Here is a 45,351-nt window from a genome sequence, read left to right on the forward strand (position 1 = left end):
CCTCCCACCGGTGATCCAGCGGCTGGCGGTAATCAGCTCCGAAACCGCCGCCGGGCTAGCGGATTTTCAGCGGCAACTCCGAGACAACCCCTACGGCTACGTTTACCGCCAGGAGGTGTACCCCGCGGCGATGCAGGGTGCCCAGACCACCGAAGAGATCCTGACCCGGCTACGGCAGATCAAACGAAGGGCTTCCGAGTACGATGCCATCGTGATCGTACGCGGCGGCGGCGGAAAAACCGACCTGGCCGCCTTCGACGACGAGCTACTGTGCCGCGCCGTGGCGGACGGTCCCCTTCCGGTGCTGGCGGGCATCGGACACGAGATCGACGACACCGTTTTGGATCGGGTGGTCCACCGCAGCCTGAAGACGCCCACCGCCGTTGCCGCCTACCTAGTTGACCGGTCACTGCGGGCGGAGATGCGGGTGCTTCAAATTGGCCGGACGCTAGATGGGCGCGTGCGTCAAATCCTGCAGGAGGAACGCGATCGATTGGAACGGACGTTACGGTTGGCCTACCAAAGCGGTCAACGTTCCCTGAATACGGCCCACCTGCGCACCGGCGCCCTGGAAGAACGGCTGCACAGCCTTACCGCCAGCAACCTAGCCACGGCACGAGAAAAGCTGGACACCAACGAACGGCTGCTGACCGCGCTACGACCGGAGACGACGCTGGCGCGCGGTTACGCCCTCTTGGTGCAGGAGGGAAAATTGGTCACGACGGCCAAATCACTCAAAACCGGAGACGTGGAGGTACGACTACAGGACGGTAAAGCAAAGCTTCGTAAGGATTGATTGGGCAGCTTACCGGCCGAAACCGATCGATGATTTTCCCTGCTTGCTGTTGCGGTAAAGTTCGGCCATACGGATGGCGGTTACCGCCGCTTCCACGCCCTTGTTGCCGTGCTTGCCACCGGCCCGGTCGAGCGCCTGTTCGTGGGAATTCGGCGTAAGCACGCCGAAGATGAACGGCTGGCCCGTAGCGATGCTGAGATTGACGAGCCCCTGGCTGACGGCATTGTTAATGTACTCGTCGTGCTTCGTTTCCCCCTTTATAACGCAACCGAGGCAGATAACGGCATCCACTTTTTCGCGGCCGGCCAGCATACGCGCACCGGCGGGAAGCTCGAAGGTGCCCGGCACCTGGACCGTCTTGATGTTGTCTTCGGTAGCCCCGTGCTTCAGGAGGGTCTCATGACAACCCGCATAGAGGGCGTGGGTGATATCGGCGTTCCAGTCGGCTACGACGATGCCGAAGCGCATCGGGGAAGCGTCGGGTAACTGGGTGTCGTCGTAGCTGCTAAGATTTTTGTGGGCGGAGGCCATCGGGGTAATTTTGAGACTATACAATCGAGTCCCCCCGCCGGTTGCTCACGACTGGCCGAACGGCAACCGATCCACGTCCACGTTACCACCCGTGAGGATGATGCCGACCGACTGCCCCCGAAAGCGCTCGGGGTGCTTCAGAATGGCCGCGAGGGGCACCGCGCAACTCGGCTCCACGATAATCTTCATGCGCTCCCAGATGAGCCGCATCGCGTCGATGATTTCCTGCTCTTCCACCAGAAATATTTCCGAAACGTAGCGGTGGATGATCGCGAATGTGCGTTCGCCCAGATTGGTTCGCAGCCCGTCGGCCACGGTCAGGTTGACGGCGTTGCTTTCAATGCGACCGCTGAGGATGCTCCGTGCCGCATCGTCTACCGCCTTTGGTTCGGCTGCGACCACCTCGGCGCGGCGACTGAAGTAGCGGCCGGCGAGGGCCGTACCCGCTAACAGTCCGCCGCCCCCGACCGGCGCAATGATGGTATCCAGTACCACGTCGGTATCCTCGATCAGCTCCATGGCGCAGGTGGCCTGTCCGGCGATGACGCCGAAATCATTAAAGGGATGAATGAAGGCCGCGCCGGTTTGCCGCACCACTGCATCCAACGCGGCCTGCCGCTCGTCGGGGGTATTGTTGCAGTAGGTGATTTCGGCGCCATACTCCTTCACGGCGGCCACCTTGACGCGGGGGGCATCGTGGGGCATCACGATGTAGGCGGGGATGTGGAGCTCGCGGGCCATGCGCGCTACCGCCTGGGCGTGGTTGCCGCTGCTGTGGGTGGCCAGTCCTCGTTCTCGCTCCTCCGGCCGCAGGCGCAGGGCGGCCGATGCGGCACCGCGCATTTTGAAAGCGCCGATACGCTGGAAGTTTTCGCACTTGAAAAACAGCTTCGCTCCGGCCTTACGGTCGATACTGGCGTTGGTCAGGATGGGCGTCCGGTGCACGAAGGGGTGGATAGCCTCGTGGGTAACCAGCAATTCGGCCTGGTTGGGAATCTGGGTTAAGGGGGGAAGTTCGATCATACTATTGTGCGGCAAGCCAAGTGGTCACCTCCTCCAACCAACCGGCTACGGGGCCCGGGCGTTCACGCGCCGAACCGAATCCGTGGCCGCCGGTAGCGTACATCCGCAAGTCCGCCCCCACCCCGTGCTCGACGAGCGCCCGGTAATAGGCGAGGGAATTCTCCGGTAGCACGCCCGTATCGTCGGAAGCGTGAATAAGCAGGGTCGGCGGCGTGAGGCTATCGACGTTTTCCGGCAGGTTGTAGTAACGCAGCGCCTCCTCGGAGGGGGCTTCCCCCAGCAGATTCAGCTGACTTCCCGGGTGACCGTTCCGTTCGCGATTCATGCGGGTAACGGGGTAGACCAGGATACTGAAGTCCGGACGGGTGGTGACGCCGTCCGCTATTTCGGCGTGTACCGAGGCCGATCCGGCCAGGTGGCCGCCCGCGGAAAAGCCCATAATCCCCACGTGATCGTTTCCGTAGCCCAGCGAATCGGCCAGCGTCCGGATGCGGCGTATGCCTGCCTGGGCGTCCGACAGGGCCGCGGTGGATTGGCAGGAGCCGGTGAGACGGGCGGGGAGGCGATGGCTCAGCACAAAAGCGTGGTAACCGTGGGCACTGAGGTAGCGGGCAATGTCGACGCCCTCGTGGTCCCAGGCCTCGATCGCGTAGCCGCCGCCGGGCACGATCATGACGGCTTTGCCCGTCCCGGCCCGGGGAACGGGTGCGTAATAGTGTAGTTGGGGCACGGATACGTCCGTCAACATCGCCCCGATGGCCGAGTCGTAACGGACTAACAGCGGACGATCGGTGAAACAGGGAATGTCGGTAGTGTATACCGGAAAGATTGTATCCTGGCTATACAGCGGCAGGGTCAGCAAAAGCCCGAGTGCAAGGAATAGCCGCATTGCTTATCGTTTGGTGTACCCCAGGTCGGTCAGCTCCAGGATGTAGGGACCGACGAAGCCCAGTTCGGCCGCCCGGTCGCGCACGTATTCGGCCTGCTCGAGGGTGCTGATCTTATCGACGAAGAATACCGTGAGGGCACCCCGCGCCTCGCTGCCCAGTTCACCCAATTCCCAGGCTTTCTCCCGGTTGAAGTTGCCGGGCCGACTAAAGGCTCCCAGTTGGACACGGTAATTGCCTGAGGCAACGAATCCAGGATCCGAGATGGTTTTCTGAGCAACGGCGGGGGTAGGTTCCGTTTGGGCCATCACGGGTTCCATACTTCCCGGAGCGAATTCTATCACGAAGCTACCGGCATACCCCAATTGCCGGGCCGCCTGGGCCGCTTGCTCCGCTTCCCGCCGGGTCTCGAAATAACCGACGCGAACGCGGCGGCGGTTGCCATCCCGCTCCACGTTGAGCTCTCCCAAAGCGGCCGTATTTTGGTATGCGGCGAGTTCGGGATCTACCAGCAGGCTGGCGATCTGTATGCCGAAGGTGCCGCGGGCACGTCTTTCCGGGGCGGCAACGGGCGTATCCGCCGCCGTGGCTTCCACCTCCTCACGGGGCGATAGGGGCGTCGTTCCGAAGATTTCCGTCCGATCGCTGTCTTCCGTTACCACGTCGAAGATCATGGTTTCGAAGCCGGGTGCCTGCACCGTTACTTCGTAATCGGTAAAGGGTTCGACCGAGGCGTAGAAGGCGCCGTAGCTGTCACTCCAGGTCGAAGCTTCCTGGCCGGTGCTTTTCTTGATCACCATGACATCGGCATCGATCACGGGCGCGCCGCTGACCACGTCGGTCAGGTATCCGCGCATGGTGGTGAGCGTGGGCGGTTTGGCGGGGAGCACCCCGGCCTGGGTGGGGGCCGCCGGACCGGCCGACAGGTCGGTACCCGTTTCCTCCCCGGATGCCAGGTCCGTGATGGCCTCCTCGGGCATGATGTAGTAGATGTCTTCCATCCCGCCGCCGCTGAAGCCGATCCGGTTGGAGGTGACGTAACCGGTGCGGGAATTCCGGTCGAACACAAATCCCATATCGTCGCGGCTGCTGTTGATGGCGTTACCCAGATGGTAGAGAGCGATCGGTTTGCCGGTGGCCATTTGGGCTCGAAACACGTCGTAGCCACCTAGTCCGTGGTGCCAGCTACTGGAAAAGTAAAGGCTGTGGCCATTATAGAACGGGGTGATCTCGTGGCCGCGGCTATTGACCACCGGTCCGAGGTTTTCCGGCACGGCTTCCCAATCGTTGCCCGCTAGTCGGGAGCGGTAGATATCGTAGCCGCCGTAGCCGCCGGGCCGGTCGCTGGCAAAATAGATGGTACTGCCGTCCGTCCCGAAGGTACCGTAACCGCTGCTGAAATCATTCCCGTTGAACGGCAACGGACGGACATTGCTCCACATTCCCTCCTCGTTCACGTCGGCAACCATCAGGCTGAGGGTTGGTCCGGCTTCGGGGATCAACCGGGTGCCCGGCGTGAAGTTGTTGCGGGTGAAGACCACTTTACGACCGTCTGGACTGTAGCGTACCGGCCCGATCTGGCTGCCATCGGTGGGCACGTAGCCGAAAGCGAGCATGACCGGCGTTTCCAGGCTACCGTCGGGGTTGACGTCGGCCACGTAGGGGCGGTTGATCGTGAGGCCGGCGAACTCGGGGTCCGTGCGACCGCTGTTGAACAGCAATTTGCCCTCCCGCGGGATACTGGCCCCGAACTCGGGCATCTCCGTATTGATGGTAAGCTGTTTGGCTACGAAACCCGCGGATTCCTCCCGCTGGCTCTGGGCGAATTGGGCCCCGGTAATGAAGTGATTACCGATCGTCGGATCTTCCTCGCGGGCGTAGGCCTGGTAAAGCAATTGGGCACCTTCGTACATGCCGAGTCCGCGCAGGGTGTGGGCGTACCCGAGTAAAGTGGTGGCTTTTACCTTGCGATCCTTCATCGCCTGGCTGTAGTAGATGCGGGCGGTATCCAGTTCGTTCACCATCCGGTAGGCTTCGGCAATCTGTGCCAGGGCCTCCGGATCGTCGCTTCGGTAGGCCAGTGCGCGTTTGTAGCTGTCGATGGCCAGGTGGTAGGCTCGCAGCTCCATTTGCTTCTCCCCCGCCTGCATTTCGCTACGAAATTGCGCTCCGAGGGGTAGACAGCAAACAACTACCGCTCCGCAGAGCAGCGAACGTATAAGCTTGTTCATAAGACTAAGGTAAGTGTCAATACAAAAATCACGGTCTTTACCGAAAACGATCCGGGCGGCGGGCGCGGGTTTATAGTTGGCAAATGAACCAAAACATGTCGAGAGAGTAAGGCAGTTATGCCCAAAACTCAATCCGAACCCGACGATCGGCCAATGATCGTCACCGCCTGGATCGATGCCATTGACCTAGACCTATTTAACCGACTGCGGAAACGGTTATTTCCCACCGACCTAAATTATTTGTCGGCACACGTTACTTTGTTTCACCATATCCCCGCTACTGTCCGTCAGGACTTTATCGATTTTTGCCGGGGCTTTTCCGCGGAAACCCCACCGCTGAGCCTGCAGGTCGGCCCTCCGTTCTCCCTGGGGAAAGGGGTGGCTTACCCGGTTACGAACTCCCAACTTGGCTCTATACGGGAACGGGCGCGGGCCGCTTTCGCCGATCAGTTGACTTCCCAGGACGACCGCCCGTGGAATAAGCCCCACCTGACCGTTCAAAACAAAGTCACCCCGGAAACGGCAAAGCGGACCTTGCGGGAACTGTCCAGTGATTTTGCACCATTATCGATCACCGCGAAGGGGCTTGAATTTCACCGCTACGACGGCGGCCCGTGGAAGTTGCTCGAACGGATGCCTTTCCGCGGGTAGCCCGGCAGGCCGATCCAGTCAGACGCGCCGAACGGCCGCCGAAGAATCGGCTACCTTTGTCGAAAAGAATGCCGATGACCGTTGACGACGAACTAGTATTGCGACTGGCCGATCTTTCCAAACTGGCAATACCCCCGGAGCGAATCGAAAAACTTCGGGGCGATCTGGAAAATATTCTGGTGATGGTAGAAAAGCTGAATGAATTAGACCTGGACGGCGTCGAGCCCCTGCGCTACGTAACCGACGTAGAACAACGGCTCCGTGCCGACACAACAGGCCCCCACCTTCACCGAGCCACGGCTCTGGAAAATGCCCCCGATGGCGACGGGGAATTCTTCCGGGTACCTCGCGTCATCAATCATTAATCTACCCCCCTATGCCTGCCGTCATCAACATCACCCAGTTAACCAAGACCTACATTATGGGCCAGACGGAAGTCCGGGCGCTGCGGGGCATCGACCTCCAGATCCAGACCAACGAGTATGTCGCGCTCATGGGGCCTTCCGGTTCGGGTAAATCCACCCTGATGAATTTGCTGGGTTGCCTGGACACCCCGACCTCCGGTTCCTACCTCCTGGACGGCCGCGACGTCAGCCGGATGGAAGATGCCGAGCTCGCCAATATCCGCAACGAAAAGATCGGCTTCGTATTCCAGACCTTTAACCTGCTCCCCCGGCAAACCACGCTGGAGAACGTGGCCCTCCCCCTGGTTTACGCCGGACTGGGTAAGGGCGAGCGACAAGCGCGGGCCGCCGAGGTGCTTGCCTCCGTGGGACTGGGCGACCGGCTCGACCACCGTCCGAACGAGCTATCGGGCGGCCAACGGCAGCGCGTAGCCATCGCCCGCGCCCTGGTAAATAATCCCGCCATTATTCTGGCGGATGAACCCACCGGTAACCTGGACACCAAGACCTCGATCGAGATTATGGAAATCTTCGAGGATATCCAGTCACGGGGCAATACCGTCATCCTGGTCACCCACGAACCCGACATTGCCGAGCACGCCCACCGCATCGTCCGCTTGCGCGACGGAGAAGTGGAAAGCGACGAGGCGAACGATCACATAATTCGCGCCAGCGATCCGACGCATCGTTACAATCAGGCCTGACGTGCTATCTTTGCGCGCATATTAGCCGGACAGCTGTGTCCGGCCGCCGTTACGATAGTATATATGAACCAACGTACGATAGCCAATACCGTATCGATCAGTGGGGTCGGACTGCATACCGGCCAGGAAGTGAATCTGGTATTCAAAGCCGCTCCCGAAGGACACGGGGTCAAATTCAAACGGGTGGACCTGGAAGACCAGCCCCTGATGAACGTCGACGTGAACCGGGTAGTCAGCACCGAGCGGTCGACGACCCTGGGCAGCGGTGGCGCGACGGTTTCCACCATCGAACATTTGCTGAGCGCGCTCTCCGGCCTTCAGGTCGACAACGTCCTCATTGAGATCGACGGCGGTGAAGTGCCCATACTGGACGGCAGCGCCAGTCCTTTCGTGGCCCGCATTCTCGAGGCCGGGCTTGTCGAGCAGGAGGCCCCACGCGACTATTTCGTCGTAGAGGAGCCCATTACCTACCGGGACGAAGCCACCGGTTCGGAGATCGTCGCCCTACCCTACGATGGCTTCGAAGTGGTCTCGATGATCGATTTTGACAGCCCGGTGCTCGGTCAGCAGTACGCCACCCTCCGGGGCTACGAAGACTACGCCGAAGAGATTGCCCCCTGCCGCACCTTCGTTTTCTTGCACGAGTTGGAATCTCTGTTCGAGCACGAGCTCATCCGGGGGGGTGACCTGACCAATGCCATCGTCATTGCCGACCGCCACGTGCCCCAGCCCCGGCTGAACGCCCTGGCGCAGAAGATGGGGAAGGAAACCGTTGAAGTCACCGAGCAGGGTATCCTGAATACCCTAGACCTTAAATTTCACAACGAGCCGGCCCGGCATAAACTGCTGGACGTCATGGGCGACGTCAGCCTGCTCGGCGTACCCATCCGGGGGCGCATCCTGGCGACCAAACCCGGTCACCGTGTCAACGTAGCCTTTACCAAGCTGCTCAAGAAAGCTTATCTCGATCAACGGCGTCTGAAGGGACGGCCTCGTTATAACCCCAACGAGGAGCCGGTCTTCACCACCGAGCAGATCCTGGAGGTCATGCCGCACCGCTACCCCTTCCTCCTCATCGACAAGATTATCGAGATGGGGGAGAATCACATCGTCGGCCTGAAGAACCTCACCTTCAACGAAGCCTTTTTCCAGGGCCACTTCCCGAGCAATCACGTCATGCCCGGCGTATTGCAGATCGAGGCGATGGCGCAAACCGGCGGCCTGTTGGTACTCACCAAACAGGATGACCCCGGCAACTGGGACACGTACTTCCTCAAGATCGAAAACGCCAAATTCAAAAACTTTGTCGTCCCCGGCGATACGGTCCTGTTCAAAATGGAACTGATCGCGCCGGTGCGTAGGGGCATTTGCCAGATGCGGGGCACCGCCTACGTCGGGAACAAACTGGTTTCCGAGGCCGACCTCGTCGCGCAGATCGTCCGACGAAGCTGATCCCCCACACCGCCCATTCCCTAATTTATCAAGCCCATTCATGTCCATTCATTCTCTTAGCGTCGTCCACCCAAATGCAAAAATTGGCGCCGGCGTAACCGTAGGGCCGTTCTCCACCATCGAGGAGGACGTCGAGATTGGCGAGGGAACGGATATCGGGCCGAACGTTACTATCTACGGCGGCGCCCGGATCGGGAAAAACGTCCGCATCTTCCCCGGGGCGGTAGTGGCCGCCATCCCCCAGGATCTTAAATTTCGGGGAGAATACTCCACCGCCGAGATCGGCGACGGGACCACCATTCGGGAATTCGTTACCGTCAACCGCGGCACCGCCGCAGCCGGCACCACGCGGATCGGCAAGAATTGTCTGCTGATGGCTTACGCCCACGTTGCCCACGACTGCATCCTGGGTGATAACATCGTGATCGCAAATAACGTCAACCTTGCCGGCCACGTGACCCTGGAAGATTACGTCATCATCGAGGGGCAGGTCGGCGTACAACAGTTCGTGCGGATCGGTCGTCACAGCTTCATTGCCGGTGGCAGCCTGGTACGTAAAAGCGTACCGCCCTACATCCGCGCGGCCCGCGAGCCGTTGAGCTACATCGGGGTTAACCGCATCGGCCTCCAGCGCCGTGGCTTCACGATCACCCAGATCAACGCCATCCACGAAATCTACCGGATTCTTTTCGTTAAGGGACTCAACATCACCAACGCGGTAACGGAAATCGAGGCTTCGGTACCGGTGTCCGAGGAACGCGATGAGGTGATCGCCTTCATTAACGCGACCGAAAAAACCGGCATCATTCGTAGCTTCCAGGCCCTGGACGATGGCAACTGAACTGCCGGCAATGACCGTCCGAATGGAGGACGTATCGAAGCGATTCGGCCGCCAGTGGGTTATCAAACAGTTTAGCGAAGCATTTCATACCGATACCATTTACGGTATTCGCGGTCGCAACGGTTCGGGTAAATCGACCCTGCTCCGAATGCTTTCCGGCCAGCTCAGCCCGAGCCGGGGCCGGGTCGTGTTCCAAAAGGCCGGCGTCGCTATCCCCCCAGACCGGATATACCGCTACGTTAGCTGGACCGGCCCGTATTTCGAGGTCGTAGAGGAGTTGACCGTGCTGGAAATGCTCACCTTCCATTTCCGGCTGAAGCCAGCGGCGGAGGGCATGACGCCCGCCATTATCCTGGACCGGACCGGCTTAACCCCCTTCGCCGATCGGCCGCTGCTCGATTGCTCGTCTGGTATGCGACAACGCATCCTCCTGGCCACGGCACTCTACGCGGCGGCGCCGATTCTGCTGCTGGATGAACCTACCGTTACCCTCGACCGGGAAGCGGCCGAATGGTTCGAGGCGGAATTGCAGCGGTTTGCCGTCGGCCGGCTGACGGTAATCGCCAGCAACGACCCCCGCGACCTTAAGGCTTGCGCCTCGGTTACGGATTTGTAGTGATTTAATTCAGATATTGCAGCCGCCCTCTGCGGCGAATCGCCCTATGCTATTCAGTTACGCGGACAAAAGTACGCCCTTCACACTTAGCCCGGAAAGCCTCGATTGGCACCTGGGTAACGGCTGGTACCGTATGGGCTCGACCATTTTCACTACCCACTTTCTGTTCTTTAAAAATCGTCCCTACTCCGCCATCTGGATTCGCATCGATCTGCACGGCTTCCGGTTTTCGAAGAGCCAACGGAAGCTGATGCGCAAGAACGCTCAGCTGTTCGATGTCCGGGTTGGCCCGAGCACCATCAATGACGAGCGAGAATCCCTTTATCAGCGCTACGCGGACGGCTTCGACGGCCGCCTCTCGCCCACTATCGCCGACAGTCTGGAAGACTACGACAACGAAGTGGTCTTCAATACCTGGGAAACGACGGTACGGGAAAAGGTCAGTGGTCAGTTAGTCGCCTGCAGCTACTTCGATCTGGGCAGTGAATCGGCAGCCAGTATCCTCGGCATCTTCGATCCGAACTTGCGTCACTTTAGCCTCGGTTACTACACCATGTTACTGGAAATGGAATACTGTCTCGAACAGGGTTTTCGGTACTACTATCCCGGTTACGTGGTGCCGGGCTACCAACGGTTCGACTATAAGTTACGCTTAGGGGACGCAGATTATTACGATATCCGAACCGATGCCTGGCAACCCTACCGAACCTTTGACCCCCAAACGGAGGCGCCGGTAGAGGCCCAGGTAGCCGCGCTCACCGCCTTCGTGGAAGGTTTTAGTAGCGTCGGGCACAAGGTGCGGCTGAAGGTATATCCGCTCTTTGAAGCCGGCCTCTACGATATCTGGAATGACGATTACTTCCCCTACCCTTACCTGGTACCGCTAGGCCAAAAAGACAAGGCCCCCCTGGTGGTGGTGGCCTTCGATCCGAAGACCAGCAGCTATTACGTGATGGAATGCCGGCACATGGTCCAGACCCAATTATTGTTTAACGCGGAGTATCTTCAATCTTTTGAAGCCGACCAGTTCGTGACCGACCTGCTTGCCGTGCGCCTCTTGCTGGCGAAGAGCAAACAGCTCGACGCCATTCTCGATTATTGCCGCTCACTGAACATTCGGTAGCTCCGGCATTTTACAATCTTCCTCTGGCGATTTTCCGCAGACGTCGCACTTACCGATCTTGTTGGTCAACATGGGGTTGTTGCTGGCGCAGGTCCCCCGAAACTCGCTTCCGGTTAGCAAATGCCTGATGTTGATGAGCACGAAGCTAAGGGCGAATACGCCGAAGATGATTGCGAAAAGGGTAAGAAAATCCATTGGTCCGAGTTGGGGTTACCCTTTTAAAACGATTTGCTCCCTTGATGGTTGGACGGGGGCGGGCCGAACGAAAAAAGAGGGTTCGGGCCGTAGCCCAAACCCTCCAGAAAAACACCTAAAACCCATATTCTTAATGCGTGCGCGCCTTATGCTGACAGCAGCCAGTTACCGCTTGCGGTGGTCTGGGGCTCCTTGTCTTCTCGGAAAGGGCGGCGCGGTACGCATGGTGATTCTTTTGGTACTCGTGAAGCAGCAACCTCACCAATTGGTGAGGTTATTAGTACATACGTATAAAACTAAGAAAACTGTTTACATGTACCGATATTTAATGCCGTAAAAGTAAAAAAATTTGAGCGATCCCTTCCTATCCGTTGCACCCGCGCTCTGGCGGGAGGCCTGGCAACTGCTGGCCGCCTCCACGACATCGGATACCCCCCCCTTTGCCACGGCTGCGCTGGCCACCACGGAGAACGCGCAAGTGGCTCGTCCCCGTACGGTTATCTTGCGGGACTGCGACCCGACCGAGGGTCGACTGACCTGCTACTCCGACCGGCGCGCCATCAAAGTCAAACACCTGGAGGAGGGATCCGAATTTTCTTACCTCTGCTGGGATCCGAAAACCAGCATCCAATTTTCGGGAGGCGGACCCACCCGACTCGCCAGCCAGGCGGACCACGAGCGGATCTTTGCCGGACTGGCGAAGCATTCTCGCAAGGCGTACGCTACCGAAGCCGCGCCCGGCACCCCCCTTCCCAACCCCGCGACCGGCTTGCCCGACGACTGGAAAGATCGGACCCTACCGGAAACGGATTATGCCCTCGCCAATTTTGGCATCTTCGTTACCCGACTACGCTGGGCGGAGGTGGTAAAATTGGATCGCGAAGGCAATACCCGCCTGGCCGCCCGGCGGGGAAACGGAGGTGACTGGAGCTTTCATTACCTGGTCCCCTGAACGGAGCGGCAAATGCCCGTCCAGTCCCGGCCGGATAGCTGATCGACCGCCGGCATCTTACCCAGGGCCATGAGTTCATTGACCGCGGCCACGTCCGTATCCCGTTGTACGCCCAAACAGGCCTGCACGTGACGATCCTTTACGTAGAAAGCGAGGAACGGTCCTTTCCCCGGCGTGCCGTCGAAGACGATATTGTCGTAATCGGTACCGTGGCCCACGTAGCGCAAGTTGGTTCCCTGTTGGTTCGTCCAGAAGTAAGGCACCATGGTGTAGGCTTCCGATGAACCGGCCATGTTCCTGCCGGCAATACGCCCCTGTTGGCCGGCTACCTTCCAGTGTTCGATCCGGACCATCCCCTCCCGGTCGGGGTAGGTGGCGATGTCACCCGCCGCCCAGGCACCATCGCCGTGTACCGCCAGGTGTCCATCTACGGTAAGGCTATGGTCGTCGCGAAAAGCCACGCCTTCGACGTAGTCGGTTGCCGGCGCCACCCCGATGCCAACGACCACGAGATCGGCGGGTAATTCTTCCCCATTGTCGAGCACTACCCCAACCGCATGACCGTCGCGTCCCTTTACCTCCTGCACCCTGCGCTCCAGCTGGAAGGCGACGCCCTCTTTTTCGTGGAGCTGCTTTACGAAAGCACCTACCTGCTGCCCGAATACCTTTTCGAAGAGTATGCGGTCGGGAGTTACGACGGTAATGGTGGCCCCCCGCTTGCCGAGGCTCATGGCCGTTTCCAGGCCGATGAAGCTTCCCCCGATAATGACGACCCGGGTTTCTTTACCGGCTTTCTTGCACGTTTCCAGGGCGTCTTTGGCTTCCCTGATCGTATGTACGCCTTTCAGGTCGGCCCCGGGCACGTCCAACTGCCGGGGTTTACCACCGGTGGCCATTAGTACTCGGTCGTAGGTGATCCGCTCATCGTTGGCCAGGGTGATTTCCTTCCGTTGGAGGTGCAGCTTTTGCACCCGCGCTCCGGCGCGAAACGTCACGCCGATCTTGGTGTAGAAGTCCGCGTCGCGCAGTGGGAGGCTGTACACGGAGTCGTCGCCTTGCATAAAATTCTTGCTGACTTTGGTGCGGTCGTAGGGAGGCAGTTCCTCCTCCCCCAGCATCAGTATCGAACCTTCCCGGTCGGCGGAGCGAATGGCTTCTACCGCGTAGGCGGCCGCCGTTCCTCCACCCACGACCACGTAAGTGTAGTGACCCGGTTCGGTTGCTTTCGCCCCTGAGCGGGAAGGAATGGATTCGGGTCCGTTACGAACCACCGGCTCCTCACTGACCTGAATCTGGCCGTCTTCGATTCGGACCTCGAAGCGCGGAAGGCCGTCCATTCCCGGAGCCTCGAGTTGCTCGCCGGTGCGAATATCGAAGCAGGCGTGGTGAAACGGACAGCGTAAGCGGTGCTCGCAGAGGGCACCCTTGTCTAGTGGTAAGTGGTAATGGCTGCACTTATTTTCAACGGCAAATACTTCTCCCTGCACGTTGGCCAGTAACACGTCATAGTTACCGACTTTCACTTTATGGAGGTGGCCGTCGGGAAGTTGCGAAAGGGAAAGTACGGGTGTCATCGGGGTAGTTTTGCCATATAAGCACTACCCCGCCGATTGGTTCACACTACTTCGACCAGCACCCCCGGCCTGCCGGGCTCCATGCTTCCGAGGGGGGCAATTAAGAGGTCCTGTTCGGCACAGATCCGCTCGAAGGCAGCCGCCGCGTCCGGACGCACGGCCACCAGCAGGCCACCGCTGGTTTGCGGGTCGGCGAGTAAGTACTGTTGGCGGTCATTGTTGAGTCGGATCTTGTGGCCGTAGCTGGCGAAGTTCCGTTTTGTCCCGCCCGGGATACAGCCCTGGGAGAGGTAATAATCTAACACGGCTACGTCGATTAATGGCACGCGGTCCATTTCCACCCGGGCGGAGGTACCGCTGGCGGCGCACATCTCGCTGAGGTGGCCGAGCAGGCCGAAGCCCGTCACGTCCGTCATTGAGTGGACGCCGTCGATCCCGGCTAGAACGGGACCGATGTCATTCAGTCGCACCATTTGCTCGGTAGCCAGAAGGGCATCGCGGTCGCGCAATTTTTTCTGCTTCTGAGCCGTACTCAGGATACCGACGCCGAGGGGTTTGGTGAGGTACAGCAGGTCGCCCACCCGGGCGCCGCCGTTTTTCTTTAGTCGGTCGATGGAAACTCTGCCGGTTACGGCCAGACCGAAAATCGGTTCGGGGCTGTCGATGCTGTGTCCTCCGGCCAGTGGAATACCGGCATCGGCGCAGGCTTGTCGCCCGCCTTCGACTACCTGTCCGGCGACTTCGGGGGGCAGCTTATCCACCGGCCAGCCCAAAATGGCGATGGCCATCAGCGGCGTTCCGCCCATGGCGTAAACGTCGCTGATGGCGTTCGTCGCCGCGATACGACCGAAAGTCAACGGGTCGTCGACGATCGGCATGAAAAAGTCGGTCGTACTGATCGCCGCGGTGCCGTCGCCGAGGTCGTAGACGGCGGCATCGTCACGTTCGGAGTTTCCGACGAGCAGATGGGGAAAGGGACTACCGGGGGCCGTCTGGGCCAGGATCTGGTCCAATACGGCCGGAGCAATCTTACAACCGCAACCCGCGCCATGGGAAAATTCCGTCAGTTTGATCATACTAGTACAGGATCAGGCTTTCGTCCCGCTCGTCGCGCAGGCGGCGGAGTTTGCCTTTCGTTTGTTCGGCGAGTTTGACGGCCGCATAGGCGTTGGCCAAGCCTCCCGTAGCGGAAAGATCGGAGAAGTCGATGGTTTCGCCTTCGCTACCGGGCTTGACGACCTGCAGGTCGACCGGAAGGGCGCTCTGTTCGATGATTTCCTTCACCTGCTGCGCCTTGAGGTCGGGGAAGTAGCTGCGGATGAGGGCGGCGATCCCGGCGACCATCGGGGCGGCCATGGAGGTTCCGTCGAAGGTTTCGTATCCGTTGTCCGGAACGGTGCTGTAAATGCGGGCACCCGGGGCGAATACGTCGACGTAATCTTTGTTGTAATTCGAGAAGCTGGCGGCCAGGCTTTCGTCGTAGGCACTGCCGGCGGCGCCCACTTCGATCCAGGTCTTTCCCGTGCGGCGGCGTCCCTGGTAGGTATCGTTGGGGAAGTTATTCTGGAGGGTGAGCAGCTTGCCGTCGTTGCCGGCGGCGTGCACCAGCAGTACGTCGTTCTTCTGGGCGTACTTCATGGCGTCGTCCACCGCATCCTTGTGGGGGCTCTGTCCTTTTCCGAAGCTCATATTGATGACCTGGGCACCGTTGTCGACGGCGTAGCGAATGGCGTTGGCTACGTCCTTATCGCGCTCGTCGCCATTGGGGACCGTGCGGATACTCATGATCCGTACGTTGTCACCGCCGACGCCGTTAACGCCTAATTCATTGTCCCGCACGGCGGCGATAATTCCGGCTACGTGGGTACCGTGGGCCGCATCGGGTCCTTCCACGTCGTTATTGCCGTAGAAGCGCTCGTCGAGGTCTTCGGGATTGTCACCGACAATCTCGCGGGCGTCGAACTCGGGATTGTAGTTGTACTTCAACTGGGAGTCGAAATAGTCCATGGCCCCTTCAAGCTGGCCGTATACATCGGCGAAGGTGGCTCCGCTGGCGGTGGCGTTGGCGACGACCTGCTTGACGATGGCGATGTTCGGATCCTCGCTCTCGAGGGTAGCAATATCCTCGGCGGTTACGTCCTCGGCCTCCTTGCCGAGTTCCTCGATGGCGGCGTCCACTGCCCCCTTGATCATTTCGTACTGGGCGGCGGTGGGGCCGAGTTCGGTGCGCTTGCTGTCGATCTGCTCCTTATACTCCAGGTAGCGGTCGTATTCTTCCTTTTCCTTTTTGCTGAGCCCGTCGCGATTGCGGTTGTTGTACTTGGCTTGCAGTCGGTTGTAGAGGCGGACGACTTCGAGGTTTTCGTAGTTGACGTTGCGTCCGTCGGCTCCGCCGATGAAATTCCAGCCGTGTACGTCGTCGACGTAACCGTTCTTATCGTCGTCGATCCCGTTATCGGGAATCTCGCCTTCATTGGTCCAGATGGCGCCCTGCAGGTCTTCGTGCTCGATGTCGACACCGGAGTCGATAACGGCTACGACCACTGGTTTGGCTTTCTTGCCCTGGAGGTAGGTGTTAGCTTTGGCGGCGCTGACGCCGGGGAAGGAATCTTCGGTGCGGTCCAGGTCCCACCAGTTCTGCGGGGCGGTATTCTGGGCGGCCAGCCCCAGGGAAAGGACCAGGCTCAGGGAAAATAATAGCTGTTTCATAATGGCTTTTTTGGCGGGTAATATTTGTCGGATCACGGTACGGGTAACGAAAAACCGGGGCGCCGGGCGCAGGTGCAACCGACGTTCCGAACGGTGTGAAAACCGACGATCGGCCCTACCGTTGGTTAGGAAAAACTTAAAAATCCGGTCGGCAAAGCGTTACCTGCCCCGGATACAGACGTCCAAAAGCTTCGCCCGTCACGGGTTACCGACATCTTTATGACGGAACCGGAGACAAACATAGCGTTAAACGATTTGTTTTACAAGGAGTATTCCGCCGGTAACCCCCCGACCAACTATGAACGACTATTTTATTCGCCTTCGCCACTGGCGCAAGGCGCGACCTAAAACTTTCTATTCCGTAGCGGCCCTCGTGGGCCTACTCGTCGGAATAGTACTGGCCGTTGGGCTGCTGTTATCGCTGGTCGGCTTCGGCGCTTTCGGGCCCATGCCCTCCCGCCAGGCGCTGCTGGATTACCGCAACGACGTCGGCAGCGAGGTGTACGACATCAACGGAGAAAGTCTCGGCCGGTACTACGCCCAGGACCGCACCGTCACCGAATACGACGCCCTACCCGACCACCTCATCGAAGCGCTGGTCGCTACCGAAGACAGCCGCTTCTACACCCATGGCGGCGTGGACTGGGAAGCCTACGGTCGCGTAGCCTACAAAACGCTGCTGCTTGGAGAAGACGACCAGGGCGGTGGATCCACCCTCAGCCAGCAACTCATCAAGAATGCCTACGGCCGGCCCAGTCTCGGCTACGGCACCTCGGTCGACCTGTTGCTGCATAAACTGCGGGAAGGTATCCTGGCCAACCGGCTTGAAAACGTGATGCCTAAGGAGGAAGTCATCAAGCGCTACCTGAACACCGTAAGCTTCCCGGGAAACACCTTCGGCATCGCCGCCGCTTCCGAACGCTACTTCCAGAAGGAACCGGCCGAGCTCACGGTTCGCCAGTCCGCCAGCCTGGTCGCCTCCCTGAAGGGGACGAGCAGCTACGACCCGGTGCGGGCCCCCGAGCGGAATGCAGAGCGGACCGACCTGGTTCTCCAGCTTATGGCAAACGCCGGGTACCTTTCACAGGAGGGATTGCAAACGGCCCTCACCGATTCGCTTTGCCTCAATTATTTCCGTAAGACTTCGGAGGTGCGCCCAGCCCCTCACTTCGCCCAGGCAGTTCGTCGGCAGGCGGAAAAGATTTTGGCGGAGATCACCGGTCCGGACGGAGAGCCGTATAATCTCTTCGCCGACAACCTAAAAATCCACACCACCCTCGACGTGCGGGTGCAACGCCACGCGGAAGCGGCGGTGCGCAAGCAAATGACCGCCCTCCAACGGGATTTCGACCGTCACCTCGGCCGCCGGGCGGCCTGGGAAACCGACGCCTCCCTTTGGGGAGCCGTCCGCAACAGCGAACGCTGGCGACTCGGCCGCACAGCCGGTAAGGACAGCACGGAACTGGTAGCGGAATTTAACGTCCCCCTGCCCATGGAGTTGGTCGTCCCCAACGCGGAGCCGTTGGTGGGTGAGTTTACCCCCCTCGACAGCGTCAAACACTCCCTGGCCTTCTTGCGGTCGGGCTTCCTGGTGCTGGATCACGGTACGGGAGCCATTCGGGCGTGGGTAGGCGGCAGCGATTTCGAGTTCAGCCATTACGATCACGTGCTTAGTCGGCGGCAAACGGGTTCGACCTTCAAGCCCTTCGTCTACGCAACGGCTTTGCGCCAGGGCTACGACCCCTGCCACCGGCTCAGTAACTCCCTGCGTACCTACGCCGATGAAGACGGTCCCTGGACGCCCCACAACTCGGACTGGGTACACGGCGGCACCTACAGCATGCACGGGGCCCTGGCGAGCTCCTCCAACGTAGCCGCGGTCCGCATGATTATGGAAACCGGCCCCGAGCCCGTCGTGGACCTGGCGCGAGAGGTCGGCATGAGCGGAGAGATTCGTCCCATCCCGAGCATCGCGCTCGGTACGGCGGAAAGCAGCCTCTACGAGATGACCACCGCCTTCGCCACCTTTGCCAACAACGGCCGCTACGAGAAGCCTTATTACATCAGCAGGATCGAGAACGGCGACGGTGAGGTCATCTTTGAGCACCACGCGCAACCAACGGTCATTCTCGAGCACGAGCGCGCCCAGGAAATGCAGACGATGTTACGGTACGTGGTGGAACGCGGTACCGCCAGCCGTCTGCGCTGGCAATACGGGGTGACCCGTCCGAGCATCGGCAAAACAGGCACTACCCAGAACATGGCCGACGGCTGGTACCTCGGCAGTACGCCCAACCTCACCGGTGGCGCCTGGGTCGGTGGCGAAAACACCGGTGTTCGTTTCCGCAGCGGACAAATGGGCAACGGATCGCATTCCGCCCTTCCCGTCTGGGCGTTTTTCCTTCGGGAAATGGAAGCGGATACTTCCGTTAACCATCTGCTGGGGGAAGACTTTCCGGAGATCTCCCGGGAGATTCGGCAAAATTTAGCCTGCTCCGCCTTCATCCCGCCCGTCCAGGTCGTGGAAGAGCTGGATAGCGACGAGGTACCGAGTGAGACCCTACCGGTCATGGAAGTCGGGAACGAACCGAATGGATCCGGTGACGACGCAGGCTAGTCGGTGACCTGTAAGTTCTGGCGTTGCTCCCGTAGTTCGGTCTGCAGCCGCTCCTTTTCGGCGGCTAGCTCCGGATCGTCGATGCGGTTTTCTATTTCGAGGGGATCTTCCTGTAGGTCGTACAGTTCGTAGCCCTCGAAACCCGGCTCGGTGAAGTGGATCAGTTTGTAGCGTTCCCCGCGTACGCCCTCGTGGCGAGCCACCCGGTGAAAGCTGTTCATCTCCTGATAGTAGCGGTAGTAAATGTGGTCGCGCCAGTCATCCGGTGCTTCGCCGTCGAACAGGGGAATCAGGCTGCGGCCCTGCAGATCGTCCGGTACGTTTGTCGTGGCGAGTTCCAACAGGGTCGGCGCGAGGTCAATATTCAGCACCAGCGCGTCGGAGGTCGTCCCGCCTTCGATCAGCGGAGGGTAGCGGACCAGGAGCGGCGTGCGGTGGCTTTCCTCGTACATGAACCGCTTATCGTACCATCCGTGCTCGCCAAGGTAAAAGCCCTGGTCGCTGGTGTAGATGACGATGGTATTCTCAGCCAGGCCGCTTTCGTCCAGGTAGTCGAGTACGCGACCGACGTTGTCGTCCACGCTCTTCACGCTGGCCAGGTAATCCTGCATGTAGCGCTGATACCGCCAGCTAAGTTCTTCGTCCGTGCCCTTTACCCGTTGCCATTCTCGACCAACCCGATCGAGGAAGGGTTGCCAGGCGGCGCGTTGGTCCGGGTGAAGCCGGTCGATCTCATTGTAGAAGTAGTTGGCCATTTTTTCCGTGCCGCCTTCCCAGAAGGTGGCGCCGCCCGTTCCCGGGTCGTTGGGTTCGTATTCCTCGATGACCTTCAGATCCTGACTTACGAACATATCAGCGATGCGCATATCTGCGTTAGCCGCGGCGGGCCGGCCGGCGTAATCGTCGCGTAGCGTGGCGGGCTCCGGGTAAGTCTTATCGAGCAGGCCGTCGAGGTCGCTGGTGTCCGGCATCCAGTTGCGGTGGGGGGCCTTGTGCCAGTAAAGCATCATGAAGGGCTGATCGCTCTCCGCATTGCGCCGCAGTTCCGCGAGGGCGTAGTCGGTGATCAGTGTGGTGGTGTAGCCCTTGGTCGGCTCCAGCGTATCCCCGTTGTGGATGAAGGTAGGATTGTAGTAATCCCCCTGATCGATGAGGGCCCGGTATTCATCGAGCCCCTTCGGCACGTAAGTAAGGTGGTGTTTTCCGAACAGCGAAGTGCGGTAGCCGGCATCGTGCAGGGCTTCGGGAAAGGTCCACTGATTCGGATCGAAGGGACTGAGGTTATCGATCTTCCCATTGATGTGGCTGTACTTACCGGTCAGGATAGCCGCACGGCTCGGGGCGCAGATGCTGTTCGTGACGAAGCTGTTGGTGAACAGCATTCCCCCGTCGGCGATCCGGTCCAGATTCGGCGTCTCGGTGAGCTCGTCGGTGTACGCGGAGATGGCCCGTTGGGCGTGATCGTCCGACATAATGAGGATGATGTTGGGGCGCGAACGTGCGCCGCCGCCATCGTCGGCGAGGTCGGTGTTCGGGGCGCAGGCGTAAGTCAGGGTGGCGAGAAGCGATAGGGTAAGGATGCGGTACATTGCCGTAAGATATCCTACCGCCGGTAAATTGCCTCCGTACCCGCCGGGTTGCCGGGGCTTGTACCACTCCCCCCGACCCTACTTCTTAAACGTAAAATAAACCGCCAGGATCAGGCAGCCGAAGGCCATCAGGTGATTGAAGCGGAACTGCTCCGTCTTAAAAACGAGCACGGTAAAGACGGCAAAAACGATAAGGGTGATCACTTCCTGGATCACCTTCAGTTGGATCAGCGTGAAGGGCCCGCCGGTGCCCACGAAGCCGATGCGGTTGGCGGGAACCTGAAAAATGTATTCGAAGAGCGCGATCCCCCAACTGACAAGGATGATGGCGGCCAGGCCGAGTTTACTGAACCACTTCCACTCCCCGAACTTCAGGTGGCCGTACCAGGCCATAACCATGAAGGAATTGCTGAGGATGAGCAATAAAACGGTACCCATTGCGCGCATAAACGGTCACGATTGCGGGCGCAAAGTTCAGTTGTGGGGAGGATATAACGGCAACAACTTTTCTTAGGCCGCGACCGCGCCATCGGCGAGTACGATGTGGTGGAGCTGGTCGGAAGTAAGCTCCAGGGTACGGGCCATTTCCCGGATCACCTCTACTTCCTCCCGGTCTATCTTGCCGTCGGCGGAGGCTACCGCCATGGCACAACGAATGATGGTTTCCTTGCCGTGATCGTTGAGGGAGGGGGCCACCCGCCGCAAGTAAGTACCCAGGGGTTGGGGTTGGCGACGGACCTGCTCGACGTACACTTCCAGGTCGATCAGGCTGGTCGTCCGTTTGCTAAAGCGATTGAGAATTTCCAGCACGGTGTCCAGCTCGTTGTCGTCGACCTCGCCGTCGGCCAGCATCATCAGCACCATGGTATGGCGCATGGCTAGCTCGTGGACGGAGCGTTCGGTATGATCCGGTTCGGACCGGCCACGTTGCAGTACGTCGAGCGCATACGTGCCTTGGCAGTGTTGGCACTCGACGTACTCCCCGAGTTGCCGCAGGGGAACGACCGGATAGGTGAATAGGGCAAGGTATTTCCGGACCTTCTGGTGGTGGTAGGGTTGTTCACCGGCGCACTCCGGGCAGGTAAAGCTGGCTGAACGAAAGGTAATCGTGACACTCCGGGTGTCGAAAACAGTCATACACGGTTAGGATCGGCGCATCGTATTACGTAAGTGCGCGGGTTCGTGGGTCATAACGCGCGAACCCGGCCATTGTGTTCGATGAGATTGTTGGCTCCTGCGCTCCGGCGCCATATAGAAAAGCGGCACCGGGGGAAAGGCAAATTACGCCGTTCAGGCACCGGTTTGGGTAGAGAGGGAAGCGGAGTTCCGGCCGCTGCGCTTGTCAAAGCGACCGTAATCGATGCTCTTGAAGATGATCATGAAGGTCAGGAACGGCAGCAAAAACAATACGATGAAAACCAGGAGGAGGGTACACAGTACAATCATGAGAGCGGATTTATGGGTGAGGCAGGCGCAACAATGCGCCGATTGACTACAGAACGCGGTCAGCCTGTCTGTCGTATTTCTTAAGTCACGCCAGAACGGAAAATATAATTAGGGCGCCGGGCGCGGGAGCCGTAGGAACCACCGGGAACCAACCGGCCACGATCGAAAGTCATGTTATCTTCCCCCATCAATCGTCGACATGCAGTTTACTTTTTCCCGACTTTCCCCATCCTTCGCGGCTGCCGCTTTGCTGCTTGCCTTGGGTTGCGCACTTCCAAGAACCGGGCTGGCCCAGGAGCCCGCCATCGACCGCCAGCCGATCGTCGACCGCCACCGGGTGACCCTCAACCGGATGGATACCCTCAACGCGCTTACGGTTGGCAACGGCCGTTTCGCCGTGACCGTGGACGCCACCGGGCTACAGACCTTCCCCCAACACTACGCGAACGGCATCCCCCTGGGGACCTTTTCGGAGTGGGGCTGGCATAGCTTTCCCTCCGACGCCGGCTACACTATCGACCAGACGCTGCGCTACACGGCCAGCCACGGACGGGAAGTGCCCTACTCCGTGCAGTGGTCCGAAGCGGGCGAGGCCCAGGACGCGGCCAACTACCTCCGGCAAAACCCCCACCGCATGCCGCTGGCTTCCATCGGCTGGGACATCCGGCTCGCCGACGGAACCGTGGCCGCGCCAGCCGACATCGAGAACATACAGCAGGAACTGGATATGTGGAACGGCCGCATCCATACCCGCTTTTCGGTAGACGGCACGCCGGTAGAAGTGGTCACGGCCACGCGGCAGGATGCGGACGTATTGGTCGTCACGGTAGACAGTCCCCTACTGCGGGCGGGCCGGCTGGCCCTGAACGTTACCTACCCCTACCCCACCGGCGAATGGGTGGACGCGGGCGCTTTATTCGACGACGGAGAACAGGACCGGTTGGGGGCCGAGCGGATCGAGCCGGGGCAGTGGCGGATCACCCATACGGTGGATACGACCCGGTACTATACGGCCGTCCACGGCGGCCGGCCCTTTGCCGCGATCGATTCCTTGCCTACCGGCTACCGCTTCCGGCCGTCCGCCCAGTCGAATACCTGGTCGGTATCGGTGGCCTTCTCCCCTGCGCCGGTCCACGGACCGGTACCCATCGTACGGGAAAGCCTGGAGGCCATTGCGACAGACTACCACGCCTACTGGCAAGACGGCGGCATCATCGACTTCGAGGCCGTTGCCGATCCCCGGGCCGCGGAGCTGGAGCGGCGGATGGTGCTCTCCCGCTACCTCACCCACGTGAATACGTCGGGATCCATGCCGCCCCAGGAAACGGGACTGACCTACAACTCCTGGTACGGCAAACCCCACCTGGAAATGGCCTGGTGGCACGGGGTGCACTTCGGTCAGTGGGGCGAACCGGAGGTGCTGCAGCGGTATTTGGACTGGTACTTCACGGCACTACCGGGAGCACGAGCCATTGCCGAGCGACAGGGTTTCAGCGGCGTACGCTGGCAGAAAATGACGGACCCCTCCGGCGGGGAAACGGCCTCCTCGATCGGCTCCTACCTGCTGTGGCAACAGCCCCACCCGATCTACTTCGCCGAAATGCTCTACCGACTGGATCCGAGTACGGACTTTCTGGAGCGGTACGCCCCCCTCGTCGCGGAGAGCGCCGCCTTCATGGCCGATTTTGCCTACTACGACTCCACCCGACAGGAACGGGTGCTGGGCCCGGGCGTGATTGCCGCCCAGGAGCGCTTCGGGGCGGACACCACCTTCAATACCACCTTCGAACTGGCCTACTGGAAATGGGGATTGGAGGTAGCCCAGCAGTGGCGGGAGCGTCTGGGGGAGGAACGCCGCGCGGACTGGGACCGGGTGCTGGACGAGCTATCTCCCCTCCCCGTCCAGGACGGACTCTACCTCGCGGCCGCCAGCGCCCCCGATTCCTACACTACCGAGCCGTACATGACCGATCACCCGAGCGTACTCGGCGCTTACGGTCTGCTTCCCGCCACCGAAGGGCTGGACCTGGCTACCATGGTGCGGACACTGGACACCATCTGGAAGGTGTGGCACTGGGAAGAGACCTGGGGCTGGGATTTCCCGCTGACCGCCATGACCGCCGCTCGCCTCGGTCAGCCGGAACGGGCGGTGGATGCCCTGTTGATGGACGTCCCGAAAAACATCTTTCTAAAGAACGGCCACAATTACCAGCGCAGTAACCTGCGCCTCTACCTGCCCGGCAACGGAGGCTTTTTATCGGCCCTGGCATTGATGGCGGCCGGTAGCGAGGATACCCCGGCGGGAAGCGGCTTTCCGGCGGATTGGGAAGTGCGGTGGGAAGGATTGCGGCCGATGCTGTAGTGCCTGTATCCCGGTAGTTGTTTATTGCCAATTCGGAACCGCTTTAGGTTGGAGGGCCGGTTATTAGCGAGGCCCTTACTCGTTGCGTCGTCGATAGCGAGCTCCCCCGCTCGCTGATGACCTCTTTAGGAAGTCAGCGTCCCTTTTAGGGCCGGGCCGGAATTTGAGCAAAAGTCACTTTACGGCAAACGCCAGCACCAAAGCCGCCTGGTCCCCAACCGCCGCCGGCAGGTTGTCGGGCAGCCGAACCACCGTCCGCCCGTTCTTCTGCTCCCAACGCAGCGGCCGCTCGTAGCCCAGTAGGCGTAACTCCCGCCCCGCAGGCACATTACCGGACCAGGTGATTTCCCCCAACGGCGCATCCTCCTCCCGTAGCGCGATGGCGAAGCGTTGGTCTCCTTTACCCGTGAAGAAGACGTCGCCGTCCTGGTAATGCTCCACCGCCCGCGTGCCGTAGATGGCCTCGCCGTTGATATCCATCCATTCGCCGATGGTTTCGAGACGGGCTACGACGTCCAGTGGGATGAGCCCGTCGGGGGTGGGGCCCACCCCGAGCAGGAAGTTGCCCCCCTTGGCGACGATCTCCACCAGGGTATGCAAAACGGTATGCACGGATTTAAACTCATCGTTCGGCACGTATCCCCAGTTGTTGGCGAACGGCAGGTTGCTCTCCCAGGGGTTGTCGATCTTTTCCTCGGGCACCCGCCGCTCCGGGGTCTGGTAGTTCTCGTAGGGACCGTGCACGGTGCGGTCGGCGATGATGATGCCCGGTTGCTCCCGACGTGCCATCGTGGCGATGCTGTCCATATCGATCTCCTGGCTGAATTCCGGAATGGGTGCCCCCCAGGCGATCACCTCTTCCGTAACGGTGTGCTTCGGGCGTACCCAACCCCCGTCCAGCCAGAGGATGTCTACCGCGCCGTAGCCGGTCATCAGCTCCTCGATCTGCTTGTAGGTAAAGTCCTGGTAGGCCTTCCACCGTTCGGGGTACTTGCGGATGTCGTAGTTCACGTTCCGGTCGGGGGTGGCGTACTTGTCCCACCAAAAATTCGGGTTGTGCCAGTCGGGCTTGGAGAAGTAAGCGCCGATGAGCATGTCTTTCTCCCGGAAGGCGTCGAATACGTGCCTCGTCACGTCGGCTCGGGGATGGTCCCGGAAGGGGCCGCTCGTGATCTTGTAATCGCTCTGCCGGGTATCGAACATGCTGAAGCCGTCGTGGTGCTTAGTGGTGAAGACTACGTACTTCATCCCGGCGGCATCCGCGGCGGCGGCCCACTGTCCGGGGTCGAAGTTGACGGGATTGAAGACCGCGTTCAGGTTCCAGTACCACTCCTTGTAGTCATTGTAGCTCATGTGGTCCGGCCGGTCGATCCAGTCTTCCGAGCAGAGCGTCCAGCTTTCCATGATCCCGGGGACGGCGTACAGCCCCCAGTGGATGATCATCCCGAATTTGCGGTCCTGCCACTCCTCCAGCTTGGCGATCACCGCCGGATCCGTGGGCGGTTCGTAGACGGTGCTCTGGCGGTGCAGGTTGTCGGTCTGGGCGGAAGCCGCGATCGTGATGAGACAGGCAAGCGCGAGAAGGAATCGTCTGAGCATAGTCGTTGGGTGTTCCGGGGGGCTTAGCGGGCGGTGGCGGGGTTCCATTCGAAGTCGCCGCTCCCCACCTGCCAGTCGTTACCGAAGTAGCCGCTGCCGATCAGGCCGGATACGCCCGCCCGGGGCAGCGCGGAGGAGAAGATGAGTACGTCGGGATAAAAGGTCGTATCCAGGAAGTAGTCGTTCGCGTAGGCGGCGTGGCGGCCCGCCGCGCCGGTGGCGGTGACCACCCCGACGCTGGCGGTGTCGCTGTCGGACCGGGGATAGATCAGGTAGGCACCCACGTCCGACCCCGCGAACTGCTTATCGCCCAGGGTCATGGTACCGTCGGTGACGTCGAAGGGGGCGTGGTCCAGCAGCGTGGACCAGGCGGCGTTGTTGTCGCGGTTCCCGTACATGATGACGTTGCGGTCGGGATAGTCCGCGGCCCGGAAGTCGGTATCCTTTACCAGGGTGATACTACCGTTCCCCCGGTAGCCCCACCGCTCGGCGTCGTAGCGGGCGCGGTGCAGGTACCATTCGTTGGTAGCCTCGCTCCCGGAAGTTGCGTAGACGAAGACCATATTATTGGTGAAGGCATCCTTGAAGGAACCGTAGCGGGCCGGTGATTTCTCCGTGGCCGGGGGGGCCGTCGTTACGGCCCAGCTACCCTGCTCCCGGGCGAAAAAGGCTTCCGCCGAAAGCTCCTCCATCGCAAAGACCTGTCCGTCGAGTTCCAACTGGTCGAGGGAATCGCGGATGCCTCCACTCAGGTCGAGCCGCAGCAGCCGCGTGTTATCGGTGGTCAGCTTCAGGGTATCCGGTCCCCGTTCCAGGTCGAAGGAACTGATCTCCCAGGGGCGCTCCTGCTGCCAGATAGTCACGTAATGAGAGCTCGCCGAGATGCCGGGGGAGGCGGTCTGGAAGCGCAGCTGGTCCACTTCCTCGTCCGTCTTGAGCCGGCGGAAATTGAAGAAGTCGAACAGCGGTGGCCAGTCGACGCTCTCGCTGCCGAACCAGTGGGCCCCGTCGGGATACTCGTAGTAGGCGAAGTCGTCGTGGTAGGTGCCCAGCAGGGCCCGCATCTCCCGCGCCAGACCGGTCGGCACCACTTCGTCCTTCTCCCCGTGGAGGATGTAGACGCCGTAGTGCAGGTAGTTGTCCTTCAGTTTCAGGGTCCGGCTTTGGTTGCCCGCCCGCAGCACGTTATCGGCCATGCGCTGCAGCTCATCGGTGGGCTGGGTGCCTTCGAGTTCCCGCAGGAAATCCGCGCGGGTGGTGCCCCACTGGACGAAGAAGCTGTCGGGTCGGGAGATCAGTCGGTTCAGCGACCACTTCCGGTAGCCGGTCAGGTCGGCGTAGCCGGCGGCGGGGCCGATGGCGGCGAAGCGGTCCGGATAGGTGACCCCGATGTGCCAGGTGCCGTGGCCGCCCATCGAGTGGCCGGTGAGGTAGCTGCGTTGGGGGTCGGTCTGAAACTTCGCCTGGGCGATGTCAAGCACCTCGATCGCGTCGCGCCGGCCCCAGTCTTCCCAGGCGAAGCCGAAGGGGCGGCGGTTGGTAGCCGCCACGATGTAGAGCGAGTCCTTCGGGCGGTAGGCCGCGGCCTGGTTGACGGCTTCGACCGACGCGCCGTGCACCGTCAGGACGATCCCGTTCCCGCCGGTCCCCCGGGTCAGCGGCGGCACCACGCTGTAGTACTGCACGCTGCCATCCATGGCACTGACGAAGGTTTCTTTGTGATGGCCGTCCTTCGAGCGGGCGTTAACCTCCACCTGGAGGGTATCTAGGAGTTGACCGCTCCGGTCACGCAGTTCGAGGACCACGGCGTAGGTGGAATCCTCGGCTATCCCCGTTGGCGTTGGCAGTCGGAAGGGCACCTTCTGTACCAGCAGTTGTTCTACCGGGCCGACCTCATGCTCGGCGGAGGCCTCCCCTACCCGGGCGGTGATCGTGCCCCCGCGGAAGGCTTCGGTGGTGGTGTTCATCAGGCGGACGGCCGCCCAAAGGTCATCGCTTTCCCCGACAAGCAGGTCCGGCAGGGTCATGTCGCGCCGGGTGAACTGAACGGGTTCGTCGGCGACGAGCAGCCGGGCCCGGATCTGGTTGAAGCGTCCGCCGCTCAGCAGGATGTAATTGGCGCCGGGGCGCAGGTGCAACGGAACCAGACTCCAGCCAAAATCGTAGTGATCGCCCTCGTGAGGCATCCCGTTGACGATCGCGGTGGTGTGGCCGGAAGCTTCGAGCAGCACGGTTCGTGCCCGATCGGCCTCGTAAGTCAGGAAGAGGTAGCCGCCCCGGACGTTGCCGCTGAATTCCCCCTTTTCGTTGATGGTGATGGTGTCCCAGGCCAGTGCTTCTCCCCCATCCGCCCGGTAGGCGTCGCCCGGGGCGATGGTCGTATCCGCCGTGCCGACGAAATCGGCCAGAACAGCCTCGTAGCGAACGGGCTCCACGCCAAAGCTCCGCGGCAGCCCGGTAAGCAGCAGCCCTTCCTCAAACAGGTGGAGGATCTCCCCCTCGCTGACTTCGTCGATCTTCTCCTTGCCGAAGTATTCTACGATGTTGCCCTGGCGCTCCTGGGCGTGGGCCAGAGCGACGAGATGAAGGCAGAGTATACCGATTAGCAAGCGATGATGTGTCATAGTGCGACGGGCGTGTGGGAGCGTTAAATCAGGAGCATAGCGGGCAGCAGCATTGGCATTCGGTATTGCCCGGGAGCAAGATACTCGTCACCGACCAAAATGCGTGTACGTTAACACACTATAATATTGGTCCCCCGCTTCTTCATTTGCTGTAGGCCTGCGCGCCCGGCGACGGGACATTATGGCGATTCGAATAAACCACTACCGGAACGGTCCATCGGTATACGGAGAGTAGAAGCCAACAGCCTATGCTAGAAATACGAAACCTGCAGGTGGTCCAAGCGGTGTAGTTGAGCTTATATTGGCTAGTGGTATTATGTAAAGAGGGATACCACCTTCACGGCCCATCTTCGGAGCAGTGCAGTTGATACCTTACTTATTGATTCGAAGGAAGCAGCCGTACCCGAACGATTCGTTTTAGCTTGGGTGGTTCTACCATGATCCCGTGGGCCTGCAGCAATTGGCCGAATCGCTCCGTACCCCGGTCAGCTACTTCTTCCACCCGGTATTTCAGGCCGGGGGGGAAGAGCACCTCGCCCTCGTTGCCACTGGGGGTATATCCCTCGGGAACGGGTTTGCCGGTGTGTGGCACTTGATCTACCCCTTCGTAGACGATAAGGGAATCCCGGTCGGTAAACGGGTTTCCGGTAGAAGTACTCGTAAATTCTTCAACCACGAATTCCTGGCCGACCGTATGATCGCCAACCGTATAGCGGGGGGGGATCTTGTCGTGCTCCTCCAGGTTAACCCCCTTGGTTAGCGTGGTGACCGTTTTGGCCGGTCCGGGCAGGTCGTGAAGGGTTTCCCGCAGGAGGAGGATCAGTCGCCGGGTCGTCATCTCGGGTGGGGTTCCCGGCGTAATGCTGAAGCGAAAGTCTAAGTCTTTTTCCGTCTGCCCACCCTCATCCTTTCCGCTCACGATCGTATTGATGGCTTTGTACTTCGTAGCCGTGTACTGAAACATGGCCCATTGGCGGAGTTGCTCCGGGCTCCACTCTTTGTCGTCCTTCAGGAAAAGCTGGCGTCCTTCCTCCGCGGTTTCCACGGTGCTCCAGTCAAAACTAGGATAATCAATCGTCAGCCTGCGCTCGCCCTTTGCCACCGTCAGTGTACGTTCCTGGACGGCTACCACCATCCATCCTGGATCGTCACCTGCCTTCAGGTGGTGGACGAGATAGGTGTCGACGGCGGGCATTCCAACAAGCACGCGCTGGATGACGGGCTGTACGCCGGTTGCGGCAGTGGGCTGCGGGACATTCCCTCGAAGCGCCTTTAGGTCATTCCGTCCCGTATCCTTCGTCAAAGCTTTCAACTGCTTTAGTACCAGGGTTTGCGGCCGCTCGTCGTTCACCTGCCGGGCCGTATCAGCGGGCTGCTGCTTGCGGGAATGGTGGTTTGCCGCCGATCGGGTGCCGCGTTCTGTAGTACGATCCGTATGCATGTTCATTTCCTCGGTTTGCGCTCCTGTTGGTCAGGAAGGTTGAATGGATAAAGCAGGGGAATGTAAAGCCGGCAGTCTCCCTTACGGGTAGATTACTTATGGCTAATGGCAGGTATAAGCCCTATTCCTGCCCGTTCAAGTTCAAAAACGCGCCGCTTTGCGGGGTAACATGGACTCATTTACCGGTCTATGATAAGATAGTGCTATTTGATCAATAGCGCGTACAAAGGGTCTGGAATCGGGTAAGAAAGTAGGTTAAATTATGGTAGCTGGCCAAGGTGATAATCCCAACCTACGCCTCACCCGCAGCAGCCGCGCCGCGCCGCCATCAAGACCTCCCCCCTACCCACCCAAATACTCCCGCGGCGACTTCCCGAACCGCTGCTTAAAGGCATGCGAGAAGTGCGACAGGCTCTCAAAGCCCAGGTCGAGGTAGATGGCGGAGGGCGTTTGGTGTTTAATTTCCAGGAGGTAGCGGGCTTGTTCCAGGCGCATTTCCTGGAGCCACTGGCGCGGGGGCGCGTCGAAGGTCTTCCGGAAGTCACGCTTGAAGGCGGAGAGGCTGCGGCCGGTGAGCTGGGCGAAGCGGGCCAGGGGGAGGTTGTAGTGGTAGTTGGTGCGCATGAAGCCCGCGAGGTCGATCTTATGGGGCTCCGGCTGGTGGAAGAGGAAGTTGCGCAGCTCGGGGCGGGCGAGCAGGAGGAGTTTGACGGCCTCCCTGACCTTCAGGATGCCCAACGCGTCGGTCATGGTCGTGCCGGAGCTGCGGGCGTAGGGGACGATAGACTGAAAGTACCCCTGCAGGTAGGGGTTGGCGGGGATCAGGACGTTGGGCGGACCGACGTACTTCCCATCCGTTTCGATCTTTTCTTCCCGTACGATCCTGCGCAGCAACTCCTCCTCGAGGGAGATCACGATGGTTTCGTAGTTCGCTCCGGGCAGCGGGGTTTTGGTAAGGGTGCCGACCTGGTTTTTGCCGATGAGCAGCAGCTCACCGCCGGTCATGGAGATCGTTTGGGCCGGGGTTTCCAGGACGAACTGTCCGGAGACCTGCAGGATCAGGGTATGGTGTTTCCAGAAGCCTACCTTCTCCCTGCGCTCGGCGGACAGGTAGGAATAGAAAAGCACCCCGGGAATGATCTCTGCTGGACTCTCCATTTAGCGTTGCAAGTACGTGCCACCGGCGATCTCGCCTACCGCGAAGGTAGCGTTCAGGGTATGCATCTCCTCGGGAGTGAAGGCAATGTCCAGCGCCGCGATGTTTTCCGGCAGCCGCGACCGACGACTCATGCTGACCAGCGGCATGATGTGATCGTCCTGAGCGTTCACCCAGGCAATGGCCAGCTGGGTGGGCGTGCATCTCTTACCGTGCGCCAGCTGCTTCAGTACGTCCACCTTCTTCAGGTTATGCACCAGGTTTTCCCCCTGAAAACGGGTGAAGTGGCGCCGGTAATCATCCGCGGGCAGGGGGGCCTGCAGGTCACCGATCAGCAGGCCCTCCGCCGTATTGGCGAAGGCGACGACGGCGATGCCCAATTCCTTTGCCGTAGGCAGCAGCTCGCGTTCGATCTGCCGGTCAGCCAGGGAGTAGCCGATCTCCAGCGCGCTGATCGGGTGGATGCTATGGGCTTCCCGCAGCTGGTCCGCCGTGATCTCCGATACGCCGACGCGGCGCACCTTCCCTTCCTGTATCAGGTCGGCGACCGTGCCGATGATGTCCGCCACCGGCACGCTGCCGTCCATCCGGCTGGGCTGGTAGAGGTCGATGGTGTCGATGCCCAGGCGGGTCAGGGAGTAGTTGACGAAGTTCTTGATGGCGACGGGGCGCAGGTCCATGCCAATCGGCTGACCGTTGTGGAATATCGCTCCGAATTTCACGCTGATGAAGGCCTCGTCGCGCCTGCCCCGGATGGCTTTGCCGATCAGCAGCTCGTTATGGCCGGCGCCGTAGAAGTCGCCGGTGTTGAGGAACGTAATGCCCCGGGCGAGGGCTTCCCGGATGGTGGCGATGCTTTCCGCTTCGTCCGGGGTGGAGCCACCCCAGATAGCCGACATGCGCATGCAGCCAAGGCCTAGCTTAGATACAATAGGGCCGTGCTGGCCTAGTTGAATGGTAGAACTGATTTTCATTCGGCGAAGGTAGCGGGGGGCGGGCCGGCGCATTTTCGCGTAGGGTTCAATTTAGTTGTTTGTACGGTCCAGAAATCACTGCAGCTTCCCGGGTATGCGGGGTGGGTCGCCCCCTCCTCCCCCCACCCAATCATCAATGCATCCAATAGGTAATGCTGGCACAGACGCCTGCTGTCCCGGGGCGGCAGGGGAGATTTCGAGCTGCGGGTGTCGCCCACGTTGACGTATCAAAGGGGGGGCAGCGTTCTGGAAGGTTTTCCGCTCCCGCGTGGATTTCAGCTCCGGAATGAGGGGGTAAGAGCTTTTCGGAATAGGAGGCGCAAATAAAGTGAAATACGCACTACCCTACGTACATAACTGCTAACTCCGCCAGCGACAACTCCTACCCCGCCGGCCCATTCACTAATTCAGTCCTTCACCCATTCACTAATTCAGTCCTTCCACAATCCACCACTTTCTCAATTAAAAAAGCCGTACCTTTGCGCGCTTAAACCGGCACCCCCAAAAGCCAACCGTCTTATGCAGTCCATTCGCAACATCGCTATCATCGCCCACGTCGACCACGGGAAGACTACCCTCGTGGACAAAATGCTCCTCGCCGGGCAACTCTTCGGCGATCACGAAAACCCCGGTGAGCTGATCATGGACAGCAACGACCAGGAGCGCGAGCGCGGCATCACCATCCTGGCCAAGAACGTTTCCATCCAGTACAAGGGCACGAAGATCAACATCATCGACACCCCCGGTCACGCGGATTTCGGCGGTGAGGTGGAACGCGTCCTTAATATGGCCGACGGCGTGCTGCTGCTCGTGGACGCCTTCGAAGGCCCCATGCCGCAGACCCGCTTCGTAATGGATAAGGCCCTCAAGCTCGGCCTCAACCCGCTGGTAGTCGTCAATAAAGTCGACAAGCCCAACTGTACCCCCGAGGAGGTGCACGAGATGGTCTTCGACCTGATGTTCAGCCTGGACGCCACCGAGGAGCAACTCAACTTCCCCACCATCTACGGTTCGGCCAAGAACGGCTGGATGAGCGAAGACTGGCGGAAACCCACCGAAACCATCCTGCCCCTGCTCGACGCCATCCTGGAGCACGTGCCCGAGGCGGAGATCAAGGACGGCAACACCCAGATGTTGGTCACCAGCATCGAATTCAGCAAGTACATCGGCCGCATGGCCATTGGCAAACTGAGCCGCGGTACGCTGAAGCGCAACCAGTCGGTCACCCTGATCAACCGCGAAGGCGAGGAAACGAAACAGCGCGTCCGCAACCTCTACGTCTACGAAGGCTTCGGCCGCACGGAAGTGGAAGAGGTCCAGACCGGCGACATCTGCGCGGTCTTCGGCGTGGAAGGCTTCGAGATCGGTGACACGATCGCCGACGGCGAGAACCCCGAGGCGCTGCCCACCATCGCCATCGACGAGCCGACGCTGAGCATGGTGTTCACCATCAACGACAGCCCCTTCTTTGGCAAGGAAGGCAAGTACGTCACCAGCCGCCACATCAAGGACCGCCTGACCGCCGAGCTAGAGCGCAACCTCGCCCTGCGGGTAGAGGATGGCGACACCGCCGACAAGTTCAAGGTATTCGGTCGGGGCGTCATGCACCTTTCCGTACTGATCGAGACGATGCGCCGCGAGGGCTACGAGCTGCAAATCGGCCAGCCCCAGGTTATCGTAAAAGAAATTGACGGCGTGAAGCAGGAACCCGTCGAGGAACTGACGATCGACTTGCCCGACGAAATGTCCGGCACCGCCATCAACATGGTCACCCAGCGTAAGGGACAAATGCTGAGCATGACCCCGAAGGGTGAGCGGATCGTCCTGGAGTTCGAGATTCCCAGCCGCGGCATCATCGGTCTGCGCTCCAATATGCTCACGGCCACCCAGGGCGAGGCCATCATGACGCACCGCTTCAAGGAGTTCCAGCCGCACCGCGGTGAGATTCCCGGTCGCCTGAACGGCTCGCTGATCTCCATGGAGAACGGCAAAGCCATCCCCTACTCCATCAACAACCTCCAGGATCGCGGCCGCTTTTTCATCGACGCCAACGAGGAGATCTACGAAGGCCAGGTGATCGGCGAGAACAGCCGCGCGGCAGACCTCGTGATCAACGTGACGAAGACCAAGAAGCTCACCAACATGCGCTCCTCGGGTAACGACGACAAGGCCCGCCTGGTACCGCCCCGGAAATTCTCCCTCGAAGAAGCACTGGAGTATATCCAGGCCGACGAGTACGTGGAAGTAACGCCGGAAAGCCTGCGGCTGCGGAAAACGTTGCTGCGGGAGGCCGAGCGGAAGCGTGGGGAAAAAATTACTATGTGATTTTTTTTAGTCGGCTTTGCCGGTTAGTGGGTAGTCTTTTAGTCGGCTTCGCCAGTTAGTGGGTAGTCTGTTAGTCGCCTTCGGCGGTTAGTCGGTAGTTCATAGTCGCCTTCGGCGGGTAGTCTCTTCCCCGGCTTCGCCGTTTCAGTCGCCTTCGGCGGGTAATGGCTTTGGCGGGGCTCTTTTGAACCTGTGCCCGAAATAGATGAGTTCTTTTCGTCGGAATACGTAAGTCCTGGATAGCCTTTGCAAAGCAAAAAGCTATCCAGGACTTGACGTATACAATCCTACTATCTTTTCGATTAGATAAGTTGCGGATCGGCTACCGCTACGGATAATAGGTCGTGGCGAACGAAGCGGGAATGGCAGGCGGCACTGTATCCGGTGACTTTCACGGCCAGGGTATAACTGCCGGGGATGCGGGTGTCGGTGAACCGGCCAGTGGTGTAGCCCGGATTAGTAGGTCGCTTAATATCCCGGAAATCGATGATGCGGCCGAGGTCCGTGGGGATGATCGGCGGACCGGCGGCGGTTACGGTCGGTCGGACCAGCGTAGTCGTCAGGGTGCCAGCGGCAGCGGTGGTTAGACGGCCCGAGGCGATCGTGTAGTTGGAACCGTTACTTCCATTGGTTTGGATGGCTTTACCGTTACCGGAACCCATCTCGAGGCGGGTGATGGATGGAGCGAGAAAGTCCGTACCGCTTTCAGCGCGCAATTGGTCGCGGTAGAGGACGAGGCGGGCTAGATCGTAGCGGCGCGGGTTGTCACCAAAGTCTTTGCGCACGGTATCGGGTAGTTTTACCTTATCCAGCCGGTCAGCAACCTTGCGGATCAGTTCGTCGGTGCGGTAGCGGGGAGCCGCGACGGTAGCCTGCACTTTGACACCGGATACGGGGCCTTTGCCGTCGGTGACGCTCAGCCGCAGATCAATTGGTCGACCCGCGTAAACACGCTTCGGTGCCTCCAGTTGGAGCCCTACTCCACTACGCACGAAGCCACCCACGGTATAGGGTGTATGCTGTCGACGGGCGGTGGCTACCTCCACGGTCCACATCCCCGGCTGGGGATCCTGGAGCTGGAAGCTCACGTAGCCGGAGCCCACCGTGCGTACGTACTCCGTGGCGGAGTAGGGAAGCCAGCGCCCGCTCGGGGTTCGGAGGCGCACGGCGATATCCTGGGAGCCCTTCGGAGCGCTGGGGCGGTACCGCATGGATTCGTCATGCCAGGCTACGGTGAAGACGGCCGTATCGGCGCAGCTATCTACCAGTCCGCGCACCTGGGAAACGGAGGCCATCGCGGATTCGTTGATGATCACGCCTTCCCCGGTTACCTGACCGCGGATGTAGTTGTAGATCTCGAACAGGTCGTCAATCGTAGGCATGAAGTAGTAGCGACCGTCGGTCGTATCGGCTACACTCGCGAGCAAATTCTGGTCGGAGGCAGGGCCCATGGCACAACTGTAGACGGGCAGATCGGCGGGGAGGGCCGTTGCCGCGTCCAGTGCTCCCGGTTTGGTGGGGTTGCCCGCGTCACAGCCCTTATTATCGTACCCATCGGAAAGGAGCACCATGGCCCGGCGCGAACCCGCCGCAGTCAGCATGGAGCCGGCCCGTTGGATGCCGTCGCCCATGTAGGTGCAGCCGTCGAAGGTAAGTCCGTCCACCGCCGATTTGGCCGCGTCCCGAATCGAAGCCCCGGTAATGGCCGTCGGACCGCCGGTGGTGGGATAATCCTGGCTACCCGTACTTCCGAAGCTGACCACGCCGATGGAATCGTCCACGGAGAGCAGATCGATGAACTGGCGGGACGTCTGCCGGGTCACGTCGACGTAACCGAAGGTCTGCATGGAACTGGAGCGATCCAGCACGGCAACGACGCTGACCGGATCGGCGGCCGGAACCTCGCCGTTATCGATAACCAGGGCGAAGTCCTGCCACAGCCCGGCTATGTCGGGACGAGCGGAAGCGGCAATGTTGCCGGCCACCACGGCGACTTCATACACGCCGCTGGGGTTCTGGATGAATACGCATTCCAGATTGTTCAGGGCATCCGTGGCGCCACCGGTGGCCGAGAAGCCGTTGTTCCCAAACACATTACCGCGGAAAAGATTGCCGGAGCTGATCTGGGTCACCTCCAGGTCCAGGTCGTTCACTAGCGCGGGATTAGCGCCCACCGCGCCGGCGGCGTCCGTCCAGGCCACCGCGATGCGGAGCGGTAAGGTGGGGTCGGCGGCCGCCACCCGGATGCGGTACTCCTGTCCCGTGGCAGTAAAGGCGTGTCGCTGATCGAGGAAGATTTTCGGTCCCCGGTCGCTGGCCGGCGTCTGGAGGAGGCTGTTCTCGAGGGAGACCCTGCCCCACCCTACGTCGGTGTTCGGACCGGCGGCGATCGTCCCGCCGTTGCGATCCGGTCCCCCGGCCATCGATTCCGTACTCACGGTGAGGAAAGCACGTAAGAGCGCGGGACTGGGCGTAGCCCCACCCCGGGTCTGCCGCCACCAGTCGATAAGCAGGGCACACATGCCGGAAACCACGGGGGCGGCCATGGAGGTGCCGCTCATACGCGTATGGTTGGGATGGGAGGTACCGCCGGTATCGACGTAGGCGCTACGGCCGGAAACGCTTCCGCGGGCGCTGATGACGTCCGTGCCGGGGGCAGCGATATTGGGTAGTAAGCGCCCGTCCGCCGAGGGACCGCGGGAAGAATCGGTCCGCAGACCGCGAATGTCATCGATATCGCCCTCGCTCGGTCGGGCATTCAATGAGTTCCCCACGACGAAGGCGTTCTTTACCGCTTTGGTGCAGGTACCGGGGCCGGGGCCGCTGTTGCCGGCGGAGAAGACCACGACCAGCGGATTGACGTCGGTCGTCGTGGAGTCAGCGTCCCGCACGGCGAGGTCGAAGGTCCGGTCACCGGCCCCGTAGGTGGAGCCGTCCAGGGCGTACGAATTATTGATGATCTGCGCGCCCTGCTGTGCGGCGGTCTGGAGGCGCTGCTGGCGTGAACCGTTGAAGAATAAGCTGCCCACCCGGGCGCCGGGAGCGACACCCTGGCCGAGCAGGAAACCCTGGGGGTCGGTATTCCCCGAGGCACCGTTGCCCGCCGCGATACCGGCTACGTGGGTACCGTGTCCGTCCGAGTCACCCGAAGTAAGTGCGCTGCCTGCGCCGTCCACGGCGAAGGCGAGCCGGCCGTTCAAATCGGCGTGGATTGTAGCAGCGACGTTCGTATCGATCCCGGAATCACAGATCGCAATGGTTACGCCGTTGCCGGTCACGCCCAGGGTGCCGAGGTTGCCCGCGTAGCCCGGATTGGGGGCGGTGTTCGGGGCGGGCGTCCCGTCGAGGTCTTCGTAGGCGATCTGGGCGGTGCGTTCGTCTTCCAGCACCGGGCGGCGAATGACGTCCACCCAGCGAACGTCCGGGTGGGCGGCCAATTCGGCCAGGGCGTCCGGGCCCATGATCGAAGCGGTAATACTCCGGTACGCATCGGCGGATGGGGCCGCGACAGCCTGTACGGTGCCTCCCAGGGCCTCCACCCGGGCGGCGATGGCCTCGACCGCTCCGTCGGCGAGCACCCCGATATCGACGCCTTCGATGGCGCCTAGTCCGTCCCGGTCGGCTTCCGTGTCCTCGTCGGTGAGCGACTTCACCCGGTCGGCGTCCATCAGTAGGGGATTGACCTTGTAGCCGGGTTCGAAGCGCCCGGTCCAGGCTACGAAGGGGAGGTTGCGTAGTGCCGTCACCGTTTCGCGGTCGGCACGCACGAAATAGGCGTAGGGGCCCACGGGTTCCACCAGCCGCACGCCGCGGGAGCTGACGATGCTCAACCAGGATTCCTGGATCGGACCGACAAACTGAACTAGGTGGTTGATATCGGTATCCGTGTCTTCCGTTTCCGGGCGGCTCTCCAGCGTAAGCATTTCGGGTAGCTCGGGCGTGCTACCGGATTTGGTATCGATCTCGTAAGTGAACAGTTTGATGGTGTGGGGATCAGTGAGTTGCTTGACGCGCCAGCCACGCTTAGCGAGGGCATCGAGTTCCTGCGTCATGGCGGCGTCAACCAGGACGCCGCGATCGAGGTTGGCCACTACGCGGAGGTCGTCGCTTTCCGGCAGGGCTACCGGACCGGATTCGTTGCGGGGAGTAAGGACGTAGCGGGTGAGGGTATTGTCTGGCATGATTGATGGATTTAAAGTGAATTACGGGCCTTATCCGACTACGCGTCGGAACAAGCATCGTGTCATTTTATCTCCTTGTTTTTCGCTCCGTTACCCGGTCGGTGAATTATTTGCTCGAAAAAAAGCAGCCCGCAGCGAGAATGTCCCAGACGGTCGCGGGGGCCGCGCCAGAGTGTTTATCTTTGTCGCCGAATAGAATACGCATATGTCCGTGACCCTGACCCGGCGGTACTTTCCGCTGCTGATTACGATGATCTTACTCGCCGCCGCCAGCCGCCTGCTGCCGCACTGGCCGAATTTCGGTCCGGTGGGTGCGATGGCGCTTTTCGGGGCGGCTACCTTCCAGCGGCGGTGGATGGCCTTCGTGGTCCCCTTCGCGGCGCTCTACCTGAGCGACTTGGCGCTGAACAACCTTTTTTATGCCGAGTATTACAACGGCTTTTACTGGGGCTTCAGCAGCTGGGTATACGTTGGCTTCCTCCTCACCATCCTGCTAGGATTCGGGCTGCTGCGCAACCGGGATTTCAGCTGGTTACGCATCGGCGGCGCTACCGTCAGCGGCACCCTCGTCTTTTTCCTGCTCACCAACTTCGGAGTGTGGCTGGGGTCGTCCATATACCCGCAGTCCGGCAGCGGTTTACTGGCCGCCTACGCCGCCGGCCTCCCCTTCCTGCTGAACAGCGCGGCGGGGAACGTCTTTTTCGCGGGCTTGCTCTTCGGTGGGGCGCGCTACCTGGCTGCGGATCCTATGGGCGCCGGAGCGCGGGAGCGGGCTTAATTCTGCTGATTTGATGAATTGGATCTACCGGATTCCCTTGCTTTGCCTGGTGCTCTTTTGCACCCGCGCAACGGCGCAAATCGTTAACATCGAAGACAAGCGAAAGGGCTTCGACACGGTCGGTTGGTACGGACAGATCGACCTAGGCGCTAACCTGACCCGCAACGTCAACCAGGTGATCAGCGTGAACGGCGCCATCCGCGTCGATCGCAAGGGGCGGACCAACTCCCTCCTCGGTATCGCGGATTACAAACTCGTGCAGGTCAGCGGCGACAACGCCCTTAACGCCGGCTTCGGTCACCTGCGGCACGCCTACTACCTCAGCGACAAGTGGCGGTGGGAAACCTTCGGTCAGCTCCAGTACAACGAACAGATCCGGCTGCAGCTGCGCGGCCTGCTGGGTACCGGTCCGCGGCTAAAGGTCCTCTCCATCGACAACAACCGCGTCTACCTCGGCACCCTCTACATGTACGAGTATGACGAGGTCGCCGAAGGGGAAATCATCTACCGGAGTCATCGGCTGAGCTCCTACCTGAGCTTTAACCTCTACCCCTGGGAACAGCTTTCGGTCTCCAATACCACCTACTACCAACCGGTGCTACCCGACTTCCAAATGCCGCGCATCTCTACGGTGACCTCGCTGTCGCTAAAGGTGACCACCCGCCTATCCGTCCAGACCAGCTTCAGCCTCACCCACGACCCCCTCCTCAATCAGGGCTTGCCGGATGTGCCGAATACCACTTATGAGTGGATTAATGGGTTGCGGTATAGCTTTTGAGCACACGCTCGCAGGTGGTTACGGGCGCGCTCGCGGTTAATTACCCGCGCACTCGCAGTTGGTTATCCGCACCCTCGCAGGTCCTTCGGACACTCCGAGGTGCTAATGAACACTACGGGCACAGGACTTCGGGGTGTGGGGATAGCGACCCGCGAGTGTCCGGCCGCTTTACGATCTTCCTATCGCGCCGTCCGCTATCTTTAGCCAGCCCAACCAAAAAGCCATGAACAAGTTATGCTACCTCCCCTTACTGTGTCTTGTCCTCGCAGGCTGCGGGAAAGAAATGGAATCTATGACTGAAGCGAACCACCCCGCCATCCCCGTAAGCTACCCCGATACCCGCACCGACAGCACCGAAGAAGCGTATTTTGGTACCACCGTAAAGGACGAGTATCGCTGGCTGGAGGATGACAACAGCCCCGAAACCAAGGACTGGGTACAACGTGAAAACAGTGCCACCTTCGGTTACCTCGAGCAAATCCCCTTCCGCAAGGACATCGAGCAGCGACTCACGGATCTGGTTAACTATCCCCGCCTCTCTTCTCCCTCCAAGGTGGGCGACTACTACTTTTACAGCCGCAACGACGGACTGCAGAACCAAGCGGTGATCTACTACAAGGAGGGCATGAACGGCGAGGAAAAGGTCTTCATCGACCCGAATGCACTGAACGCCCAGGGCACCACCAGCATCAACTTGCTCGGTGCCGACCAGGACAACCGCTACATGGCCTACAGCCGCAGCGAGGCGGGCAGCGACTGGAACAAGATCTACGTCCGCGACATCGTCACGAACCAGGATATGGACGACGAACTCGAATGGATCAAGTTCAGCGGAGCCGGCTGGTACGGCGACGGCTTCTTTTACAGCCGCTACCCCGCCCCGGAGGCGGGCGACGTGCTCAAGGGGAATAACATGAACCACTCGGTGTATTATCACCAACTGGGCCAGCCCCAGAGCGAAGACCGCCTGATCTACGCCGACCCGGAAAATCCCGCCTACTACCACTACGGCGGCACCACCGAAAAGGAGGACTACTTCATTATGTACGCCGCGCCGGGCACCGATGGCTTCGCGACGTACTACCTTCCCCTCCCGGGTGACGGACGGTTACCCGCCGCGATCGAGCCGATCGCCCTTTTCCCAGACACCAAGAATAAGAGCCAGGTGGTCCACGCAAGCGGTCGCAACTTCTGGGTACTCACCGACATCGGGGCGCCCAACTACCGCCTGGTCAAGATCGACCTCGACAAACCCGGCAAAAGCAGCTGGGTCGAGATCATTCCCGAGGCCGAGAGCCTTCTACAGGGCGTGAACACCGGCGGCGGCTACCTCTTCGCCAACTACCTGGAACGGGCCACGGATCGCTTTTACCGCCTGACCTACGAGGGCGAGAACAAGACCGCCGTGGAACTGCCCGGCGTCGGTTCCGCCGGCGGATTCGGGGGCAAGGAAGAAGACGACAAGCTGTTTTACGTCTACACCAGCTTTATCTACCCGCCGACCATCTTCGAGTACGATATCGAGGCCAACGAGAGCACCCCCTTCTTCGAGCCCACGCTGAAGTTCGACCCCTCCGAATACGAGGAGAAGCAAGTGACGTACATCAGCAAGGATGGCACCGAGGTGACGATGTTCTTAGTCCACAAAAAAGGACTCGAGCTCGACGGCAATAACCCCACCTACCTCTACGGCTACGGTGGCTTCAACGTCAGCCTCTCCCCGAGCTTCAGCGTCATGCGGATTCCGCTGCTGGAAAACGGCGGCGTCTTTGCGATGGCCAACCTGCGTGGGGGCGGAGAATACGGCGAGGAATGGCACCAGGCCGGCATGCTGAAGAACAAGCAGAACGTCTTCGACGACTTCATCGCGGCCGGTGAGTACCTCATCGACGAAGGCTACACCAGCAAAGAAAAGCTGGCAATCGCCGGCGGCTCCAACGGCGGGTTGCTCGTCGGCGCCGCCATGACCCAACGGCCCGACCTCTTTGCCGTGGCTTTCCCGGCCGTCGGGGTAATGGACATGCTCCGCTACCACAAATTCACCGTCGGCAAGGGCTGGATCCCCGAATACGGCAGCAGCGAAGATTCTTCGATGTTCCCGGTACTCCGTGCCTACAGTCCGCTGCACAATCTGAAGGAGGGCACCGCTTATCCTGCCACCATGGTCACCACCGCCGACCACGACGACCGGGTCGTACCCGCTCATAGCTTTAAGTACGCCGCGAAGCTACAGGCCAGTCAGTCGGGTGATAAGCCCGTCCTCATCCGCATCGCCACCGACGCCGGGCACGGGGCCGGAAAACCGATATCCAAGACCATCGAAGAGCAGGCCGATATGTGGAGCTTCTTCTTTTACAATACGGATACGCCGGTTAGCTACCAGGTTAAGGGGTGATTGATCGCTGGCTTTACCAGCTGGTTAGTCTGTTAGTCTGTTAGTCTGTTAGTCGCCGGGCTGCGCCGGCGGTTAGGGCCCGCATGTTAAACGCACACTCGCAGGTCCTATCGGACACTCCGAGGTGCTAATCAGCGTGACCAGCATAGGACCTCGGGGTGTGGCGACAGCATCCCGTGAGGGTCCGGACCGGGCTACCGGCAGTCTAGCCTCCCGCGAGGGTCCGGATCACTCAACCAAGCGATCCAGCAGGGAAGGGGCATCGTCCTCGATGGCCAGCTGGCGGAGGTTCTCCGGGCGAAGGAAGCCCTCCCGCGACATATGCTCGAACAGCCGCGACAGGTGGCCGTAGAAGTTTTTGCAATTCAGCAGGCCGCAGGGTTTATCGTGAAGGCCGATGCGCGTCCAGGTGAAGACCTCGACGATCTCTTCCAGGGTGCCGACACCGCCGGGCATGGCGATGAATGCACCGCTGTTCTCGGCCATCAGGAGCTTCCGCTCGTGCATGCTTTGGGTAACGATCATTTCGGTGAGTCCGGGGTGCCCGACTTCCCGGTCCAGCAAAAACTGCGGGATGACGCCCAGCACGTTTCCGCCCAGCTGGAGCACCTCATCGGCGATCACGCCCATCAGTCCTATGGCCCCCCCTCCGTAAACCAGCCGAATGTCGCGGCGAACCAATTCGGCCGCTAATTCCCGGGCGGCATCGGCGTATGCCGGATCTTGCCCCGGGAAGGATCCACAAAAGACCGCCACCGATTTTAACTCCCTCATGCGGTCACGGTTCCGCCGCAACTACTGCCCGCCCCCGCGGTACAGCCGTAGCAATGCTGGTTCATGACGATGCTCCGGTCGCGCAGGGCTTCCGCGTCGAAGTCACGTAAGTGTTTGCCGCGGGCGGATACTTTGAGGTCCAGCATCTGGTTGAAGTCGCAGTCGTAGAGGTAGCCGTCCCAACTCACGCTGATGGTGTTGCGGCACATCAGGCCTTCCACGGTTGCCGGGTTGTAGGCATCGACCAGCTTTTGCATATACTCGGTGTAGTTGCCGCTCTCTAGGAGGTAATCCAGGAAGCGGCTCACCGGCAGATTGGTGATGGCGTATAAGTCGTTGAATACAATACCGTACTTGCGATCCAGTTGCCGTTTAAATTCAGCCTGCAGGGTCTCCTGTTTACCGGGCAGATACGCTCCGGAGGGATTGAATACGAGGTCCAGTTTCAAGCCGGTTTCGGGATTACCGTAACCAACGGCGTTGAGCAGCTGAAGGGCCTGGATGGAATCCTCGAAAACGCCGTCGCCCCGCTGTCCGTCGGTACGCCCCTTACTGAAGTAGGGCAGGCTCGATACGACATTCACCCGGTGCCGGGCCAAAAATTCGGGCAAGTCACGGTACTTCGGGTTAGCCATGATGATGGTCAGGTTACAACGGTCGATGACCTGCTTACCGAGCTGGGTACACTCCTCGACGAACCAGCGGAAGTGGGGATTCATTTCGGGGGCCCCGCCGGTGATGTCTACGGTAGTTATCGACGGAGTGGCGGCGATTACCTCCAGGCAAAGCTCCAGGTCTTCCCGCCCCATATTCTCTTCCTTCCGGTCGGGACCGGCATCGACGTGGCAGTGGGCACAGGTCTGATTGCAAAGCTTGCCGATGTTCAGCTGGAAGATTTCGATCTCCGTGGGACGAAAGGGCTGGTGCCCCAGCTCGGCGAGCCGGTCGGTAAAGCGCGGCAGTTCCGCATCCGCCACGTCCTTGCGGTTCAGCACGTTCAGCTGCACATAGCCCTGGCTCAGGTCCGAGCCCTTGCGTTTCAGACTGGTGGTTTTCTGCTTTACACCCATGGGGAAGTACAATTTTTAAAGGGTAAAGGACAAAGTACAAAGGTCCGTTATGCTTTTAACCCGGCAGGATATACTGTCCTTTCCGGTCTTTGGATTGCCCGCTGGCTACCAACGCCAACAGGAATGTCCCGAGAAAAGTTATTCGATGGCGTGGGGTTGTAGATGGACCTTTGCACTTCGTACTTCCTACCTCAGACATTGTACATTTGGAAGTACAATTTTTAAAGGGCAAGGGACAAAGTACAAAGGTCCGGTATGCTTTTAACCCCTGTAGCATGTACTGCCGTTTCCGGTCTTTGGATTGCCCGCCGGCTACCAACGCCAACAGGAATGTCCCGAGAAAAGTTATTCGATGGCGTGGGGTTGTAGATGGACCTTTGTACTTCGTACTTCCTACCTCAGACATTGTACATTTTGAAGTACAATTTTTAAAGGGCAAGGGACAAAGTACAAAGGTCTGGTATGCTTTTAACCCCTGTAGCATGTACTGCCGTTTCCGGTCTTTGGATTGCCCGCCGGCTACCAACGCCAACAGGAATGTCCCGAGAAAAGT

The 45,351-nt window shown here is 60.3% G+C and carries 35 protein-coding genes (1 of these 35 running past the window's edge); 15 read left to right on the forward strand and 20 right to left on the reverse strand.

Going from position 1 to position 45,351, the window contains the following annotated elements; translation table 11 throughout:
* A protein-coding gene (xseA, locus tag CLV84_RS19905; RefSeq protein WP_104421604.1) for an exodeoxyribonuclease VII large subunit crosses the window boundary here: on the forward strand, nucleotides 1-796 show its 3' portion. 431 nt of this gene lie to the left of the window's left edge; 796 of the gene's 1,227 nt are visible here — the last part of the coding sequence; the start codon falls outside the window, past its left edge; it ends in the stop codon at nucleotides 794-796.
* 9 nt (nucleotides 797-805) lie between these two features.
* On the opposite strand, the gene ribH is transcribed toward xseA, so the two are convergent.
* The 4 genes from ribH to CLV84_RS19925 are packed head-to-tail and all read right to left on the reverse strand — an operon-like array spanning nucleotide 806 to nucleotide 5,468.
* Nucleotides 806-1,327 (reverse strand): 6,7-dimethyl-8-ribityllumazine synthase, encoded by a 522-nt coding sequence (gene ribH, locus CLV84_RS19910; protein ID WP_104421605.1) that lies wholly within the window; start codon nucleotides 1,325-1,327, stop codon nucleotides 806-808.
* A gap of 45 nt (nucleotides 1,328-1,372) precedes the next feature.
* Nucleotides 1,373-2,350, reverse strand: coding sequence for a pyridoxal-phosphate dependent enzyme (locus CLV84_RS19915; protein WP_104421606.1), 978 nt, complete (start codon nucleotides 2,348-2,350; stop codon nucleotides 1,373-1,375).
* Nucleotide 2,351: 1 nt separating this feature from the next.
* On the reverse strand, nucleotides 2,352-3,239 hold the full coding sequence (locus CLV84_RS19920) for an alpha/beta hydrolase (RefSeq protein ID WP_104421607.1): 888 nt from the start codon (nucleotides 3,237-3,239) through the stop codon (nucleotides 2,352-2,354).
* A gap of 3 nt (nucleotides 3,240-3,242) precedes the next feature.
* Nucleotides 3,243-5,468: a carboxypeptidase regulatory-like domain-containing protein gene (locus tag CLV84_RS19925; protein ID WP_104421608.1), complete on the reverse strand. Its 2,226-nt coding sequence runs from the start codon at nucleotides 5,466-5,468 to the stop codon at nucleotides 3,243-3,245.
* Nucleotides 5,469-5,585: 117 nt separating this feature from the next.
* Between CLV84_RS19925 and CLV84_RS19930 the strand changes: the two genes are divergently transcribed.
* The 7 genes from CLV84_RS19930 to CLV84_RS19960 all read left to right on the forward strand — a co-directional run bounded on the left by CLV84_RS19930 (nucleotide 5,586) and on the right by CLV84_RS19960 (nucleotide 11,259).
* Nucleotides 5,586-6,119 (forward strand): 2'-5' RNA ligase family protein, encoded by a 534-nt coding sequence (locus CLV84_RS19930; protein WP_104421609.1) that lies wholly within the window; start codon nucleotides 5,586-5,588, stop codon nucleotides 6,117-6,119.
* A 68-nt stretch (nucleotides 6,120-6,187) separates the two neighbouring features.
* A complete protein-coding gene (gene gatC, locus CLV84_RS19935) occupies nucleotides 6,188-6,484 on the forward strand; it encodes an Asp-tRNA(Asn)/Glu-tRNA(Gln) amidotransferase subunit GatC (protein ID WP_104421610.1) in 297 nt (98 codons plus the stop codon).
* Between the two features lie 11 nt (nucleotides 6,485-6,495).
* Nucleotides 6,496-7,227: an ABC transporter ATP-binding protein gene (locus CLV84_RS19940; protein WP_104421611.1), complete on the forward strand. Its 732-nt coding sequence runs from the start codon at nucleotides 6,496-6,498 to the stop codon at nucleotides 7,225-7,227.
* Nucleotides 7,228-7,290: 63 nt separating this feature from the next.
* On the forward strand, nucleotides 7,291-8,679 hold the full coding sequence (locus CLV84_RS19945) for a bifunctional UDP-3-O-[3-hydroxymyristoyl] N-acetylglucosamine deacetylase/3-hydroxyacyl-ACP dehydratase (protein ID WP_104421612.1): 1,389 nt from the start codon (nucleotides 7,291-7,293) through the stop codon (nucleotides 8,677-8,679).
* A gap of 40 nt (nucleotides 8,680-8,719) precedes the next feature.
* Nucleotides 8,720-9,520 carry an acyl-ACP--UDP-N-acetylglucosamine O-acyltransferase gene (gene lpxA, locus CLV84_RS19950; RefSeq protein ID WP_104421613.1) on the forward strand — a complete coding sequence of 267 codons (801 nt, stop codon included), beginning with the start codon at nucleotides 8,720-8,722 and terminating at the stop codon, nucleotides 9,518-9,520.
* The gene (locus tag CLV84_RS19955) at nucleotides 9,510-10,136 is read left to right on the forward strand and encodes an ABC transporter ATP-binding protein (RefSeq protein ID WP_104421614.1); all 627 of its coding nucleotides are present in this window, start codon (nucleotides 9,510-9,512) and stop codon (nucleotides 10,134-10,136) included. Before lpxA ends, CLV84_RS19955 begins: the two co-directional genes overlap by 11 nt.
* 46 nt (nucleotides 10,137-10,182) lie before the next feature.
* The gene (locus CLV84_RS19960; RefSeq protein WP_104421615.1) at nucleotides 10,183-11,259 is read left to right on the forward strand and encodes a GNAT family N-acetyltransferase; all 1,077 of its coding nucleotides are present in this window, start codon (nucleotides 10,183-10,185) and stop codon (nucleotides 11,257-11,259) included.
* Here the strand turns inward: CLV84_RS19960 and CLV84_RS19965 are convergent.
* On the reverse strand, nucleotides 11,242-11,454 hold the full coding sequence (locus CLV84_RS19965) for a hypothetical protein (protein WP_104421616.1): 213 nt from the start codon (nucleotides 11,452-11,454) through the stop codon (nucleotides 11,242-11,244). The two genes, CLV84_RS19960 and CLV84_RS19965, sit on opposite strands and share 18 nt — an antisense overlap.
* A 349-nt stretch (nucleotides 11,455-11,803) precedes the next feature.
* On the opposite strand from CLV84_RS19965, the gene CLV84_RS19970 reads away from it, so the two are divergent.
* The gene (locus CLV84_RS19970; protein ID WP_104421617.1) at nucleotides 11,804-12,406 is read left to right on the forward strand and encodes a PNPOx family protein; all 603 of its coding nucleotides are present in this window, start codon (nucleotides 11,804-11,806) and stop codon (nucleotides 12,404-12,406) included.
* Here CLV84_RS19970 and CLV84_RS19975 read toward each other — a convergent pair.
* From CLV84_RS19975 to CLV84_RS19985, 3 genes are read right to left on the reverse strand one after another with little or no spacing between them, the layout of a single operon-like run.
* Nucleotides 12,391-13,980 (reverse strand): FAD-dependent oxidoreductase, encoded by a 1,590-nt coding sequence (locus tag CLV84_RS19975; protein ID WP_104421618.1) that lies wholly within the window; start codon nucleotides 13,978-13,980, stop codon nucleotides 12,391-12,393. The genes CLV84_RS19970 and CLV84_RS19975 overlap by 16 nt on opposite strands.
* 41 nt (nucleotides 13,981-14,021) lie before the next feature.
* The gene (gene selD / locus CLV84_RS19980) at nucleotides 14,022-15,056 is read right to left on the reverse strand and encodes a selenide, water dikinase SelD (protein ID WP_104421619.1); all 1,035 of its coding nucleotides are present in this window, start codon (nucleotides 15,054-15,056) and stop codon (nucleotides 14,022-14,024) included.
* 1 nt (nucleotide 15,057) lies between these two features.
* The gene (locus CLV84_RS19985; RefSeq protein WP_104421620.1) at nucleotides 15,058-16,689 is read right to left on the reverse strand and encodes a S8 family peptidase; all 1,632 of its coding nucleotides are present in this window, start codon (nucleotides 16,687-16,689) and stop codon (nucleotides 15,058-15,060) included.
* Between the two features lie 298 nt (nucleotides 16,690-16,987).
* Between CLV84_RS19985 and CLV84_RS19990 the strand changes: the two genes are divergently transcribed.
* On the forward strand, nucleotides 16,988-19,306 hold the full coding sequence (locus CLV84_RS19990; RefSeq protein WP_104421621.1) for a transglycosylase domain-containing protein: 2,319 nt from the start codon (nucleotides 16,988-16,990) through the stop codon (nucleotides 19,304-19,306).
* Here the strand turns inward: CLV84_RS19990 and CLV84_RS19995 are convergent.
* The 4 genes from CLV84_RS19995 to CLV84_RS21925 form a co-directional block, all read right to left on the reverse strand.
* Complete coding sequence (locus tag CLV84_RS19995) at nucleotides 19,303-20,895, reverse strand: sulfatase family protein (protein ID WP_104421622.1); 1,593 nt, start codon at nucleotides 20,893-20,895, stop codon at nucleotides 19,303-19,305. The two genes, CLV84_RS19990 and CLV84_RS19995, sit on opposite strands and share 4 nt — an antisense overlap.
* Before the next feature lie 78 nt (nucleotides 20,896-20,973).
* Nucleotides 20,974-21,342, reverse strand: a complete 369-nt coding sequence (locus CLV84_RS20000; RefSeq protein ID WP_104421623.1) for a DMT family protein — start codon at nucleotides 21,340-21,342, stop codon at nucleotides 20,974-20,976.
* Between the two features lie 63 nt (nucleotides 21,343-21,405).
* A complete protein-coding gene (locus CLV84_RS20005) occupies nucleotides 21,406-22,032 on the reverse strand; it encodes a tellurite resistance TerB family protein (protein WP_104421624.1) in 627 nt (208 codons plus the stop codon).
* A gap of 153 nt (nucleotides 22,033-22,185) precedes the next feature.
* Nucleotides 22,186-22,341 carry a hypothetical protein gene (locus CLV84_RS21925; RefSeq protein WP_170067797.1) on the reverse strand — a complete coding sequence of 52 codons (156 nt, stop codon included), beginning with the start codon at nucleotides 22,339-22,341 and terminating at the stop codon, nucleotides 22,186-22,188.
* A 199-nt stretch (nucleotides 22,342-22,540) separates the two neighbouring features.
* Here CLV84_RS21925 and CLV84_RS20010 point away from each other — a divergent pair, with 199 nt between their 5' ends.
* Nucleotides 22,541-24,703 carry a hypothetical protein gene (locus CLV84_RS20010; RefSeq protein ID WP_104421625.1) on the forward strand — a complete coding sequence of 721 codons (2,163 nt, stop codon included), beginning with the start codon at nucleotides 22,541-22,543 and terminating at the stop codon, nucleotides 24,701-24,703.
* A 174-nt stretch (nucleotides 24,704-24,877) separates the two neighbouring features.
* Here CLV84_RS20010 and CLV84_RS20015 read toward each other — a convergent pair whose 3' ends face one another.
* From CLV84_RS20015 to CLV84_RS20035, 5 genes are all read right to left on the reverse strand, one after another.
* On the reverse strand, nucleotides 24,878-26,302 hold the full coding sequence (locus CLV84_RS20015; RefSeq protein WP_104421733.1) for an alpha-L-fucosidase: 1,425 nt from the start codon (nucleotides 26,300-26,302) through the stop codon (nucleotides 24,878-24,880).
* A 23-nt stretch (nucleotides 26,303-26,325) separates the two neighbouring features.
* The gene (locus CLV84_RS20020; RefSeq protein ID WP_104421626.1) at nucleotides 26,326-28,926 is read right to left on the reverse strand and encodes a prolyl oligopeptidase family serine peptidase; all 2,601 of its coding nucleotides are present in this window, start codon (nucleotides 28,924-28,926) and stop codon (nucleotides 26,326-26,328) included.
* Between the two features lie 376 nt (nucleotides 28,927-29,302).
* Nucleotides 29,303-30,373: a hypothetical protein gene (locus CLV84_RS20025; protein WP_104421627.1), complete on the reverse strand. Its 1,071-nt coding sequence runs from the start codon at nucleotides 30,371-30,373 to the stop codon at nucleotides 29,303-29,305.
* 336 nt (nucleotides 30,374-30,709) lie between these two features.
* Entirely contained in the window at nucleotides 30,710-31,525 is an 816-nt protein-coding gene (locus CLV84_RS20030) for a helix-turn-helix domain-containing protein (protein ID WP_104421628.1), read from the reverse strand.
* Complete coding sequence (locus CLV84_RS20035) at nucleotides 31,526-32,497, reverse strand: aldo/keto reductase (RefSeq protein ID WP_104421629.1); 972 nt, start codon at nucleotides 32,495-32,497, stop codon at nucleotides 31,526-31,528.
* Nucleotides 32,498-33,016: 519 nt separating this feature from the next.
* Between CLV84_RS20035 and typA the strand changes: the two genes are divergently transcribed.
* On the forward strand, nucleotides 33,017-34,822 hold the full coding sequence (typA, locus tag CLV84_RS20040; RefSeq protein WP_104421630.1) for a translational GTPase TypA: 1,806 nt from the start codon (nucleotides 33,017-33,019) through the stop codon (nucleotides 34,820-34,822).
* Between the two features lie 302 nt (nucleotides 34,823-35,124).
* On the opposite strand, the gene CLV84_RS20045 is transcribed toward typA, so the two are convergent.
* Nucleotides 35,125-39,003 carry a S8 family serine peptidase gene (locus CLV84_RS20045; protein WP_104421631.1) on the reverse strand — a complete coding sequence of 1,293 codons (3,879 nt, stop codon included), beginning with the start codon at nucleotides 39,001-39,003 and terminating at the stop codon, nucleotides 35,125-35,127.
* Between the two features lie 205 nt (nucleotides 39,004-39,208).
* Here CLV84_RS20045 and CLV84_RS20050 point away from each other — a divergent pair, with 205 nt between their 5' ends.
* From CLV84_RS20050 to CLV84_RS20060, 3 genes are all read left to right on the forward strand, one after another.
* The gene (locus tag CLV84_RS20050) at nucleotides 39,209-39,781 is read left to right on the forward strand and encodes a DUF6580 family putative transport protein (protein WP_104421632.1); all 573 of its coding nucleotides are present in this window, start codon (nucleotides 39,209-39,211) and stop codon (nucleotides 39,779-39,781) included.
* Nucleotides 39,782-39,794: 13 nt separating this feature from the next.
* Nucleotides 39,795-40,559 carry a DUF481 domain-containing protein gene (locus CLV84_RS20055; protein ID WP_104421633.1) on the forward strand — a complete coding sequence of 255 codons (765 nt, stop codon included), beginning with the start codon at nucleotides 39,795-39,797 and terminating at the stop codon, nucleotides 40,557-40,559.
* 283 nt (nucleotides 40,560-40,842) lie between these two features.
* Nucleotides 40,843-42,954 carry a prolyl oligopeptidase family serine peptidase gene (locus CLV84_RS20060; RefSeq protein ID WP_454557399.1) on the forward strand — a complete coding sequence of 704 codons (2,112 nt, stop codon included), beginning with the start codon at nucleotides 40,843-40,845 and terminating at the stop codon, nucleotides 42,952-42,954.
* Between the two features lie 228 nt (nucleotides 42,955-43,182).
* Here the strand turns inward: CLV84_RS20060 and CLV84_RS20065 are convergent, their stop codons facing one another.
* A complete protein-coding gene (locus CLV84_RS20065) occupies nucleotides 43,183-43,728 on the reverse strand; it encodes an LOG family protein (protein WP_104421634.1) in 546 nt (181 codons plus the stop codon).
* On the reverse strand, nucleotides 43,725-44,798 hold the full coding sequence (gene arsS, locus CLV84_RS20070) for an arsenosugar biosynthesis radical SAM (seleno)protein ArsS (protein ID WP_104421635.1): 1,074 nt from the start codon (nucleotides 44,796-44,798) through the stop codon (nucleotides 43,725-43,727). Before arsS ends, CLV84_RS20065 begins: the two co-directional genes overlap by 4 nt.
* Nucleotides 44,799-45,351 lie beyond the last annotated feature (553 nt).

The organism is Neolewinella xylanilytica, from assembly GCF_002934605.1.
Classification (GTDB): Bacteria; Bacteroidota; Bacteroidia; order Chitinophagales; family Saprospiraceae; genus Neolewinella; species Neolewinella xylanilytica.

Excerpts from the sequence above, each read along its gene's own strand:
- CLV84_RS20005 (WP_104421624.1), bottom strand. The coding sequence starts at position 22,032 with ATGACTGTTTTCGACACCCGGAGTGTCACGATTACCTTTCGTTCAGCC.
- CLV84_RS19940 (WP_104421611.1), top strand. The coding sequence starts at position 6,496 with ATGCCTGCCGTCATCAACATCACCCAGTTAACCAAGACCTACATTATG.
- CLV84_RS19925 (WP_104421608.1), bottom strand. The coding sequence starts at position 5,468 with ATGAACAAGCTTATACGTTCGCTGCTCTGCGGAGCGGTAGTTGTTTGC.
- CLV84_RS19965 (WP_104421616.1), bottom strand. The coding sequence starts at position 11,454 with ATGGATTTTCTTACCCTTTTCGCAATCATCTTCGGCGTATTCGCCCTT.
- CLV84_RS20065 (WP_104421634.1), bottom strand. The coding sequence starts at position 43,728 with ATGAGGGAGTTAAAATCGGTGGCGGTCTTTTGTGGATCCTTCCCGGGG.
- CLV84_RS20050 (WP_104421632.1), top strand. The coding sequence starts at position 39,209 with ATGTCCGTGACCCTGACCCGGCGGTACTTTCCGCTGCTGATTACGATG.
- CLV84_RS19990 (WP_104421621.1), top strand. The coding sequence starts at position 16,988 with ATGAACGACTATTTTATTCGCCTTCGCCACTGGCGCAAGGCGCGACCT.
- CLV84_RS19955 (WP_104421614.1), top strand. The coding sequence starts at position 9,510 with ATGGCAACTGAACTGCCGGCAATGACCGTCCGAATGGAGGACGTATCG.
- CLV84_RS21925 (WP_170067797.1), bottom strand. The coding sequence starts at position 22,341 with ATGATTGTACTGTGTACCCTCCTCCTGGTTTTCATCGTATTGTTTTTG.
- CLV84_RS20015 (WP_104421733.1), bottom strand. The coding sequence starts at position 26,302 with ATGCTCAGACGATTCCTTCTCGCGCTTGCCTGTCTCATCACGATCGCG.
- CLV84_RS19915 (WP_104421606.1), bottom strand. The coding sequence starts at position 2,350 with ATGATCGAACTTCCCCCCTTAACCCAGATTCCCAACCAGGCCGAATTG.
- CLV84_RS20020 (WP_104421626.1), bottom strand. The coding sequence starts at position 28,926 with ATGACACATCATCGCTTGCTAATCGGTATACTCTGCCTTCATCTCGTC.
- gatC (WP_104421610.1), top strand. The coding sequence starts at position 6,188 with ATGCCGATGACCGTTGACGACGAACTAGTATTGCGACTGGCCGATCTT.
- ribH (WP_104421605.1), bottom strand. The coding sequence starts at position 1,327 with ATGGCCTCCGCCCACAAAAATCTTAGCAGCTACGACGACACCCAGTTA.
- lpxA (WP_104421613.1), top strand. The coding sequence starts at position 8,720 with ATGTCCATTCATTCTCTTAGCGTCGTCCACCCAAATGCAAAAATTGGC.
- arsS (WP_104421635.1), bottom strand. The coding sequence starts at position 44,798 with ATGGGTGTAAAGCAGAAAACCACCAGTCTGAAACGCAAGGGCTCGGAC.
- CLV84_RS19920 (WP_104421607.1), bottom strand. The coding sequence starts at position 3,239 with ATGCGGCTATTCCTTGCACTCGGGCTTTTGCTGACCCTGCCGCTGTAT.
- typA (WP_104421630.1), top strand. The coding sequence starts at position 33,017 with ATGCAGTCCATTCGCAACATCGCTATCATCGCCCACGTCGACCACGGG.
- CLV84_RS19995 (WP_104421622.1), bottom strand. The coding sequence starts at position 20,895 with ATGTACCGCATCCTTACCCTATCGCTTCTCGCCACCCTGACTTACGCC.
- CLV84_RS20055 (WP_104421633.1), top strand. The coding sequence starts at position 39,795 with ATGAATTGGATCTACCGGATTCCCTTGCTTTGCCTGGTGCTCTTTTGC.
- CLV84_RS20025 (WP_104421627.1), bottom strand. The coding sequence starts at position 30,373 with ATGAACATGCATACGGATCGTACTACAGAACGCGGCACCCGATCGGCG.
- CLV84_RS20060 (WP_454557399.1), top strand. The coding sequence starts at position 40,843 with ATGGAATCTATGACTGAAGCGAACCACCCCGCCATCCCCGTAAGCTAC.
- CLV84_RS20035 (WP_104421629.1), bottom strand. The coding sequence starts at position 32,497 with ATGAAAATCAGTTCTACCATTCAACTAGGCCAGCACGGCCCTATTGTA.
- CLV84_RS20030 (WP_104421628.1), bottom strand. The coding sequence starts at position 31,525 with ATGGAGAGTCCAGCAGAGATCATTCCCGGGGTGCTTTTCTATTCCTAC.
- CLV84_RS19960 (WP_104421615.1), top strand. The coding sequence starts at position 10,183 with ATGCTATTCAGTTACGCGGACAAAAGTACGCCCTTCACACTTAGCCCG.
- CLV84_RS19975 (WP_104421618.1), bottom strand. The coding sequence starts at position 13,980 with ATGACACCCGTACTTTCCCTTTCGCAACTTCCCGACGGCCACCTCCAT.
- CLV84_RS19930 (WP_104421609.1), top strand. The coding sequence starts at position 5,586 with ATGCCCAAAACTCAATCCGAACCCGACGATCGGCCAATGATCGTCACC.
- CLV84_RS20045 (WP_104421631.1), bottom strand. The coding sequence starts at position 39,003 with ATGCCAGACAATACCCTCACCCGCTACGTCCTTACTCCCCGCAACGAA.
- CLV84_RS20010 (WP_104421625.1), top strand. The coding sequence starts at position 22,541 with ATGCAGTTTACTTTTTCCCGACTTTCCCCATCCTTCGCGGCTGCCGCT.
- selD (WP_104421619.1), bottom strand. The coding sequence starts at position 15,056 with ATGATCAAACTGACGGAATTTTCCCATGGCGCGGGTTGCGGTTGTAAG.
- CLV84_RS19985 (WP_104421620.1), bottom strand. The coding sequence starts at position 16,689 with ATGAAACAGCTATTATTTTCCCTGAGCCTGGTCCTTTCCCTGGGGCTG.
- CLV84_RS19945 (WP_104421612.1), top strand. The coding sequence starts at position 7,291 with ATGAACCAACGTACGATAGCCAATACCGTATCGATCAGTGGGGTCGGA.
- CLV84_RS20000 (WP_104421623.1), bottom strand. The coding sequence starts at position 21,342 with ATGCGCGCAATGGGTACCGTTTTATTGCTCATCCTCAGCAATTCCTTC.